51 protein-coding genes (1 of these 51 running past the window's edge) are annotated in these 57,671 nt (G+C 53.1%); 17 read left to right on the top strand and 34 right to left on the bottom strand.

Annotated features, from left to right (window positions below):
- From PsW64_RS06810 to PsW64_RS06755, 12 genes are all read right to left on the bottom strand, one after another.
- A protein-coding gene (locus tag PsW64_RS06810) for a Crp/Fnr family transcriptional regulator (RefSeq protein WP_057461262.1) crosses the window boundary here: on the bottom strand, nucleotides 1–669 show its 5' portion. Its footprint begins 48 nt before the window's first position; 669 of the gene's 717 nt are visible here — the first part of the coding sequence; the start codon lies at nucleotides 667–669; its stop codon lies off the left edge, out of view.
- A gap of 151 nt (nucleotides 670–820) precedes the next feature.
- Nucleotides 821–1,177: a DUF2834 domain-containing protein gene (locus PsW64_RS06805; protein WP_063294052.1), complete on the bottom strand. Its 357-nt coding sequence runs from the start codon at nucleotides 1,175–1,177 to the stop codon at nucleotides 821–823.
- 123 nt (nucleotides 1,178–1,300) lie between these two features.
- Nucleotides 1,301–2,131 (bottom strand): ABC transporter ATP-binding protein, encoded by an 831-nt coding sequence (locus PsW64_RS06800; RefSeq protein WP_063303157.1) that lies wholly within the window; start codon nucleotides 2,129–2,131, stop codon nucleotides 1,301–1,303.
- The gene (locus PsW64_RS06795) at nucleotides 2,118–2,978 is read right to left on the bottom strand and encodes an ABC transporter ATP-binding protein (RefSeq protein WP_063290107.1); all 861 of its coding nucleotides are present in this window, start codon (nucleotides 2,976–2,978) and stop codon (nucleotides 2,118–2,120) included. The genes PsW64_RS06800 and PsW64_RS06795 overlap by 14 nt, the downstream gene beginning before the upstream one ends.
- 11 nt (nucleotides 2,979–2,989) lie before the next feature.
- Nucleotides 2,990–3,931, bottom strand: a complete 942-nt coding sequence (locus tag PsW64_RS06790; RefSeq protein WP_057461258.1) for an ABC transporter permease — start codon at nucleotides 3,929–3,931, stop codon at nucleotides 2,990–2,992.
- Nucleotides 3,928–4,995 carry an ABC transporter permease gene (locus tag PsW64_RS06785; protein ID WP_063290108.1) on the bottom strand — a complete coding sequence of 356 codons (1,068 nt, stop codon included), beginning with the start codon at nucleotides 4,993–4,995 and terminating at the stop codon, nucleotides 3,928–3,930. Before PsW64_RS06785 ends, PsW64_RS06790 begins: the two co-directional genes overlap by 4 nt.
- 16 nt (nucleotides 4,996–5,011) lie before the next feature.
- Nucleotides 5,012–6,625: an ABC transporter substrate-binding protein gene (locus PsW64_RS06780; RefSeq protein WP_057461256.1), complete on the bottom strand. Its 1,614-nt coding sequence runs from the start codon at nucleotides 6,623–6,625 to the stop codon at nucleotides 5,012–5,014.
- 397 nt (nucleotides 6,626–7,022) lie between these two features.
- Complete coding sequence (locus tag PsW64_RS06775) at nucleotides 7,023–8,150, bottom strand: ABC transporter ATP-binding protein (RefSeq protein ID WP_063303156.1); 1,128 nt, start codon at nucleotides 8,148–8,150, stop codon at nucleotides 7,023–7,025.
- A gap of 15 nt (nucleotides 8,151–8,165) precedes the next feature.
- Nucleotides 8,166–9,830 carry an alpha-glucosidase family protein gene (locus PsW64_RS06770; protein WP_063303155.1) on the bottom strand — a complete coding sequence of 555 codons (1,665 nt, stop codon included), beginning with the start codon at nucleotides 9,828–9,830 and terminating at the stop codon, nucleotides 8,166–8,168.
- A gap of 5 nt (nucleotides 9,831–9,835) precedes the next feature.
- Complete coding sequence (locus tag PsW64_RS06765) at nucleotides 9,836–10,663, bottom strand: carbohydrate ABC transporter permease (protein ID WP_063294058.1); 828 nt, start codon at nucleotides 10,661–10,663, stop codon at nucleotides 9,836–9,838.
- Nucleotides 10,660–11,625, bottom strand: a complete 966-nt coding sequence (locus PsW64_RS06760) for a carbohydrate ABC transporter permease (protein WP_063303154.1) — start codon at nucleotides 11,623–11,625, stop codon at nucleotides 10,660–10,662. The genes PsW64_RS06765 and PsW64_RS06760 overlap by 4 nt, the downstream gene beginning before the upstream one ends.
- Before the next feature lie 116 nt (nucleotides 11,626–11,741).
- Nucleotides 11,742–13,016 (bottom strand): ABC transporter substrate-binding protein, encoded by a 1,275-nt coding sequence (locus PsW64_RS06755; protein ID WP_063290113.1) that lies wholly within the window; start codon nucleotides 13,014–13,016, stop codon nucleotides 11,742–11,744.
- A gap of 469 nt (nucleotides 13,017–13,485) precedes the next feature.
- Between PsW64_RS06755 and PsW64_RS06750 the strand changes: the two genes are divergently transcribed.
- The 4 genes from PsW64_RS06750 to PsW64_RS06735 all read left to right on the top strand — a co-directional run bounded on the left by PsW64_RS06750 (nucleotide 13,486) and on the right by PsW64_RS06735 (nucleotide 18,883).
- Nucleotides 13,486–14,511 (top strand): substrate-binding domain-containing protein, encoded by a 1,026-nt coding sequence (locus PsW64_RS06750; RefSeq protein ID WP_063303153.1) that lies wholly within the window; start codon nucleotides 13,486–13,488, stop codon nucleotides 14,509–14,511.
- 99 nt (nucleotides 14,512–14,610) lie between these two features.
- Nucleotides 14,611–15,318, top strand: a complete 708-nt coding sequence (locus PsW64_RS06745; protein WP_063303152.1) for an ABC transporter ATP-binding protein — start codon at nucleotides 14,611–14,613, stop codon at nucleotides 15,316–15,318.
- Nucleotides 15,312–17,684, top strand: coding sequence for an ABC transporter permease (locus PsW64_RS06740; protein WP_063303151.1), 2,373 nt, complete (start codon nucleotides 15,312–15,314; stop codon nucleotides 17,682–17,684). The genes PsW64_RS06745 and PsW64_RS06740 overlap by 7 nt, the downstream gene beginning before the upstream one ends.
- Nucleotides 17,685–17,686: 2 nt before the next feature.
- Complete coding sequence (locus tag PsW64_RS06735) at nucleotides 17,687–18,883, top strand: efflux RND transporter periplasmic adaptor subunit (protein ID WP_063303150.1); 1,197 nt, start codon at nucleotides 17,687–17,689, stop codon at nucleotides 18,881–18,883.
- Between the two features lie 30 nt (nucleotides 18,884–18,913).
- On the opposite strand, the gene PsW64_RS06730 is transcribed toward PsW64_RS06735, so the two are convergent.
- Nucleotides 18,914–19,207 carry a hypothetical protein gene (locus PsW64_RS06730; protein WP_063303149.1) on the bottom strand — a complete coding sequence of 98 codons (294 nt, stop codon included), beginning with the start codon at nucleotides 19,205–19,207 and terminating at the stop codon, nucleotides 18,914–18,916.
- 115 nt (nucleotides 19,208–19,322) lie between these two features.
- Entirely contained in the window at nucleotides 19,323–20,048 is a 726-nt protein-coding gene (locus PsW64_RS06725; protein ID WP_193757757.1) for a helix-turn-helix transcriptional regulator, read from the bottom strand.
- A 101-nt stretch (nucleotides 20,049–20,149) separates the two neighbouring features.
- On the opposite strand from PsW64_RS06725, the gene PsW64_RS06720 reads away from it, so the two are divergent.
- On the top strand, nucleotides 20,150–20,869 hold the full coding sequence (locus PsW64_RS06720; RefSeq protein WP_063300178.1) for a glutathione S-transferase family protein: 720 nt from the start codon (nucleotides 20,150–20,152) through the stop codon (nucleotides 20,867–20,869).
- Between the two features lie 49 nt (nucleotides 20,870–20,918).
- Here the strand turns inward: PsW64_RS06720 and PsW64_RS06715 are convergent, their stop codons facing one another.
- The 3 genes from PsW64_RS06715 to PsW64_RS06705 all read right to left on the bottom strand — a co-directional run bounded on the left by PsW64_RS06715 (nucleotide 20,919) and on the right by PsW64_RS06705 (nucleotide 24,651).
- Nucleotides 20,919–21,434, bottom strand: a complete 516-nt coding sequence (locus PsW64_RS06715) for a peroxiredoxin (RefSeq protein ID WP_063300177.1) — start codon at nucleotides 21,432–21,434, stop codon at nucleotides 20,919–20,921.
- A 74-nt stretch (nucleotides 21,435–21,508) separates the two neighbouring features.
- The gene (locus PsW64_RS06710) at nucleotides 21,509–23,545 is read right to left on the bottom strand and encodes a TRAP transporter permease (RefSeq protein ID WP_063300176.1); all 2,037 of its coding nucleotides are present in this window, start codon (nucleotides 23,543–23,545) and stop codon (nucleotides 21,509–21,511) included.
- Between the two features lie 86 nt (nucleotides 23,546–23,631).
- A complete protein-coding gene (locus PsW64_RS06705) occupies nucleotides 23,632–24,651 on the bottom strand; it encodes a TAXI family TRAP transporter solute-binding subunit (protein ID WP_057461241.1) in 1,020 nt (339 codons plus the stop codon).
- A gap of 491 nt (nucleotides 24,652–25,142) precedes the next feature.
- Between PsW64_RS06705 and PsW64_RS06700 the strand changes: the two genes are divergently transcribed.
- Entirely contained in the window at nucleotides 25,143–26,186 is a 1,044-nt protein-coding gene (locus PsW64_RS06700) for an alpha/beta fold hydrolase (protein WP_208980617.1), read from the top strand.
- Between the two features lie 412 nt (nucleotides 26,187–26,598).
- Here the strand turns inward: PsW64_RS06700 and PsW64_RS06695 are convergent, their stop codons facing one another.
- Nucleotides 26,599–27,351, bottom strand: a complete 753-nt coding sequence (locus tag PsW64_RS06695; RefSeq protein WP_063303146.1) for an inositol monophosphatase family protein — start codon at nucleotides 27,349–27,351, stop codon at nucleotides 26,599–26,601.
- A gap of 147 nt (nucleotides 27,352–27,498) precedes the next feature.
- Here PsW64_RS06695 and PsW64_RS06690 point away from each other — a divergent pair, with 147 nt between their 5' ends.
- Nucleotides 27,499–27,942, top strand: coding sequence for a DUF3429 domain-containing protein (locus PsW64_RS06690; RefSeq protein ID WP_082831040.1), 444 nt, complete (start codon nucleotides 27,499–27,501; stop codon nucleotides 27,940–27,942).
- Between the two features lie 99 nt (nucleotides 27,943–28,041).
- On the opposite strand, the gene PsW64_RS06685 is transcribed toward PsW64_RS06690, so the two are convergent.
- From PsW64_RS06685 to PsW64_RS06670, 4 genes are read right to left on the bottom strand one after another with little or no spacing between them, the layout of a single operon-like run.
- Nucleotides 28,042–28,419, bottom strand: coding sequence for a TIGR01244 family sulfur transferase (locus PsW64_RS06685; RefSeq protein WP_063303145.1), 378 nt, complete (start codon nucleotides 28,417–28,419; stop codon nucleotides 28,042–28,044).
- The gene (locus PsW64_RS06680; RefSeq protein ID WP_082831039.1) at nucleotides 28,409–29,299 is read right to left on the bottom strand and encodes an MBL fold metallo-hydrolase; all 891 of its coding nucleotides are present in this window, start codon (nucleotides 29,297–29,299) and stop codon (nucleotides 28,409–28,411) included. Before PsW64_RS06680 ends, PsW64_RS06685 begins: the two co-directional genes overlap by 11 nt.
- Nucleotides 29,300–29,348: 49 nt before the next feature.
- On the bottom strand, nucleotides 29,349–29,789 hold the full coding sequence (locus PsW64_RS06675) for a DUF6691 family protein (RefSeq protein ID WP_063294071.1): 441 nt from the start codon (nucleotides 29,787–29,789) through the stop codon (nucleotides 29,349–29,351).
- Nucleotide 29,790: 1 nt separating this feature from the next.
- Nucleotides 29,791–30,243 carry a YeeE/YedE family protein gene (locus tag PsW64_RS06670; protein WP_063303144.1) on the bottom strand — a complete coding sequence of 151 codons (453 nt, stop codon included), beginning with the start codon at nucleotides 30,241–30,243 and terminating at the stop codon, nucleotides 29,791–29,793.
- 305 nt (nucleotides 30,244–30,548) lie between these two features.
- Here PsW64_RS06670 and PsW64_RS06665 point away from each other — a divergent pair, with 305 nt between their 5' ends.
- On the top strand, nucleotides 30,549–31,697 hold the full coding sequence (locus tag PsW64_RS06665) for an acyl-CoA dehydrogenase family protein (protein ID WP_063303218.1): 1,149 nt from the start codon (nucleotides 30,549–30,551) through the stop codon (nucleotides 31,695–31,697).
- Nucleotides 31,698–31,734: 37 nt separating this feature from the next.
- Here the strand turns inward: PsW64_RS06665 and PsW64_RS06660 are convergent, their stop codons facing one another.
- Together PsW64_RS06660 and PsW64_RS06655 are read right to left on the bottom strand one after the other, a co-directional pair.
- The gene (locus PsW64_RS06660; RefSeq protein WP_063303143.1) at nucleotides 31,735–32,370 is read right to left on the bottom strand and encodes a hypothetical protein; all 636 of its coding nucleotides are present in this window, start codon (nucleotides 32,368–32,370) and stop codon (nucleotides 31,735–31,737) included.
- A 154-nt stretch (nucleotides 32,371–32,524) separates the two neighbouring features.
- Nucleotides 32,525–33,397, bottom strand: coding sequence for a trypsin-like serine peptidase (locus PsW64_RS06655; protein WP_082831038.1), 873 nt, complete (start codon nucleotides 33,395–33,397; stop codon nucleotides 32,525–32,527).
- Between the two features lie 274 nt (nucleotides 33,398–33,671).
- Between PsW64_RS06655 and PsW64_RS06650 the strand changes: the two genes are divergently transcribed.
- From PsW64_RS06650 to PsW64_RS06635, 4 genes are read left to right on the top strand one after another with little or no spacing between them, the layout of a single operon-like run.
- Nucleotides 33,672–34,091 carry a hypothetical protein gene (locus tag PsW64_RS06650; protein ID WP_208980616.1) on the top strand — a complete coding sequence of 140 codons (420 nt, stop codon included), beginning with the start codon at nucleotides 33,672–33,674 and terminating at the stop codon, nucleotides 34,089–34,091.
- Nucleotides 34,092–34,105: 14 nt separating this feature from the next.
- Complete coding sequence (locus tag PsW64_RS06645; protein WP_063303142.1) at nucleotides 34,106–34,783, top strand: PspA/IM30 family protein; 678 nt, start codon at nucleotides 34,106–34,108, stop codon at nucleotides 34,781–34,783.
- A 37-nt stretch (nucleotides 34,784–34,820) separates the two neighbouring features.
- Entirely contained in the window at nucleotides 34,821–35,522 is a 702-nt protein-coding gene (locus PsW64_RS06640) for an OB-fold-containig protein (protein WP_063303141.1), read from the top strand.
- A gap of 21 nt (nucleotides 35,523–35,543) precedes the next feature.
- Nucleotides 35,544–37,274, top strand: a complete 1,731-nt coding sequence (locus PsW64_RS06635; protein ID WP_082596486.1) for a flotillin family protein — start codon at nucleotides 35,544–35,546, stop codon at nucleotides 37,272–37,274.
- Between the two features lie 51 nt (nucleotides 37,275–37,325).
- On the opposite strand, the gene PsW64_RS06630 is transcribed toward PsW64_RS06635, so the two are convergent.
- The 8 genes from PsW64_RS06630 to PsW64_RS06595 form a co-directional block, all read right to left on the bottom strand.
- The gene (locus tag PsW64_RS06630; protein WP_082831037.1) at nucleotides 37,326–38,498 is read right to left on the bottom strand and encodes an acyl-CoA dehydrogenase family protein; all 1,173 of its coding nucleotides are present in this window, start codon (nucleotides 38,496–38,498) and stop codon (nucleotides 37,326–37,328) included.
- Nucleotides 38,499–38,550: 52 nt separating this feature from the next.
- Complete coding sequence (locus PsW64_RS06625) at nucleotides 38,551–40,440, bottom strand: acetyl/propionyl/methylcrotonyl-CoA carboxylase subunit alpha (protein ID WP_063303140.1); 1,890 nt, start codon at nucleotides 40,438–40,440, stop codon at nucleotides 38,551–38,553.
- 48 nt (nucleotides 40,441–40,488) lie between these two features.
- Nucleotides 40,489–41,676 carry an acyl-CoA dehydrogenase family protein gene (locus PsW64_RS06620; RefSeq protein WP_063294077.1) on the bottom strand — a complete coding sequence of 396 codons (1,188 nt, stop codon included), beginning with the start codon at nucleotides 41,674–41,676 and terminating at the stop codon, nucleotides 40,489–40,491.
- Nucleotides 41,677–41,729: 53 nt separating this feature from the next.
- Nucleotides 41,730–43,340: an acyl-CoA carboxylase subunit beta gene (locus PsW64_RS06615; RefSeq protein ID WP_063303139.1), complete on the bottom strand. Its 1,611-nt coding sequence runs from the start codon at nucleotides 43,338–43,340 to the stop codon at nucleotides 41,730–41,732.
- Nucleotides 43,328–44,236 carry an SDR family oxidoreductase gene (locus tag PsW64_RS06610; RefSeq protein WP_057461226.1) on the bottom strand — a complete coding sequence of 303 codons (909 nt, stop codon included), beginning with the start codon at nucleotides 44,234–44,236 and terminating at the stop codon, nucleotides 43,328–43,330. The genes PsW64_RS06615 and PsW64_RS06610 overlap by 13 nt, the downstream gene beginning before the upstream one ends.
- Before the next feature lie 103 nt (nucleotides 44,237–44,339).
- A complete protein-coding gene (locus PsW64_RS06605) occupies nucleotides 44,340–46,025 on the bottom strand; it encodes an AMP-binding protein (protein ID WP_063303138.1) in 1,686 nt (561 codons plus the stop codon).
- A gap of 184 nt (nucleotides 46,026–46,209) precedes the next feature.
- On the bottom strand, nucleotides 46,210–47,016 hold the full coding sequence (locus tag PsW64_RS06600) for an enoyl-CoA hydratase/isomerase family protein (protein WP_063303137.1): 807 nt from the start codon (nucleotides 47,014–47,016) through the stop codon (nucleotides 46,210–46,212).
- Nucleotides 47,016–48,848: an acyclic terpene utilization AtuA family protein gene (locus PsW64_RS06595; RefSeq protein ID WP_063303136.1), complete on the bottom strand. Its 1,833-nt coding sequence runs from the start codon at nucleotides 48,846–48,848 to the stop codon at nucleotides 47,016–47,018. The genes PsW64_RS06600 and PsW64_RS06595 overlap by 1 nt, the downstream gene beginning before the upstream one ends.
- Nucleotides 48,849–48,949: 101 nt before the next feature.
- On the opposite strand from PsW64_RS06595, the gene PsW64_RS06590 reads away from it, so the two are divergent.
- Entirely contained in the window at nucleotides 48,950–49,594 is a 645-nt protein-coding gene (locus tag PsW64_RS06590) for a TetR/AcrR family transcriptional regulator (protein WP_063303135.1), read from the top strand.
- A 197-nt stretch (nucleotides 49,595–49,791) separates the two neighbouring features.
- Complete coding sequence (locus PsW64_RS06585) at nucleotides 49,792–52,131, top strand: heavy metal translocating P-type ATPase (protein WP_063303134.1); 2,340 nt, start codon at nucleotides 49,792–49,794, stop codon at nucleotides 52,129–52,131.
- Here the strand turns inward: PsW64_RS06585 and PsW64_RS06580 are convergent.
- Both PsW64_RS06580 and PsW64_RS06575 read right to left on the bottom strand, forming a co-directional pair.
- Entirely contained in the window at nucleotides 52,128–52,820 is a 693-nt protein-coding gene (locus PsW64_RS06580; RefSeq protein WP_057461220.1) for a nitroreductase family protein, read from the bottom strand. The two genes, PsW64_RS06585 and PsW64_RS06580, sit on opposite strands and share 4 nt — an antisense overlap.
- 161 nt (nucleotides 52,821–52,981) lie before the next feature.
- Nucleotides 52,982–53,374 carry a cupin domain-containing protein gene (locus tag PsW64_RS06575; RefSeq protein WP_063303133.1) on the bottom strand — a complete coding sequence of 131 codons (393 nt, stop codon included), beginning with the start codon at nucleotides 53,372–53,374 and terminating at the stop codon, nucleotides 52,982–52,984.
- Between the two features lie 208 nt (nucleotides 53,375–53,582).
- On the opposite strand from PsW64_RS06575, the gene PsW64_RS06570 reads away from it, so the two are divergent.
- Genes PsW64_RS06570 through PsW64_RS06565 form a run of 3 tightly spaced genes read left to right on the top strand, consistent with a single transcriptional unit; the run spans nucleotide 53,583 to nucleotide 57,102 of the window.
- Nucleotides 53,583–55,733, top strand: coding sequence for an FUSC family protein (locus tag PsW64_RS06570; protein WP_063303132.1), 2,151 nt, complete (start codon nucleotides 53,583–53,585; stop codon nucleotides 55,731–55,733).
- A 14-nt stretch (nucleotides 55,734–55,747) separates the two neighbouring features.
- Nucleotides 55,748–55,960 carry a DUF1656 domain-containing protein gene (locus PsW64_RS27020; protein ID WP_082596670.1) on the top strand — a complete coding sequence of 71 codons (213 nt, stop codon included), beginning with the start codon at nucleotides 55,748–55,750 and terminating at the stop codon, nucleotides 55,958–55,960.
- Nucleotides 55,957–57,102: an HlyD family secretion protein gene (locus PsW64_RS06565; RefSeq protein WP_063300157.1), complete on the top strand. Its 1,146-nt coding sequence runs from the start codon at nucleotides 55,957–55,959 to the stop codon at nucleotides 57,100–57,102. Before PsW64_RS27020 ends, PsW64_RS06565 begins: the two co-directional genes overlap by 4 nt.
- The last annotated feature ends 569 nt before the right edge of the window (nucleotides 57,103–57,671 follow it).

Genomic DNA, 57,671 nt, shown 5'->3' with positions numbered 1-57,671 from the left:
CATCTCCGTCACGATGACCTTTTTGCGCCCGCTATTCACAATTCCCTGTTTTTCCCAAGCGCTTAGCAAACGGCTCACAGTGTACAAAGTTGTACCTGTCATCTCAGAGATATTCTGGCGTGTGAGAGGAAAATCAATTTCCATTCCCTCATCGGTGATGCGGCTGCTTTGGATTGCAAGTCTCAGCAAAGCACGTGCAACACGCTGCTCGACCTGCTGTGTTGCCAGTTCCAGAATGTGGTTGTTCGCTTCAGAGATACGCTCTCCGACTGTCTTATAGGTTTCCGTCGCAAATCCATCGTACTTTTCGACAAACGTCTTCCAGAGACTTGTCGGCCAGAACAGCACAAGGCAGTCATCAATCGCCACAGCACTGGCTGGATAAGTCGTCCTGCCAATTGCGGAGGCAATGCCCATAAGCTCGCCACTGACGATGTGACGCGCAATCACCTGATCTCCGGAAGCCGTGGTGCGAATAACGCGCACATGACCGTCCAACAGCAGGAAAAACCGCTCCGCTGGCTCATGCTCTTCGAAAATAGCCTGACCCGCGCTGAAACGCTTTGGCGTCGCTGCGTCCAAAATCTCTCTGATATCAACGCGTTCCAGCTTTCGGAACGGAGGAATATGGGAAATAAGATTTTCGTCAAGACTTCTCAAAGAAGACACCGTAGATCAATTAGAAAACACCCAAGCCAATCTGCGAGTGTTTTAGCGTATGTACTCGTAGGATTAAGCCGGTTGTTTATAGCAGAAAACATTAAGAAATTCACAGTGAACTCATTGGTGTAGGCCATTTTCTGCACATGAGTTCCAACTATCATATGTGCGCTACGTTTTTTCCGCTGTGAGCCCTTGGTTTTGATGGTTTTTCAACGTGTAATTCTCTCAAGAGCAAGAACAATGGCAAGCCCAACGACACACCAACGGTGAACACAGCAAGAATCGGAAGCCAAAGACGCTTCATTCCAAGTCGTTGCCCTTCGGCAAAGATAAAGCCTATCAAAACCACCGCCGAAACCACCACATCAAGCCAGGCAAAAGCCGATATCTCGCCAGCAAATGCTTCAACAAGAAGTTGCGGCAGGTTCAACCCGTTCTCAAGCAACCATGGCATAAACGCCCCGTACGGCAGCAGAAATCCCAAAATACAAAGAAGGCCATAAAAATACTTCATCTCTGGCTCCGCAACCAACAATCATCAAATCAACAAAGCGATCCTACTGAAGTTCCCCCGCCAGAACAACAAAAGCCCCACCACAAGGGCGGGGCTCTCAGTAATCATCAGATGCTTCGCAGATCAACGGTCGCCGAAGAACTCCGCATCATACCCCATAGAGGCTTTGAGCAGTTCCTGCGTGTAAGCTGTCTCCGGTGTAGAGCTTCGCATCGCTTCCACATCCATCACCTCAACAACCTCACCATGCTGCATCACGGCAATCTCATCACACATATGCGCAACGACTGCCAGATCGTGCGTCACCATCACATAGGTAAGGTTATGCTCCTTCCGCAGATCAGCAAACAGGTTAAGAATTTCAGCCTGCACAGATACATCCAACGCTGAAGTTGGCTCATCCAACAAAAGAATCTCCGGCTCCAACATCAACGCGCGTGCAACAGCCACACGCTGTCGCTGACCACCGGAAAGCTGATGCGGATACCGAAAGCGGAAATCTGCCCCAAGCCCTACGTCATCCAGAGCCCGAAGCACACGACCATCAATATCGTCAAACCCATGTAATTTCAGAGGTTCTGACAAAACTCGGTCAACGGTATGGCGTGGATGCAAGGACGCGTAAGGGTCCTGAAAAACCATCTGAATCTTGCGGGCAAAAACCTTGTCACGCTTATGCGAAACAGGGGCGCCGTCAATATCGATCTCACCATCCCAGCTCTCAACCAGTCCACACACAGCGCGCAGTACAGTTGACTTACCTGAGCCAGATTCACCGACAATACCAAAACTGCCGCCTTGCTGAACCTTGACGCTCACGTTTTTGACAGCCTGAAAGCGATCCGGTCCCTCACCGAAATAGACGTTGAGGTCTTTGATCTCGAGGCGGGCGTCTTTTGTTGCTTCCGCAACCCATGGCTTACGTTCCATCACAGCACTATCAGACCCGGGCATCAACACTGACCTCCTGCTTCCAGCTGTCCTGACGTTGCAGTGCTTCAAGGCGCCCCTTGGGCTCCTCAATGCGAGGCAGCGCATTCAGCAACCCACGTGTGTAAGGATGCGTCGCATTGTGCAGCTCACTGGCCTTACAGGTCTCTACAATACGTCCTGCGTACATAATGATAATTCGGTCACAGAAGGACGAGACAAGATTCAGATCGTGACTGATGAAGATCAGCCCCATTCCGCGTTCTTGCACCAACTTGTCCATGATCGCCAGCACCTTCATCTGCACAGTCACATCCAGAGCAGAGGTCGGTTCATCAGCAATCAGCAGCTTTGGATCAGTGATCAGCATCATCGCGATCATCACACGCTGCCCCATACCGCCTGAAAGCTCATGCGGATAAGAATTGAACACACGCTCAGGGTTGCGGATCTGAACCGCCTCCAGCATCTCCAGAGCACCCTGACGAGCCTCACGACGAGAAGATTTGGTGTGCAGGCGAAGTGCCTCACAGATCTGCTTGCCAACCGTGTGAACAGGGTTCAGCGAGAACTTCGGATCCTGCATCACCATAGAGATCTGATGCCCACGGATCTTCCGCATCTGCCGTTCCGAATAGTCCAGCAGATTCTCACCATTGAACTTAATCGACTTGGCTTCCATCTGGCCAGGAGACCGGATCAGGCGCAAAATACTCCGCCCGGTCATAGATTTACCGGAGCCACTTTCGCCCACAATGCCAACGCGCTCACGCCCAACAGAGAACGAAATGCCACGAACTGCATCAACAGTACCACTGCGTGTTGGGAAACGAACCCAAAGGTCCTCAACGCTTAAAAGCGTATCACTCATGGTTCTCTCCCCTAGCTCTGGCTCTTTTTCGGATCAAGAATATCGCGCAGACCATCACCCAGCAGGTTGAAGCCCAAAGACACGATAAAGATCGCCATACCCGGCATGGCAGCAACCCACCAATGGTCCAAAATGAACTTGCGACCAGCAGAGATCATTGCGCCCCACTCAGGCTCTGGAGGCTGAGCACCAAGACCAAGGAAACCAAGGCCGGCAGCTGTCAGAATAATCCCCGCCATATCAAGCGTCACACGAACGATGATGGAGGACAGACACAACGGCCATACATGTCCAATAATGATATGCATGACACCAGCCCCCTGCAAACGCACAGCGCTGATGTAATCCGCATTGCGAATGGTCAGCGTTTCAGCGCGAGCAATACGCGCATACGGAGGCCATGCCGTCAGACTGATCGCGATAATCGCACTCTCAATACCAGCCCCAAGCGCAGCAACGAAGGCAAGCGCTAGAATAAGTTTAGGAAACGCCAGGAAGATATCAACCAAACGCATAAGCGCCTGATCAACCCAGCCGCCCAGGTAACCCGCAACAGTTCCAATCAGCAAACCGAAAACCGGAGCTGTGAACGCAACGATGCCCACGATCAGAAGCGTGATACGAGAACCGTAAACGAGGCGGCTCCAGATATCACGGCCAAGCTCATCAGTTCCAAGCAGGTGACCATCCACCCCCGGCGCAGTCAAACGTTTGGCAAGGTCTTGTGCATTTGGCTCTGTTGTTGCCAGCAGTGGTGCAAAAATCGCCATCAGAACCAGGCTCAGAATAATCAGGAACCCGAGAAACGCGAGTTTGTTTTCATAGAGTTTCATCCACCCCATATAAAACTGCACAGCGCGCGCATGTCCGCGGGATGTAGGTGCATCAGAGGAGAGCCATGCTTTCAAGCCAGCTCTGTCAGGCACGTTAGATTTTACAGGTGCTGTTGTCATCGTGCCCTCGGATCAACCACTTTGTACATGAAGTCAGAGAAGAGATTGAGGCCCACAAAGATAGCACCAACCACAACTGTTCCACCCAGCACCGCATTCATATCGGCAGAAAGCAGAGCATTGGTGATGTAGTTGCCCAGACCCGGCCATGAGAAGATAATCTCTGTCAGCACAGACCCTTCCAGCAGGTTCGCATAGGAAAGCGCGATCACTGTAATAAGCGGGATCATCACATTGGGCAGCGCATGACGCCAGATCACAGCAGTCTCGGAAACACCCTTCACGCGCGCAGTGGTGATATACTCCTGAGAGAACTGTTCCAGCATAAACGAGCGGGTCATACGGGAAATGTAAGCAATAGAATAATAGCCAAGAATACTTGCAGGCAGAATGATGTGGCTCACCGCATTCCAGAAGATCTCGATCTCTCCTGCAATCAGGCTATCGATGAGGATCATGCCTGAGACAACAGGAACAATGTCTTCGTAGTAGATATCGATACGACCCGGGCCACTAACCCAGCCAAGAATACCATAGAAAATCAAAAGGCCCATCAAGCCAAACCAGAAGATCGGCATGGAGTAGCCAAACAGGCCAACAAGGCGGATCAGCTGGTCCGGCCAACGGCCTTCATTCACTGCAGCCAAAACCCCCATCGGTACGCCAATGCCAACGCCAGCGATCGTCGCAAGGGTTGCAAGCTCTAGTGTAGCTGGGAAAACGCGGGCAATGTCCTCAACAACGGGCCGCGCTGTCAGCGTCGACATCCCGAAGTCGCCCATCGCCACCTGCTTCAAGAACAGCATAAACTGCACGTAAAGCGGCTGATCAAGACCCATGGCCTTGTACGCAGCTTCATAAATTTCCTGAGAGGCACGCTCACCAACAACCGCGAGGACCGGGTCGACTGGCATAACACGCGCAATAATGAAGGTGACGAAAAGAAGCCCCACCATAGTGATGGCAATGGAGAAAAGGCCAGCGATTAAACCTTTTAAAATCTTGTAGAGCGGCGAGGTAAACCCTCGCCGCGCCACAGTCGCTGTAGAGTCAGCGATGCTCATTTGTAATTAGCCAATCTTATTTTTTTACAGGCCAGAAGAATACGCCAGTAATAGCGCCACCCGGATTGAAGCCGGTTACGTTTGCAGCCATGGAGTTCTGTTCAATCTGCTGGAACATAACTGAGAATGGAGCTTCTTTCTGGAAGGTCTTCTGAGCTTGCACGTACATGCGGGCACGCTTTTCGCGGTCACTTTCCTGTACAGCAAGATCGGTCAGCTTGGTCAGCTCTGTTGCTGGGTAAGCGTTACGCCATGCCAGTTTACCAACGTGCTTACCTTCATCGGAGTTATCCGGGTTGTTTGCGAAGGTATCAGCATTTGTGTGTGGATCTGGGTAATCCGGACCCCATGCACCTACGTAGATCTGGAAATCACGAGCGCGGTAACGACCAAGGATCTGCTTGCCAGTTCCCTGTGTGATAGAGGCGCGAATGCCAGCCTGACCAAAGGTGTTCTGCAAGCTCTGAGCAATTTCAACGCGCTCAGTCGCATTACGAACGATGAACTCAACATCGAAACCATCGGCATAACCTGCCTGATCGAGCAGTTCTTTAGCTTTCTCAACGTTCAGTGAGAATGGAGTATCCTTCAGTTCGCCCATATAGGTCTGCGGAAGGAACGCCTGCTGGATGGTGTACTGGCCCTTCAGGAAAGAACCGGTCATGCCTTTGTAGTCAACGAGATACTTCAGAGCTTCCGCAACCTTTGGATGGGACAGCGCCTTATCCTTCTGGTTGAAGGAGATGTACATCAGACGACCACGGAGCGTGTCTTCAACCTTCAGATCTTCGTTGGTGGAGATCGCAGCAATATCTTCTGGAGACAGATGACGGGCAACATCAACATCGCCTTTTTCCAGCATTAGACGCTGAGAAGCAGATTCCATCACGTGACGCACGATTACGCGCTTCATCGCAACTTCACCACGCCAGTAGCCTGGAACAGCAGTCAGAGAATAAGATTCATTTGGCTTCCAGCTCTGCAGCTTAAACGCGCCAGAACCAGCAGAATTGGTTTTCAGCCAGCCGTTACCCCAGTCGCCATCAACTTCATTAGACTTAACCAGCTCACTATCAACGATAGAAGCAATTGCAGAAGTGAAGCAGTTCAGCACGAAAGAAGGAGCGTACTTCTTATCTGTCGTAATCTGGAAAGTGTTCTCATCAACGGCTTTGATTGTCTCACTCATGTTTTCAGGAGTGAAGCCAAACTGCGTAAGAATGAAAGACGGTGTTTTCTTCATCGCAACTGCACGGCGAAGGCTGTATTCAGCATCCTTTGCAGTAACAGGGTTGCCGGTGTGGAACTTGACGCCCTCACGCATTTTAAAGGTAAAGGTCTTGCCGTCCTCTGAGATTTCCCAGCTCGTTGCCAGACCTGGCTCATAACCTTTGGACAGGTCAGCTGGGTTCAGCTGTACCAGACGGTCATACATGTTGTTCGCCATGTCCGTACCGGAAAACTCAAACATTTCCTGCGGATCAAGGGAAATGATATCGTCAATACGGCCAGCAACAATGAGCATGTTAGGTGGTGTTGCAGCACCAGCCTCAGAGATGATAGCGCCGGAAATTGGCATCGCCACGCTTGCAGCAAGCGCCAGCGAGAGAAGACTACGCTTAAATTGCATTATAAAATGCTCCCCTATTTATAAAATGCCTTCACATCGTTAGTCGCGCGAAGGCGAAAGAATTGTAACCGCATCTAAGTGCAATCACTGATTAAATTCTTTCACTTTTTAAGAATGGGAACAAGTACCCTTGGTTGAGCTCAGCCAAAGAATACCATGCACCAGCTCAATCCTTGCTTGATTCTGGACGGCTAACCTTGCGGTTTCTGCCAGTAATCAAACCTCCCCTAACGGACTAGTCAATTGGTATGATCAAGCCTGATTCAGTCTAAAAAAATCAGCTATTTAATCACCTTAAGAAATGAAGAGGCGTCTCAGAAAAAGTAAACGCTGCACACAAGGTGCAGCGTTGGAACTCTATGCCAAGTTGGAGTGAGTCTGTGAGCAATTTTATTTATCACGCACCCTCAAGAGTTGCAGTATTTTCATGTTGACCTAACGTCCCCAATTTAGAAAACGCGAATCCGTCACCGTCAAACACATGCGCATGGCTACAATCCAGCTTCACTTTACAGCTCTCACCAGCCTTCGCGGTAGCATCACCCCTGCCCTGAACGGTGATCAAAGAACCGTCAGTCAAGCGCACATGCAGGAAGTGGCTCTCGCCAAGTTCCTCAATAACCTCAACCTTCCCGGAAAGCTCGCCTTCCGTTCCGCTGCCCATGTGCTCAGGACGAATACCAAACTCAACTTTATCGCCAACAGCAAGGCCAGTCGGATCAACGACAACCTTCACAGGATCAGAGCCGATAACCGACAGCTCAACACCGTCTTCAGCAACACCTATCACTTGCGCCTCAATGAAGTTCATCTTCGGCGACCCGATGAAGCCAGCCACAAACTTGTTGCGTGGACGATGGTACAGCTCAAGCGGGCTACCAACCTGCTCAATCCGGCCAGCATTCAGCACCACAATCCGGTCTGCAAGCGTCATTGCTTCCACCTGATCGTGGGTCACGTACACCATGGTGGCGTCCATGTCCTGATGCAGCTTGGCAATCTCAATACGCATCTGCACACGCAGCGCCGCATCAAGGTTGGAAAGCGGCTCATCAAACAGGAAGACCTTAGGATTACGAACAATCGCACGGCCAATCGCCACACGCTGCCGCTGACCACCAGAAAGTTGCTTCGGCTTGCGTTCCAGCAACGGAGTCAGCTCAAGGATACGAGCCGCCTCCATCACCTTGTCTTTGATATCCTCTTTTGAATGCTTGGAGAGCTCAAGGCCAAACGCCATATTCTCATAAACATTCATATGCGGATAAAGAGCATAGCTCTGGAACACCATGGCTATCTTGCGTTCCTTAGGAGAGCGCTGGTTCACCAGATCTCCATCAATGAACATGTCACCATCAGTGATATCTTCAAGCCCTGCAATCAGGCGCAATAAAGTCGATTTACCGCAGCCGGATGGCCCGACAAACACGATCAACTCGCGATCTTTGATCTGCAAGTCAACGCCGTGGATGATGCGGGTTGACCCGAAGTCCTTGACGATACCCTTGAGTGTTACATCTGCCATGGTGTTGCCCTCAGCTTAGTTCTTTGAGATTTGCAAGTAAGCCACTTGCCATGCAGGCAGGTTGAGTGCCTCGCCGTCCATTTCCGCACTAAATCCATGCCCCTCCAGCAACGCAGCAGAGCTGTACGCCCCCAGAGCAACACGCATATCATCATTTGTCAGATTGAAGACGCAAAGTACTTGTTCACCTTCATGCTCACGCACAAACGCCAGAACGTCTTCTCCCAGATCAGCAAAGTCCAAAGACCCCTTTTGTAGAACCTTCTGGTCCTTACGCCACTGCAGATATTTCGCTGTCCGGCGAAGTGGAGAAGCCTCATCTCCAGCCTGAGCTTCCGCACTGTGATCCAGATGGTCTTGCGCCATTGGCAACCAAGGCTTGCCAGTGGTGAAGCCACCGTCCTTGGTCCATGCAATCGGCGTACGGCACCCATCACGACCTTTGTACTCAGGCCAGAACTCAATGCCATAAGGATCTTGAAGGTCTTCCAGAGCCACATCAGCTTCTTTAAAGCCCAGTTCTTCACCCTGATAAATGCATGGGCTACCACGCAAGGAAGCGCTCAGCGCCATCAAAGCTGGTGTTGCCACCTGAGGATCAACATCAGCAGGAAGCCGTGATCCCATACGCTTCACATCGTGGTTGGACATCGCCCAGCTCGGCCAGCCCTCAGTCACAATGTTCTGCAGGTTGGTCACCCGCTCACGCACATAGGTTGCAGTTGGCGTGTTGGAAAGCAGATCAAAGCTGTACGCCATGTGCAGGCGCCCCTCACCAGAGGTGTACTGCTTCATAATCTCACTGGCTTCATGCCCTGCACCGATTTCACCAACTGTGGTGGTGTTCGGATACTCGTTCATCACAGCCCGTAAGCGCTCAAGGAACGGCAGGTTCTCTGGCTGCGATTTGTCAAACTTGTGGTCCTGGAACGCATAAGGGTTCACGCCAGTCACATCCGCAAGACTATCCGGATCCGGATAAGGTGGGTTGTCACGCAGCTGTTTGTCATGAACGTAAAAGTTCACGGTATCCAGACGGAACCCGTCAACACCCAGCTCCAGCCAGAACCGACCTGCATCAAGCACGGCCTGCTGCACTTCCTCGCAATGGAAATTCAGATCCGGCTGAGAGCGCAGGAAGTTATGCAGGTAGTACTGACAACGGCGGCTGTCCCACTGCCAGGCGGAACCACCAAAGATGGAGAGCCAGTTGTTTGGCGGAGAACCATCAGCCTTCGGGTCTGCCCAGACATACCAGTCAGACTTGCTGTTGGTCTTATTGCTCCGGCTTTCCTTAAACCACTCATGTTGCTCAGAGGTGTGTGAAATCACCAGATCGATCAGAACACGAATGCCCTTACCATGCGCTTTAGCCACCAGCTCTTTGAAGTCATCCAGAGAGCCAAACATCGGATCGACGTCTTCATAATCAGAAACATCGTAGCCAAAGTCATCCATCGGCGACTTCATGAAAGGCGAGATCCAGATCGCATCAGCACCAAGATCGGAGATGTAGTCCAGCTTCTCTGTAATACCTGGAAGGTCACCAATGCCATCGCCATTGCTATCTGCGAAAGACCGCGGATAGATTTGATAAATGACTGCGCCCCGCCACCAATCCGGATCGTTCGCCAGAACGCGATGGCTTGTATTTTCGTTTATTGGGGTAGAGAGGTTCATTCCAGTTATCCTTTAACCGCACCAGCTGTAAGACCAGCGACGATTTTTCGTTGAAACACCAGGACTAGGACCACGATCGGGACGGTCACTAGCACAGAAGCAGCCATGATATTGCCCCATGGCAGCTCGTATTCAGTTGCACCGGACATCAGGGCAATCGCCACTGGCACGGTGCGAACTTCGTTGGATAGAGTAAAGGTGAGCGCGAACAGGAACTCGTTCCACGCACCGATAAAGGCAAGCAGACCAGTGGTCACCATCGCTGGCCACATCAACGGCAGGAAGATCCGGCGCACAATGGTCAGCGGAGAAGCTCCGTCAACAACCGCAGCCTCTTCAAGCTCCTTCGGCAGCTCCTTCATGAAGGTCGTCAGCACCCACACAGTGAACGGCAGGGTCAGCACTGTGTTCGGGATAATCAGACCCGGCAGAGAGTTGTAAAGCCCCATGGAGCGGATCAGCTCATACATGCCGGAGAGGATCGCCACCTGCGGGAACATGGAGACTGACAGGATCGTCATCAACAACAGACCACGGCCCCGGAAGTGGATACGAGCCAGCGCATAAGACGCCGTCACTGCAATAATCAGCGACAGGACCACAACAGATGTCGCAACAATCACCGAGTTCAGAATATTGAGGCCAAACGGCTGTTCTTTGAAGATGGAGAAATAGTTCCCCATCGTGAAGGATGTTGGGAAAACGGACGGATTGAACAGCTCCTGCCCGCTCCGGAAACTCGTGACAATCGCGTAATAGAACGGGAAGACCGAGAAAATCACGACCACAACAACCAGCGAGTAAAACAGAATAGACTTCATCTGTCTGTTCATGATTGTTCTCCTTCACCGGACTTCAGCCCGCCTGCCACCACAGTAATGGTCGTCAACAAGGCAATCACAATGAACAGCAGCGTCGCAGCCGCAGAGCCATAGCCAACTTCCTGGAAATCAACCAGTTGCTGCCTCGCATAAACTGACATGGACATGGTCGAAGTGGAGTTGGATGTCAGCACGTAAATCAAATCAAACACGCGCAACGCATCAAGACTGCGGAAAATTACCGCAACAATGATCGCTGGACGGATCAGCGGCAAAGTCACTTTAAAGAACACGCGGATCGGGTTGATGCCATCCACGCGGGCAGCCTCATAGATATCACCCGGAAGCATTTGAAGGGCAGCAAGGGTCAGCAGTGCCATGAACGGTGTTGTTTTCCAGACATCCACCATGATCACAGCCCACATCGCGGTGGAAGGATCAGCCGTCCAGGCAACCGGCTCAGACAGAATGCCGACACCCAGCAGAATTTCGTTGATCACACCAAACTGGTCGTGAAGCATCCAGCCCCACATCTTGGCGGAAACAATAGTCGGGATCGCCCAGGGGATCAGAACCGCAGCACGCACAAGGCCACGTCCTTTGAACTCCGCATTCAGGATCAACGCAATGAGAAGCCCGAATAGAGTTTCAAAACCAACAGAGATGACAGAAAACCAGAGAGTATTCCAAACCGCATTCCACCACTCGGCATCAACGAGAACGCCATAAGCCTCTCCGTCATAATACGAGAGATAGTTCTCAAAGCCGATAAATTGAGATTGGCTGAGATCTGTGAGGTTTGCGTCGGTAAAACCCAACCAGATGGTGCGAAGCAACGGCCAGCCTGCAACAGCGGCCAAAGCAATCATCATGGGGGCGAGAAAAAGCCACGCGGCGCGCAATCTGGCAGAGCTCAGATTGGAGCGTTTTGCTTTACGAGTGGCTGTACCATCCTGCTGAAGAGCAAGGGTCATCCTCTGATCCTTGGTTTCTTTATTTCAGGGAAACTCCAAGGAACCACCCAGGAGCTCGGTTCAGTGTTGCGGCCATCGGGAGGCCGCAACACAGATCGCAAGTCTAGGGAGGAGACTTACCAGCCTTTACGCTTGATGCGTTTCAGGTTCTTTTCAAGCTTCGCAAGGGATGCCTCTGCTTCGGTTTTACCGGAAAGCACGTCATGCACTGCATTGTAAAATGCATTGGAAACTTTGTTGTAGTTAGAGCCAGTTGCACGGGATGGACGTGCCACAGCATTGGTGAAGGTGTCTTTCAACTGACCCATGAACGGGCTTGCTGCAAGAACATCCGCATCAGAGTACAGCTCAGCAATGGTTGGGTTGTAAGACCCTTCGATAGCGCGCTGTTTCTGGCTCTTTTTGCTGGTCAGGTGCATAACAAGACTTGCAGCTGCTTCAGGGTCTTTGGAGTATTTGGAAACAGCAAGCTGCCAACCACCAAGAGTACCGGTCTGCTTTCCGTCTTCACCACCTTTTGGCAGAGCCATCACACCGATCTTGCCTTTGATCGGAGAATCGTCAGCCTGACCGAGAGACCATGCATAAGGCCAGTTACGCATGAACACTGCATTACCGGACTGGAACACACCGCGTGCATCTTCTTCCTGATAGGAAAGAACACCAGAAGGTGCAATTGTACCGGTCCAGCTTGCTGCAAGGGACAGAGCTTTTACAGCTTTTTCGTTGTTGATGGTGATATCGCCATCAGCGTTCACAACATCGCCGCCGCCAAAGCTGTCGACCCACTCAAGAGCATCACAGGTCAGACCTTCATAAGCCTTCGCCTGATAAACAAAGCCCCACATTTTATTGTTGCCAGCTGCGCGTTCAGCATCCTGAATTTTTTTCGCGCTTGCGGTCAGATCACCCCAGGTTTCAGGAGCCTTTTCGCCGTGCTTTTCAAGCAGGTCTTTGCGGTAGAACAGCAGGCCAGCATCAGTGTACCAAGGCATAGCAACCAGCTTGCCCTTGTAGGTGTTGTTCGCAACGATTGGCTGGAAGTGCATGTCTTCTGCGCCATTGGAATATGGCTTCAGATCAGCAAGGTGGCTTCCCAGAATACCCGGCCAGATAACGTCAATCTGGAAAACATCAATATCAGAAGAACCAGAGCTCAGGATCTGCTGGTACAGCGCCAGCTGCTCGGTAGATGATGCAGGTGCAGCGAAAAACTTAACGGTGTTGCCAGTTTCTTTAGCCCACTCGGTTGCAGCACCTTTACAGAGCTTAGCGCCCTGACCAACGCTACCGCAAACAACGGTAACTTCAGCAGCCATTGCATAACCCGCAACGCCAGCCATACCAGCAACAGCAACAGCAGAACCTAATAATGTACGACGGATACCCATAATGGGACGCCTCCCTGTTTCGTCCATGGCCCTTGGTTCAACGAATTCCCAATCGTTGTCCGGCCATTAATTACCCCTCCAGAGCGAAGGGCTCCCCAAACACTGGTCATCTTTCAAAAGATTCCCAAAGCGCTTTGAGACAAGCAAAGTTTAGTCACCGGTCTAAGTCAATAGTAAAAATCCATAGGAACTTTTGTGAGGCTGTCCATCTGGCGTCATATTTTGCAACGCAGCACCCACAAAATAGCTGAATTCTCCTAAGTTTAGAGCCCATCCTATGTGGTATTTTACTGCACCTCTGAAAAATATCAGTTTTCCACTGTCTCCGTTACCGTTTCCAAAGCGCTTTGGAAAAGACAAAGGTCCTACTGGATTTTAGGCAGACTTCTGGGTTAGATTTCATCCAAGCATGCGGGAGAAAAAGGGGCTATAAACAAGGCGCACAGCAAGTTTGAGCCATTGAATTATTATGAATCTTAAGAGTTTAGCCAATCATCTCGGTCTTTCACAAACCACAGTCAGCAGAGCACTGAACGGGTATTCTGACGTGTCTCTCGCCACCCGAAACCGGGTTTCGGAGGCAGCAAAGACCTATGGCTATCGTCCCAATGTCAACGCACGCCGTCTGGCAACCGGACGCTCCTGCGTGATCGGCATCGCCTTCCCCACTGACATGAACATGTTTCTCGACCCGCATTTCATCGAGTTTCTGACAGGTCTTTCTGAGAAGGCATCCGAGCTTGACTACGACATCATGATCTCTTCCTCGCAGAGTGAGGAAGTGGACGTCTACCGCCGCTTTGCGGAAAAAGGCACCGTTGATCTGGTGATCCTGTCCAACGTGGATCTGAGTGAAGAACGCATCCGTCTGCTGCAAGACCTCAACATCCCATTCATCGTGCATGGCCGCACTGCCACCTGTGATAGCTACTCGTACATCGACATCGACAACTACGGCGTCTTCCACGAGCCCACAAAGATGCTGCTGGAAATGGGTCACGACAAGATCGCGATCCTCAACGGCCATCCAAACCGTGTCTACGCCATTGACCGGCTCAACGGCTGGCAGGATGCGTTGAAGGAACGAGGCGTCACGCCGAACCCGGATTATATGCGTGCAGGCGCTATGTCAGAGGAAAACGGCTACACCTTCGCCATGGAGATCTTGCAGCTCGAAAACCGCCCGACTGCCCTGCTCTGCTCAAGTGTGGTCATGGCAAAAGGCGCGTACAGAGCCTGTAACGAACTCGGCATCAAGATCGGTTCTGAAGTCTCCATCGTCGCCCACGATGACAACGTGCCCCTCGCACAAGCATCTGACATGAACCCGCCACTGACCGTCACCCGCTCACCACTGCGCGATGCAGGTCGGGAGATCGCGATCATGGCGATGAACTACCTCAAGGGCACAGACATCAAAGAGCTGCAATGCCTGTGGCACCCGGAACTTATTTTCCGCAAATCTGTAGGCGCACCGCCACGCACTGACATCTAGCCTAGGGAATTTACTCAGTTCCTTGAGTGGGATCATTGCCATACAACTTGAGTCTGAGGCTATAGTGTAACGTAGCTGCACATTCAGGTTGGGGCCCCTATGCCGACGCCAGTATTTATTGCTGAAAACACGACAAAAACCTATGTCACCAACGAGGTTGAGGTGCACGCACTTCGCGGTGTCTCCATGACACTCTTTGAAGGTGAAATGGTTGTGCTACTAGGGCCATCCGGCTCCGGCAAATCCACATTCCTGAACATTCTCGGCGGTCTCGACAATGCCACCTCCGGCACAGTCTCGTTCATAGGCAAAAACCTGACGGACTTCAGCGAAAGCGAACTGACCCGCTATCGGCGCGATTACGTCGGCTTCGTCTTCCAGTTCTACAACCTCATTCCCAGCCTCAACGCATGGGAAAACGTGGCTCTGACAACAGAGATCGCCAAGGACCCGATGGACCCACAGGAAGCCCTGGAACTGGTCGGCCTCGGCAAACGCTCCTCCCACTTCCCGGCGGAAATGTCCGGCGGCGAACAGCAACGCGTCGCTATCGCCCGTGCCATCGCCAAAAGGCCGGAAGTCCTGCTTTGCGATGAACCCACTGGTGCGCTCGACACCAAAACCGGCACACTGGTTCTGGAAGCCTTACAGCGCATCAATCTGGAACTTGGCACGACCACCGCAATCATCACGCACAACACGGCCATCCAGCAAATGGCAAACCGTGTCTACGTCTTCAAAGACGGCGCAATCGAGAGCACGCACGAAAACGAAACACCCAAGCAGCCTTCGGAGGTTGCATGGTAGCTCTGCCCGTCCTTGACCGAAAAGTCATCCGCGACTTGAAACGCCTGTGGGCGCAAGTGCTCGCGATTGCTTTGGTCATGGCCTGCGGAGTGATGACGCTGATTCTCGCACAAGGCGCCTACCGCTCTCTCAGCCAGACACAGGAAACCTATTACGACCAGTACCGCTTCGGCCACATCTTCGCACAAGCCGTCCGTGCACCTGATCACCTGAAAGACCGCATCGCAGCCATTGATGGCGTAGCAGCAGTCGAAATGCGCATCGTCCGCTCCGCCATCCTCGATATTCCGCAGATGGCAGAACCCGCCGCTGGCATTGCGCTTTCCTTGCCCTCAGGCAGAAAGCCTGCCGTCAACCGCCTCTACTTACGCGCAGGCCGCTTGCCGGAAGGCTCCCGTACCAACCAGGTCGCTCTGGATTCCCGCTTCGCCAAAGCACATGGCCTCAACCCCGGCGACACGTTCAGCGCAATCTTGAACGGCAAGAAGCTCAACCTCGAAATCACGGGCATCATCCTCTCCCCCGAGTTCATCTACGCTCTCGGCCCCGGAGATCTGGTTCCCGATGACCGCCGCTTCGCCGTCTTCTTCATGGCCCAATCCGCCATGGAAGGCCTGTTCGACATGAAGAATGCGGCCAACGACATCTCCCTGAGGCTGCTCAGGGGCGCCTGTACACCTTGCGTACTGGAGCAACTCGACCGCCTGCTCAAACCATACGGCGGCACTGGCGCGTATAAACGCAAAGACCAGCAATCCCATGCCTTTCTGGATGCGGAGCTCACCCAGCTTTCCGCCATGGCAAAAGTGCTGCCTCCCATATTCCTGCTGGTCTCCGCTTTCCTCGTCAACATGATCCTGTCCCGCCTGATCGCTCTGGAGCGGGAGCAGATCGGCCTCCTGAAAGCCTGCGGTTACTCTTCATGGTCCGTCGCGGGTCACTACGCCAAACTCGTCTCTTTCATTGCGCTTCTGGGCGTTGGAATCGGCTCCATTGCTGGCAATTACATGGGCAAGCTGATGACCCAAATGTATGCGCAGTACTTCTCGTTCCCATTCCTCGTGTTCGATGAAAGCCCGGACCTCTACCTTATCGCCGCCGCCATCTCGCTACTCGCTGCTTTGGGCGGTGCGCTCTCTTCCATCATGAAGGCCGCCCGCCTGCCACCCGCAGTCGCCATGCGCCCACCTGCACCGCCACGTTTCCGCAGTTTCCTCTCGCTCAAGTCCAGGCGTGTGCGCATCCTGTCCCAGCTCAGCACCATGGGCCTGCGTCATCTCATGCACAATCCGGTGCGCAGCCTGCTCACCAGCCTTGGCGTCTCTTTCGCGCTGGCCCTGCTCGTCTCCGCGCTGTTCCTGACCAACTCCATGGACCACATGATCAACGTGGCCTTCAACAAGGCAGAAACAGCAGATGCCCGCCTGACACTGGCAGATGACAAAGCCCCCAGCGTGCTCGATGACATCCTGCGCCTGCCCGGCGTTCTCACCGCAGAAGCCTACAGACAAGAACCTGTCATCCTGCGCTTTGGTCCCAAAGAAAAGCGCGTCGCCATCACAGGCCGACCAACCAACGCCAACCTCTCCCGCATTTTGGACCTTGATGAGCGCGCTATCGAAATGCCCCGCACCGGTCTCATGCTGCCAACTCACCTCGCCAACCAGCTGGGTGTAAAGCCGGGCGAGATGCTCACCGTAGAGCTCACCAAGCACAACTCGATCCTGCGGCAAGTGCGTGTCTCCGGCACTGTCACCAGCTACATGGGCATCTCCGCCTCCATGCACATAGACGCGCTGAACGCCCTTGTCCCCACAGGCCCACGCATCTCTGATCTGGCGATCTATATCGACCGCACACGACTTGATGATCTCTACGACGCTGTCAAACAAACACCGGGCCTCGGCGGCATCGCCATGCAGATGCTTTCTCGCGAAAAGTTCCGCGAGCTCATGGACCAGAGCGTCAACTCCATGCTGGTGGCCTACATCACCATCGCAGTCATCGTTGCCTTTGGCGTGGTCTACAACGCCGCCCGCATTCAGCTGTCAGAGCGGGGCCGCGAGCTCGCCAGCCTGCGCGTCATCGGCTTCTCTAAGCAGGAAGTGTTCCACGTCATTCTGGTGGAAATGGCCATGATTGTTCTGCTGGCACAGCCCATGGGCTGGCTCATCGGCTATGGCATGGCAGCGGGCATGATACAGGGCTTCGCCAGTGATCTCTTCCGCGTGCCGCTTGTGGTGCTGCCAAGCACCTATGCCATCGCCAGCTTTGTCATTCTCACAGCTGCACTGGCCTGCGCACTCATCGTGCGCCGCCGTGTGGGCAAACTTGATCTCATCAAAACCTTAAAAACGAGGGAATAGGAATGAACGGTAAATACGTCAAACGAGGCGCATATATTGCTGTCGCCCTGCTCGTTCTTCTCCTCATTGGTTGGGCCTTGCAGGAAAAGCCAATCTCCGTTGAAACAGCCAGGATCACCCGCGGCGACCTGATTGTCACCGTGGAGGAAGACGGCAAAACCCGCGTCAAAGAGATCTACAAAATCTCCGCCCCAATCGCCGGACGGGTCGACCGTTCCCTTCTCGAGGTCGGCGACAAAGTATCCCGTGGCGAAACCACAGTCGCCACCATCAACCCGCTCACCACCCCGTTCATGAACGCCCGCACCAAGGCAGAAGCCCTCGCCGGAGTTGAAACCGCCAAAGCTGCCATCTCCTTGGCAGAAGCTGAGCTTGCCTCCGCCAAGGCAGAACACAAACTGGCCAAGTCAGAACTCATCCGCGCCCAGCGCCTCAACCGCTCCAAAACCATCTCCGATGCTCAGCTGGAACGCGTGGAAATCGACGTCACCCTCAAAGCCGCCAAGGTTCAAAGCGCAGATGCTCAAATCGCACAACGGGGCAGCGACCTGCAAAGCGCCAAAGCCCGCCTGATCGAGCCTCACATCGCACAGGATCCAGAGCGTTCAGAGGAACTTGCCGTACGCATGATCACACCCATCAACGGTGTCGTCCTCAATCTGGCAGTTGAAAGTGAGCAGACCATCCAGTCTGGCGCGCTCCTGATGGAACTGGGCGACCCTGCTGACATCGAGGTGGTTGTTGACCTGCTCTCTACTGAGGCCGTCAAAATCGCAGAGGGCGCAAATGCAACTCTGGTCGACTGGGGCGGCAACACCCTGAAGGCAACCGTCCGCCGCATTGATCCCGCCGGTTTCACCAAGGTCTCAGCCCTCGGCATCGAAGAGCAACGCGTCAACGCCATTCTGGATCTGGAAACCCCGGCACTGGAACTCGGCCACGGCTTCCACCTGCGTGCTGCCATCGAAACATGGCACGGCCAAAACGTCCTGCGCATTCCCATGACCGCCCTCTTCCGCGAAGGCAACGACTGGGCCACCTTCAAAGTCGTCAACGGCAAAGCCCAACTCCAACTCCTGACAATCGGCGCCTTCAACCAAGACATGGCCGAAGTCCGCGCTGGTTTGAACCAGAACGACACCGTGATCCAGTTCCCAGGAGATACGGTCTCACATGGCACGGCAGTGACGGCGGAGTGAGCATGAAAGGGGAGGCAATGCCTCTTCCCATCAATAAAAGATATCTTCGACAAATTTGTAGATCAGATAGAGTGCCAGATAAGCAAGGAATGAGCTGGAAACACCTGCAACGAGTGCCATGTATCCATTTCCTCGGAACATGCCTGGATCAGAAAAACCATAGTTAAAAAGAACCCAGAACATCGTTCCGAGCGATACGCCCATGGCCCCTATAAACAGCAACACCCGCGCGAGTTTGTTCGAGCGGAAATACACCTCAGCATTACGCCCAATAATAAGAATCTCAGCCAACACCGTGTAGACATAGGCGGTAGCGAGTAACATCAAGCTGTTCCAAATGACGTAATTCAAAATGCGTTCCGCACCTGTTTAAAGGCAACATCAAAACACAACCATTATTACCCACAAAACAAACTATAACAACCTTAGGGAGCGTCACTTACATCTTAAGAGCTGCCTTCTCTGCCTCTTTCTCCCGCCTTGCCAGTTCCATCTTCCACCAGCGATCTCGCAGAGTGACGCGGTTTTCGCGGTAGCGGTCTTCCAGCACATCCATGTGGGCCACACGGTCTGTCCGGAAGGCGCGGAAGTCCTTGCGCAGTTCGCACCACGCCACGATCATTCGAGAATGTGCAAAGAAGGTCAGGCTCAGCGGCCATATAAGGCGCTCGCTCATCTCACCCTGCGCGTCTTCATAGGTCAGCCGCAACTTGTTCTGCCCGCGAATAGCCTGCCGCACATCCTTCAGCTCAATCCGTGCGGTGGGAATCGGCTCCACCCCAAAATCCGGCGCATAGAGCGGGGCTTCAATAAACTCGTCCCGCGCTTCGGGAGACAGCACCGCCGCAATCTTAGCAATCACGTCACTGGCTGTGCGAATAAGCTGCTCATCCCCACGCACTTGCACATGGCGCAGGCCCATCATCACCGCTTCCAGCTCATCACTGTTGAACATCAACGGCGGCAGATCATACCCCTCATCCAGCACATAACCGACCCCCGCCTCCCCGCGGATCGGCACACCAGTCGATTGCAGGCTGACAATGTCGCGGTAAAGCGTGCGAACAGAGATTTCCAGTTCCTCCGCCATCGCATCACCGGTCACCGGCCCACGATGACGTCGCAACAACTGAACGACCTGCAGCAACCGATCTGCCCTGCGCATGAACTCCTCCAAATAAGTTTGGAATGCGAAACACTCCTGACACAATGCTGTCAGGAGCACTTTGCTACCAATCCCCTACCAAACACAAGCGGAGAAAGCAAATGCTCACAAACCACAAATTCAGCGCAAAACTCGATGGTGTCAGCGCAAGCCCGTTTTGCCTGAAAGTAGACATCCTGCTCGCCATGGCGGGCCTGTCCTATGACGTTCTGGAAGGCCCAGCAGCATTGCAAACCGCCCCCAAAGGCAAGCTCCCGGTGATGAAGGACCAAGAAGAGCTCATCGCCGATTCCGAGTTCATCAGACGGCATTTGGTGATCAACTATAACGCTGATTTTTCAGGTGGTTATTCTGAGGCAGAACTGGCTGTGGCCCACGCCTTCATGCGAATGGCAGAGCATTCTCTGTACTTCGTGACCGTCTGTACCCGCTGGCTGCCAGATGAGAACTTTGCTGTCATCGAAGATCAGTTCTTCGGTATCCTGCCACCGGAAATGCGCAGCTCCCTTGCAAACGAGTCTCGCAAAAGCGTCATCACCAAAGTCAACAATCACGGCTACGGCCAGCACACATGGGAAGAGCGCCTCGCATTGGGCCGTGCAGACTTGCAAGCCATCTCCACCCAACTCGGTGACAAACCATTTCTGCTCGGCGATCGCCCCTGCTTTGCTGATGCCGCCATCGGCGCCCAAATCCTCTGCACCCTCTCCAACCTGCCCTTCTCCGGCTGGAAGGAAACCACCGAGCAGTTCCCCAACCTCGTCGCCTACGCAGACCGCATCAAAGAAGCCTACCCGGAGAAAGCAACCGAAGCAGCCTAATCAACACCCCCGCCGGATTGGTGCATCCGGCGGGGGCTTGTCACATTCACTACGACTGCTTCAAATACGCAATCACATCCTCAGCATTCTGCGCCGGATCACTCACCGGATACATAACGTGTTCCATCGCACCATCTTTGATGATCATGGTGAGCCTTTTCAGCAGAACCATGCCACCAGCCTCAAAAGTCGGCAGCTCCATCGCCTTCGTCAGTTCCAGTTCCTCATCAGAAAGCAAAGCAAACGGCAGATGCAAACGCTCAGCAGCTTCAGCCTGAAACGCTGTCGACTGAGTAGAAAGCCCAAACACCGCTTGCGCCCCAACCGCTTTTAACTCACCAAAGTGATCCCGGAATGCACAGGATTGAGGCGTACATCCACGAGCTCCGGGAATGAGATCCCACCCTTCAATTGGCCCTTCATTTGGAGGGCTTGTTCTAGGATAGGCATAGACAACAGTGCGGCCCTGTAACGCTGACAAATCAATCATCTCAGCATTGGTTGTCCGCAGTTTCAGCGCCGGAAGCTTCATGCCAAGCAAACTCTTAGTGTCAGTCACAATCAATCAAACCTTCTCCAATAAAAACCCCGCCGAACATTCTCATCCGGCGGGGCTATCTCACTCATAAAACATCGCCGCTAAGCGTCTTGCGTCATCAGCTGTTGGTTCTTACGTGCCATCACCTGCCGCACCACAACAGGCAGCATCAACACTCCACCGATTGCCATGGTTTGCAAGCCCGGCGCAACGAAGAACATCGCCGCAAAGGCCGTCCAATACCGCTCCAGCTTATTCAGCCCCGCCAGCATGTAGCCAGAGAACGCCACACCCAGCAGACCAATGCCACACATGGCACCCGCCAGAGTTACGCTCAGGTCGTACCAGGTGAACTCCGGCGTCACCAACAGCAGTGCAGGAGAGTAAACGAACACAAACGGCACCAGCGCCTTTGCGATACCAAGACGGAACGCCGTGTTGCCGGTCTTGAACGGGTTCGCACCAGCAATCCCAGCCCCGGCATAAGCAGCCAGCGCCACAGGCGGCGTAATGTCTGCAAGTACGCCGTAGTAGAACACGAAGAAGTGCGCCACCAGCGGCTGAACGCCCAGCAAGGCAAGCGCAGGTGCAGCAATGGAAACCAGAATGATGTAGGTCGCCGTTGTCGGAATACCCGCGCCCATGATGATGCAGGCAACTGCCGTAAACAACAGGGTGAAGAACAGCGTCAGCCCATTCTGCGTCACATACTCTGCAAGCATACCGGACGCAATAAACCCGCCCAGATCAGAAGCAGCCTGTGTCACCACAAACGAAAGCCGGAAGCCCGTTCCCGTCAGCGTCACCACGCCAACAATGATGCCAACAGCTGCAGCAGCAGCCCCAACAGCCAGCGAGTACTTGGCCCCTGTCGCCAGGGACTCAATCAGGTCTTTGAGACCCATCCGGTTATGCGGGTTTAAAATCCCAACAACCACACAAGCAGTAATCCCCCAAACCGCTGCAAAGTCGGGCGTTTTACCGGAGATGATCAGGTAAACCAGAATGCCCAGCGGGATGACGGAGAGCCAGTGCTGCTTCATCACCACCAACGCTTTCGGCAGCTCATCCTTGGTAAGGCCGCGCAAACCAAGGCGTTTGGCTTCCAGATGCACCATCACAAAGATGCCGAAGTAATGCAGCATTGCCGGGAACATCGCCGCAAGCAGCACCTCACGGTACGGGATCTCTAAAAACTCCACCATGATGAAGGCAGCAGCCCCCATAATCGGCGGCGTAATCTGCCCGCCCGTTGATGCCGTCGCTTCAACAGCCCCCGCAAAGTGTGGCGGATAACCAACCTTTTTCATCGCTGGAATGGTGAGCGAGCCTGTCGTCACCGTGTTGGCAATGGAACTGCCGGAAATCGTGCCCAGCATGGCAGAGGAGAAGATCGCAACCTTCGCAGGCCCGCCTGCATAGCGTCCGGCAATCACAGAGGCCAGATCAATAAACAACTGCCCAAGGCCAATGCGCGTGGCTAAAACCCCAAACAAAACAAACAGGAACACATACTTGGCAACCACACCAATGGCGATGCCGTAAATGCCCTGGTTCGTCATATATAGGTGATTGATCAGCCCCGTCCAACTCGCGCCCGGGTGCCGCAGAGCGCCCGGTGCGTACATGCCAAACACAGCATAGCCAACAAAGATCAGCGCAATCAGCGGCAGCGTTGGCCCAACGGATCGCCGCGCAGCTTCCAGCACCAGCACCAGCAGCACGGTGCCCATAAACACATCAATCGGCGCAGGAGCCCCAACACGGGAGGCAACCGCCTCAGCTGGCAACAATGGCAAATACATTGCCGCAGCCACAGCCATCACTGCCAGCACGATATCCCACAGATGCACACCACTCGGGCGCCACCATGTGGAAGGCGCAGGTTGGCTGCTCGTGCTCTTGATGAAACTGAAAAGAACAAACACCAGCCCCAGCACAAACGAAAGGTGAATGCCGCGATGGACAAGCTCTCGAATAAGCCCGAAGCCGGACGCGTAATAATGATAAAGCGACATGGCAACAAGTGCCGCTGTTATAACAACAGCAAGCACTGGACCAGCGGCTCGGAAGGTAAGGTCTGGATCGTATTTCCGTTCCAGATCCTCAAGGGATTGATCTGTCGTATCCTGAGACATCAGCCCTGCGTTTCATTTAGATTGAAAACAGCAGCGCCCGGCAGATGTCTACCGGGCACTGCAAAATCATCAAAGATAACCAGACCCTACTTGATCAGGCCAGCTTCTTTGTAGAAACGCTCGGCACCCGGATGCAGCGGCACACCAAGACCGTCCGTTGCAGTTTCCATGGTGATGGTTTTGCCTTTGGAATGGCCAACATCCAGCAGCTTGCGGGTCTTGTCGTTCCACATCGCTTTGGTGATGTTATAGATCAGCTCGTCGTCTTCTTTCGCGCTGGTGATCCACTGTGCACCAACAGTCAAAGTGGTTGTTGCATCAACACCCTGGTAGGCACCAGATGGAATGTCGGAGCTTGCAAAGAAGCCGTATTTCTCAACCAGGCTCTCAGCTTCAGGACCAGTGATCGGAACGATCTTGATGTCTTCAGCAGACGCCAGCTCAACCACTGCACCGGTTGGGAAACCAGCAACCACGAAGAACGCATCAACCTTGCCGTTACGCAGAGCTTCCGCCGCAGCAGAACCCTTCAGCGCTTCAGCAGTGATGTCAGAGGTGGAAAGGCCATAAGCTGCAAGGATCAGGTTCGCATCCGTGTATGTGCCAGAACCCGGCTCATCCAGAGACACGCGCTTGCCTTTCAGGTCAGCAACAGAGTTAATGCCGCTGTCAGCTTTTGCAATCAGATGGATATGCTCAGGGAACAACGCTGCGATGGAACGCAGATCCTTCATCGGCTCTTTGCCTTCCATGGTGCCGGTACCGGAAAACGCCCAGTAAGCAACATCAGACTGCGCGAAACCAGAGTTACGCAGGCCAGAGTTGATCGCATTCACGTTATCAACGGAACCACGGGAAGAAACAGCAGAAGCAATCAGACCCGGTACACCGCAAGACCCACCAGCATCACACGCACGAGAGCCCGGAGGATTGGAGATCGCATTGGCGATCATGCCGCCAACCGGGTAGTAAGTGTAAGCTGTACCGCCTGTGCCAATGGTAAAGAACTTAAGGTCCTGCGCCAAAGCCTGACCAGAAAACAGCGCCGCGCCGCCAACAATAGCTGCAGCTGTCGCCAATTTAGTAATGGAAGATAGAAGCGTCATAGCCCCCCCCGGGAAATATACGAGAGACAGGATATTCTACGGCGTAGAAGCGCCATAAAATCGTCTGCCCCAAACACTATGAGAAGTCTGAGCAGTCACCGGAAAATCAAAAAGGACGCTCGACTGGTGTAATGAAGTGAACAAGAAATATTCACGCGAATTAGAAAACACGCTTCAACCAGAGATCGCAAGCGAAATACGAAATTTTTCGTAGGCAAGCGCAAGAAAATGTAATTTCAGGTCATTCCAAACACGACTGGCGCACGAATATGTCAGACAAAGTCTGATTTCGGAACAAAAGCTACAAAACTCATTCATGAGCCAAATTCCGCAAGAATTGCGAAGCACGTGCAAATTCAATTGAGTACAGTCCTGATACTACAAATTTGAGCGTGCACGTTCTCTTCGCTATAGACCGGATGGGTGCACATATGATTCATTGGGCTCCGCTGCAATGAAGGAGTGATTTTATGAGGGTAAGTGGCAAAAAGATGCTTCTGTTACTCGTTGTTCTGGTTGGCTTGCTGTTTGCTATCGGTGGCGCTGTTGTCTGGTGGATGATGCAACAACCCATGTTCAAGCCGGGCACCGTTGCCCAGCGCACAGACCTGACGCCCGTCGGCATCTTCGACGACTTCTGGGAAGTCGCACCAGATGTGAAGCTGAAACACTTCTCAACCGGCGAAGGCCGCAACATCCTCTTCATCCATGGTGGACCCGGCATTCCAACCATGGCAAGCGCTCCGGGTTTTGACCTGCTCTCTGACGAGTACCGCGTCAACTACTACGACCAGCGCGGTGTAGGCCACTCCACACGCCCCTTCGACCGCTTCCCGGCAGAAGACAGCACATGGACAAAGATCCAGCTGCTGGAAAGCACCCTCGGCATCTCTCAGCAACTGGCAGATATTGAACGCATCCGCAAACTGCTGGGCGATGACAAGCTCATCCTCATGGGCCACTCCTACGGCGCCCTGCTCGCCTCCCTCTATGCCGCCGAGTTCCCTGAGAATGTCGATAAGCTCGTCTTGCTCAACCCGGCAGACCTGCTCGTCTTCCCCTCTGGCAACAAAGGCTTGTTTGAGAACGTTCGTGAGCTCCTGCCAGAGCGGGACCACAAAGCCTACGACAAATGGCAGCGCCGTTATCTGGATCTCGGTCAGGTCTTCAAGGAGGATGAAGCCAGCCTGCAACAGCTGGATGCAGACTTCCTGCCATACTTCATCAAGGCCACAGGTGACACCATCAAAGGTGCCCCGCCAATCTCACAGGATCTCTTCGGCAGCTGGTACACCCGCGCTCAGTTCTTCGGCCTTGGCAGACGCCATGACTGGAGCAAGCATATGGGCAACATCACCGCTGACACGCTGATCATCCATGGCGACAAAGACTTCCAGCCTCTCGCAGTCTCCGAAATCTATGAGGACGCGATCCCGAACGCAAAGCTGGAACGCATAGAAGAAGCCGCCCACTTCCCACACTTCAACAACCCAGAAGAGCTAGCCGGCAAACTACGCCCGTTCCTGAACAAGTAACCACCACGATCTGCATGCTCCCGGTCGATCTGGGAGCATGCTGCATTCCATTCGGCGCAAGTCGCATCGAGACAGCTCCCGAAGACCACTACCTCCCCAAAGCAAAGCTCTCTACTCCTCCGCCTTAATCAGCTGGTTGTCTTCAGCTGTCAGATCCAGCCCATAGGCCTCACGCACATTCGCGATAAAGGCCAGACAGTACATGATGCAAAAAGAACATCGCCGGAAAGCAGCGATCAAGCCAACCTAGCGCAGCGCAGAGTGAGGGGAATAACTTTTCGGACGGCCAGCAAAACAGGCTGCCCGCCTACCGTGGGACCAGAAACCCCGAGCAACGCAGAAAAAATGCATTCAACGCAAACGAACGCACAAAATAACGCAAAGCAGATATCCCCGCTCCAGAGGCCCTCGCCTAAAGGTAGGGAACCAGAATATCTGAAAGCACAGAGCCCTTCGGATAGGCGTAGACGCTACCCTGCTCATAAACGTAAGGCCCAACCTCAAGACCAGCCTCAGCGCATATGAGTTGGCCGCCCAGCACATCCCAGCTGTTCACGCAGCCATTGTAGGCGCCATCCACCTGTCCCGTCGCTGCCTGGCACAACGCCCACGCTGCAGACCCGCAAATACGGATTTGATGCTGCTCTGACACCAGCCGATTGACCTTGTTGAGGAAATCGAGGTTATTCTCCTGCTTGTAGTTAAAGCACAGGTTCACCACCAGCTCATGGTCACAGGCCTGCCTGGGTCGCAATCTCTTGCCATCCTCAAACGCCCCTATCCCCCGCGCCGCATAAATCGTCCGGCGGTGAAAAGGCGCATGAACAACAGCAACCGCTGGTCCCTGCTCATCAACAAAAGCCATGGAAATACAAAAGTCTGGCCGCCCGTAAAGGTAATTTGTCGTGCCATCGATCGGGTCAATCACCCAGCACGGCGGTTGCAGCTCGCCACCCGTTTCTTCCCCCTTGAAACCATGTTCCGGGAAGGCGTCACTCAACGCCTGCTTGATGCGCCGCTCAACTTCACAGTCCGCTTCACTCACGTAATCCAACAAGCCTTTGCTGCCAATCTGCAGCTTGTCTCGGTCATGAAAGACCTCAAGAGCATAAGCACCAGCCTCCTCTGCAATCATTCGGGCTGTGGTGAGTATCTCTTGCTGCATGTCGGGCACCTTCGCTGGTTATGACCGTCTGGTTGTGCCCTTAAGGTATTGAGCAGTTCATTCAAAAGAGCAACTTCGTATCAGGACTACCTTCAGCCTTAGCCGCTAGCCTTTATCAGGAGTAGAAATGAGCTGGACTGAAACCTGATGAACCGAGAACTGCCCCTGCTCTACGCGTGCCTTGCTCTGGCCGGAACCATTCCGTTTATCGCCGGAGCCATAGGTTTATCAGTGGGTTACTCATTTCTGCCACTGTTGGGCGCAACTGTCATAGCAGTCAGTTTATATGCCCTTGTCATCCTCTCCTTCATGGCGGGAAGCCAATGGGGCATGTTCTTCATCGCCCCTCACCCAAGGCGTGCATGGTTGCTGCTATGGAGCAACTTTGTCGCACTCTCCGGCTGGTGCCTGTTCCTGTTTACCGCTCCAATCATCTTCATTCTCGGACTTATCATCCTGTTCTCGGGCATGCTGTTTGTGGATTTCTTTTTGCAAAATCTGGAAATCACATCGCGAAACTACCTCGGCGTACGCATCACAGCCACCATCATCACGCTCATCGCACTGGGCGTCATCGCGCTCAATGTCTGAGGCTTATCCCCTCTCGACAACCTAAAACCCACCCACAAACGAAAAATGCCAGCAAGGTCTCCCTCACTGGCATCATAAAATCTAACTGTTTGGCAACGCTTACATATTGATAGAGCGCCACAGCATGGTTGACCGGTTCCCACTCCGGCAATACGCCAAAACAGGCCTAGGCGCTTCCGCCAGAAAATCAATCAATTCCTGACCAGCCTCGGTAAAATCTGTCCCCGGTCCAATCGGAATGTAAATGTGCTCCAGACCCTGCTCTTCAGCTGCTCCAGAAACCTCCAGATAAGTCGGCTGGTTCGGTGCTTCATCATCCGGTCGGTTACAGACGATAGACCGGAAACCCTGCTCACGTGCCTTCTCCATGTCCTCAGGATAGAGCTGCCCGGCAACCCAGTAATCCTCGGCAAGTTGACGCGCACGCAGCTGGCCACCACCGCCACCTGAAATTTTCTGAAGTAGATTAGAGAACATTGACTGGCACTTTCAAATAGGTTTGACCGGTTTCGTTTTCTGCCTCAGGCAAACGACCGGCTCTCATATTCACCTGAATGCTCGGCACAATCAGGTTAGGCACATCAAGCGTTGCATCCCGAGCTTCGCGCATTTCGACGAACTTTTCACGACTAGTACTATTACCTACGTGAATGTTCTCCGCTTTCTCAGCAGCAACGGTTGTTTCAAACAAAATCTCACGTCCATTCGCACCATAGTCATGGCACATGAACAAACGCATTTCGTCAGGCAAACTCAACACCTTATGGATAGACGCATACAGCACGGACGCATCCCCGCCCGGGAAGTCAGCACGCGCAGTGCCGCTATCCGGCATAAACAACGTATCCCCCACAAACGCCGCATCACCAATCACATGCACCATGCACGCTGGCGTATGCCCCGGCGTATGCATCGCAAAGCACTTCAGATTCCCGATCTGATAGGTATCCCCGTCCTGAAACAGCTTGTCGAACTGGCTGCCATCGCGTGCAAACTCGGTGCCTGCATTAAACACTTTACCAAACACACCCTGAACAACTGTCACCTGCTCACCAATACCAATCTTGCCCCCCAGCTTCTGCTGAATATAAGGCGCAGCAGACAGGTGGTCAGCATGCACATGGGTTTCGAGCAGCCATTCCAGCTTCAGATCATTTTCGCGGATGTACGCAATGATTTCATCGGCATGCTCAAAGCTGATGCGCCCTGCCGGATAGTCGATATCCATCACACTGTCGATGACCGCACATGCCTTTGTTTCCGGGTCTGTCACCACATAAGTAATGGTGTTCGACACCGGATCAAAGAAATCCTTGATCTCCACTTTCTGATCCATCTGCACAGGATAGCTGCTCATAACCTTCTCCCACCTAAATCCATGATTTATCAATGAAACACATGACAGATCAGGCCTCTTTCAACGCTCTTCGCATTGAGAGGCTGGCAACCAGTCTCGCGACCAGCATCCCCGCCGTCATGCATAAAACAAACACAATCGCCTGAGGCGACAGCAATGAAACTGAAACCAGTGCAGGACCCGGACACAGACCGATTAATCCCCATCCCGCACCAAATGTAGCTGACCCAAAAATCAACCGTTTATCGATCTGCTGAAACGTCGGAATCCGAAAGTCATCCGCCACAAACGGACGCGGTAGAAAGCGCGCCAGACGGAAAAACGGAAAAGCCACCAGAATGGCGCCACCCATCACAAAGGCGAGACTTGGATCCCAATTTCCAAACACATCAAGGAAGTTTTGCACCTTCAAAGGATTGCTCATTCCCGCAACAACCAGCCCCGCCCCAAAGGTCAGGCCAGCCAAAAAACCAGCGATGATCCGTTGCATGTTATCCCCCCACCACGTGGCGAAGAACGAACACAACGGCAATGCCGACCGACATAAAGGTGATCGTCGCGGCCAGTGACCGAACAGACAGGCGCGATAAACCACAAACACCATGCCCACTCGTGCATCCGCTTCCAAACACCGAGCCAAAGCCAACAAGAGCCCCTGCAATCGCAATCAGCGTCAGGTCTCCTGTAAACACCTGCTCAATCTCAAATCCCCCTGCCATCAGCAGCAGAGGCGCAAGAACGATCCCAACAACAAACGACAGTTGCCAGCCCTTCTCACCATGCACCCAGGCCGACTTGCCATTGGCAAGCGTACCGGACTCAAACAAGCGGCTATAAATACCGCTAATCCCCGCAATCCGCCCATTGGCGAGCAACAGGATGACAGTAGACAAGCCGATTAAAACGCCTCCGGCTAACGAGGCATATGGGGTAAACTCAGTCATATTTTATACTCGTTCTTTCCCCTGCAGAGGAAAGTTCGGTTGATGGAGAAACTAACCAGGGCATGCGCGATACCATGATCAAAATGTATGTTTTCTAATTTAGTTTTCTCTAATATATAAGTCGATTTTGGAGAGTCAAGTCACAACCGACAGCAATTATGCCAATCGCCTAATACTCATCGCCAGTTGCGCAGATTGATCGCCTCCCTTAGGCTTGCCGTATACGTAAAGAAACGACCCTAAATCGCTGTTGGGAGATGAATTTGGGAGAACGTCGTTTCTGCTTGAAATACAAAGGGATGGATATGATTGACGAAGACCTGAAAGGTGAACTTGAGCTTTTTCGCGATAATGTAAAGCGGTTCATCGAAGCAGAGATTCTCCCGCACTACGACGAATGGGAGAAGGCAGATATCTTCCCGCGTGACATCTGGAACAAGATGGGCGAGCAAGGCCTGCTCTCTGTAGACACCCCGGAAGCATATGGCGGGTTCGGCACCAACTTCCTGTTCTCCATGGTCATCATTGAAGAGTTCACCCGCGCCAACTGTTCTGGTCTGGGCGTTTCTCTCAGCGTGCATTCCGACATTGTTGCCCCTTATATCCTCAATCACGGCAGTGAAGAGCAGAAGCAAAAGTACCTGCCAAAAATGGTAACAGGCGAGTGCGTCGGCGCCATCGCGATGACTGAACCTGCAGCAGGTTCTGACCTTCAGGGCATTCGCACAATCGCACGCAAAGACGGCGATGATTACATCATCAACGGCAGCAAAATCTTCATCACCAACGGCCAGCATGCAGATGTTGTGATTGTTGTGGCTCGCACAAATCTGGACGTCTCCGGTTCCAAGGGAACCAGCCTTTTCCTCGTTGAAGCTGACAACCCGGGCTTCAAACGCGGTCAGAACCTCGACAAGATCGGTCTGCATTCCTCAGACACATCTGAGCTCTTCTTCGAAGACCTTCGCGTCCCGGCCAGCGCTTGCCTCGGCAGAATGGATGCTGGCTTCCACATCATGATGAACGAGCTCCCACGCGAACGACTTACCCTCGCTGTTGGCGCTGTTGCAGGTGCGGAAGGCGTACTGGCAATGACGGCTGACTACGTCAAAGAACGTCAGGCCTTCGGTCGCCCTGTTGCTACCCTTCAGAACACCCGCTTCAAAATGGCAGAAATGGCAACCGACGTCCGCACCCACCGCGCGTTCGTTGACGAATGCTGCCGCCTGTTCCTGGAAGGCAAGCTCGACAACACAACCGTCAGCATGGCTAAACTCGGCACAACAGAAATGCAAGGCCGCGTTGTAGACGGCTGCCTCCAGCTCCACGGCGGCTACGGTTACATGAGAGAATACGGCGTTTCCCGCGCCTTCGTAGACGCCCGCGTTCAACGCATCTACGGCGGTACTTCAGAGATTATGAAGGAACTGATCAGCCGCGAAGTGCTGGCTTAAACTTCTTCAGAGGGGAGGCTTTGGTCTCCCCTTTTGCTTATTGCACCAGCTTGTTGCGGACAACGCGCAGCTCATCAAACTGCATCACATCGTTTTCGGATGTCCAAAGATGCTTGCCTTCCCCTCTAAGGATGGTCCCAAGCTCAGGGCTGTAGGCATATTTGGTAACAATATCCTCACCCTCTGCGCTAACAGTTTCAAGCGTCACATCAAGCACATCATAGGCGCAACTGCCAACCTGCAAGCGGTCAGGCTCACCAACGGAAAACTTGTAGGGCACGTCTCTGCGTACAAGGTCTTCGTTCTCAAACACATCAATGGATGCTGCCCAGACCTTACCAACTTCCAGCGGAAAGAACTCAGCAAACGGTGTATCTGGCACGTAAGTCCGATTGATGTGAGCCCCTCGTTCATAGGAAAGGAACAAGCCCTTCTCATGAACATGTATCTGGTCACGCACCACCACATATCGCTCATTCAAATGCAGCTCTGTAACCTGTCCGTCCTCTTCAAGTCGAACAAACAAACGTACGGGAATACTGCTGTTTATGAGGACCATTCCGGTTTTCATCGTGTCTGCGGTTGGGCACACTTGTGCAACAGCCGCGCCACCAAAGAGTACGCTTCCCAGAAGTCCTAAAATTGTTTTGCTTATAACGCCGGAGCTTTGCATCGATCTATCATGTAGATTTATTCTTCTATTTATGGACGCTTATCTAGCAGCATTCTGAAAAAAGAGGATTGATATATACGTTATGCCCATTAGTCACTTTGAACTACGTATATCAACATAACACTTTGGTTAGTGCACTGATCTTACTGCTTAATTACAAACCAAGACGTTCAGTAATCCTCAATGCGTCGGTGTTGCGCTTTGACGCATGCAGCTTCAGGTAGGCTAAAATAGCGCTGATCCGGATACCGCGGTTCGCAATCCAGCGGTTTCTGTTGGATGGATGAGAAATACTGCGGTGGTGCAAAGCCACTGGTAACCATTGGTCATTCAGCACCGGCGCCCCCGAAGACCCCGGCAGGGTATCACTTGAGTAAGTTATGAAGTGATCATGAACGCTCAGGATTTGGCTGTTGCGAAGAGAAAGGCTCTTCAACCCACCATTGGGATGATGAATGATTGAAACAGACTCACCTTTCACCGCCTTGCCAGATTGAGGCAACAGCTTCAAAGAACCGAAGTCAGAGAGTGACCTGGCCTCTTTATTCCCCTCTTCAACAGAGACAAAACTGAAATCCAGATTGTTACTCGCGCTGGTAAAGAAGATCTCATCCGTAATCGAGAACTCTGCCGACCGCCCAAGCGAAAAATCCTCATCCATCTCATATTGAAAGATAGCCGAAGCCTGCGCTGCTGATTGCCGCGACCGGATCACATGATTATTGGTCAGAAGCAGGTTCGGCCCAACCATAAAGCCAGACCCTGCCCCTGCCGGAATACGTCCACCTCGATAAAGCTGAACCTTGCAGATAGACCGCGCAGCCGCGACCCCACGGCTGAGGTAGTTGATCGGGAAGATATCAGAAACACCCATGATCCGCTCAAAGGCAGTGTTATCCCCCTCCGGGATCAAACTCTTGCGCACATGCAGGCGTTCCGGTTCATCCCAAACAGCATCACCAAACTCGCCTGTCCCACGTTCACCTGCCAAGCTGCAATCACACCTATCCTCGCGCGAGTTCGCCATTTTGAAATCTCACCTTATCCAACATCATCCTTCCTGAAGAAGACCAATCCAGACAGCTGCTGTGAGACCTCAGAGTTCATTCACCAAAAAACCAACTAAACACTCGCATTTTTGGTCAGTGTCATTTTCTGCAAATCCAAAAAACTTTAGCTTACCCTCTTGAACAATCATAAATTGCAATTACATTAGAACTACATTTGTAATGCAAAGGTGCTACATGCCATCAAGATCCATTTCGCTAAGCGTGCGATTAACGCAAGAGGAATCGGAGCGCTTGGCCCGGTTGAACTTTCCGGAAGCCAAAACGCCAAGTGACAAAATCCGGGCACTCATAGCCGCGCCGGAAAGCAGCTTCGCATCACTAGGCGATGGTACGCACACATTTGCAGCGCGGAAACTGGTAAAACCAGCAAGCGACATGCTCGACCAGAGTGATCGCCAGTCAGACGTTCTGCGGTTACTGACTGATCGCCTTCCGCTTCTTTTAGGGGAGCTGGCTGGCAAAGCTGGCGAAACAGATCTGAAGGACGCAGAAGCCGCAGTTACAGAAGATTTTTTTGAGCTCATTGAGCTGGTGCTTCAGGCCGGATTGAGACGGAATCCACGCCTGCAAAATCCGGAACTCTTCAAAGAGCTTGTCGATGATATGCGCAGCTCCACCGAACTTTTGCGCAACCGTTTAAACTCGAAGTAATACTGGAGGACTCAATGTCTGAATCTCTTTTATCTCGCGTCGGTCGTCTGGTCTCCGGAACTGCCAACTCTATTGTTGATGCCGTCGAAAGCACTGCACCTGACATGGTGATGAAACAAGCTATTCGTGAACTCGACAACGCTGTTGAAGACGTCCGCGACGCTCTTGGCAAAGCAGCCGTCAAAAAGCACGTAGCAAGCCAGCGGCTCGCAGAGACCAACAAGTCACACGAAGAACTCTCCGAGAAAACCGCCATTGCCCTGCGCGCTGGCGAGAAGGATCTGGCCCGCGCGGCTGTTGCCCGTCAGATGGATCTGGAAGCGCAAATTCCAGTCCTGGAAAAGACAATTGCCGACGCTGGTGATGAAGAACAGGAGCTCAACAACTCCATCCTCGCTCTTCAGGGCCGCAAGCGCGAAATGTCAGACCAACTGGACGCTTACATTGCGCAAAAAAATGCTGCAACATCACAAAGCGCAACAGCAGATGGAGGCAGCGATCACAAGCTCAATACAGCCGTTGACAATGCCAACTCTGCATTTGATCGCGCAATGAAAGCGGCTACAGGAGTACCGGGTGTCGTAAACTCAGGAAGTATGGGTGACGATGCAAAGCTCGCAAAGCTGGATCAGATGACCCGCGACCACCGCGTAGAAGAGCGCCTTGCTGCGCTGGAAGCTGAACTGGAATAACAGCAACCGGCAATCATAGTGTTCATTGGGGGATGAATTGGCACAACTACTTTTTTCAAGCGAGACCTATCTCTTCACGCTCGCCATTTTCGTCATGCTCGCTCTGGCGCTGCTCGAAGTTGTCGGCATGGTATTCGGGCTATCTCTTTCCGGTCTGGTCGATGATGTATTGCCGGATCTGGATATCGATGCTGATGTCGATATGGATGCAGACGTCTCGGTAGACGCGGTTGGCCTTGGCCCCGTCGACGGGTTCCTGGCATGGCTGGCCGTGGGCAAGGTCCCGTTCATCGTCTTGCTGATCATCCTGCTTACCAGCTTCGGCATCATAGGTGTGCTGATACAGTACACCGCTGCATCTGTCATAGGCTCATCAATCCCCTTCTGGATGGCGCTCATCCCGACAGTGATTGTCAGCTTCTGGTTCACCGCCACAACTGGCCATGCCATTGGCCGCATCATGCCCAAGGAAGAGACAGACGCACGCTCACGAAACAATTTGGTGGGCGAAGTTGCAGTCCTGACACTTGGCAATGCGACCATGGCTTTGCAGGCAGAAGCCCGCGTTACGGATAATTTTGGCACACGACATTACGTGCAGGTCATTCCAGACCAGCCAGACATCACTTTAAAACAGGGAGACGAAGTCTTGCTTGTCGGCTTAAAAGGCTCCCTTTTCACAGCAATTGCGAACCCACACAAAAATTTATCACCTCGCCCAGACACGCTTGCAGATTAATCTCTCAATTTGAGGCCCAATATGTTTACAGAAAATCAAAACTCCGCCTTGGAGTCAGCCACTGGACTGACTGAGATGCTCGTCCTGGCAGCCGTTGTCCTTATTGCCCTTCTCGCAATCGGCATTGTCTTTTCCCGCCTCTACACCCGCTCTTCAAAAGAGGTTGCGTTTGTACGGACTGGTTTTGGCGGTCAGAAAGTCATCATGAACGGCGGCGCAATTGTCTTGCCAGTGCTGCACGATATCATTCAGGTGAATATGAACACATTGCGCCTTGAAGTGCGCAGAGCCGATGAAGCAGCACTGATCACCCGAGACCGCATGCGCGTCGACGTGGTGGCCGAGTTCTACCTGCGTGCTCAGCCAACCATCGAATCCATTGCCAATGCCGCACAAACCCTCGGCACTCGTACCATGCGTCCGGAAGACCTGAAGCACCTCATTGAAGGTAAGTTCGTTGATGCTCTGCGCGCCGTGGCTGCTGAAATGGCAATGGAAGAACTGCACGAGCAACGCGTCTCCTTTGTGCAGAAGGTACAGGCAGCCGTCTCCGAAGATCTGCTGAAAAACGGCCTTGAGCTGGAATCAGTCTCCCTGACCGGCCTTGACCAGACTCGCATGGAATACTTCAATCCGAACAACGCGTTTGATGCAGAAGGTCTGACCAAGCTCACGCAAGAGATTGAAGAGCGTCGCAGAAAGCGCAACGACATTGAGCAGGATACAGAAGTCCTGATACGCCGCAAAAACCTCGAAGCTGAGCAACAAAAGCTCGAAATCGCTCGTGAGGAAGAATACGCTTCACTGGAACAGCAGCGTGATCTGGAAATTCGTAAAGCCAAGCAACAAGCATTGATTGCCACGGAACAGGCAGAACGTCGCCGTGATGCAGAGCAGGCAGATATCACCTCGAAGCTGGAAATCCGCCAGTCAGCAATCGCATCCGAGCGCCAGGTCAAAGAGCAGGAAATTCTCAAGGACCGCGCACTGGAAGAAACGCGCATTGAAAAAGAGAAGGTTCTTGAGCTGACCCAACAGGACCGCTCAATTGCAGTCTCCGAGAAGTCCAAAGCGCTTTCAACTGCCGATGCTGCAGCAAACGAAGCCCGCGCTATTGCGATCAAGGCAGAAGAACAGGTCATCACAGCACGTGAGATCGAAGTAGCCGAACGTCACAAGCAGGTCGATCTGGTTCAGGCAGCTCAGGATGCAGAACGCTCCGCAATCGCCGTTACAGTTGGTGCGGAAGCAGAAAAGCAAGCTGCGGAAGACCATGCAGAAGCTGTTCGTCTGAAAGCCGGCGGTGATGCGGATCAGATCCGTATTGCAGCAAACGCGGAAGCAGATGCTGTCACGACCCGTGCAGAAGCAGACAAGCTGCGCCTCGCGGTAGAAGCAGAAGGTCAGCGTATCCTAAACGAGGCATCCAACCTCCTATCACCTGAGCAGATCAATATGCAGGTCAAACTGGCTTTGATCGAAGCTCTGCCACAGGTCATCAGCGAGAGCGTGAAGCCAATGGAGAACATCGACGAGATCAAAATCCTTCAGGTCGATGGTCTGGGTGGTGCAGCACCAGCAGCCAACGGAACACCAGCAGAAGGGTCTGCCGGTCTATCCGATCAGTTGGTCAACTCAGCCCTGAGATACCGCTCTCAGGCCCCACTGGTCGACAGTCTCCTCGGAGAACTGGGCATCTCCGGCGTAACGCCAAATGAGATGGCACAGTCAGTCTCCAAAGAAACCGTATAAACCACAAAAGCCCCGCTCAAAAGCGGGGCTTTTTCATTCAAAACAAAACGCTTAAATACCCATCTGCCGACTGGCCAGATCCTTCATGATCTCTGAAGAACCGCCACCAATCGTCATCACCTTGGTCTCACGGTAAATGCGCTCAACCTTGGTTCCGCGCATGTAACCTGCACCACCAAGCACCTGAAGGCACTCATTAGCCACATATTCCAGCGTACTAGTAGCAAGGTTCTTCGCCATGCAGATCTCGGTGATCGGGCTTTCTCCCAGCTGCAACCGCTGCGCCAGCTCTTCCAGCACAGCCCGAACTCCCTGCATCTTCATCGCCATATCAACAAATTTGTGTCGAATAACCTGACGATAAATGAGCGGCTTGCCGAACGTCTCGCGCTGCTTCGCCCAGTCAAGCGCCTCTTCAAAAACACCCAGCATGTGCCCATAACAGGCAGAAGCAAGGAACAGGCGCTCGTTGTTGAAATTCATCATGATGCCCATGAACCCGGCATTTTCGCCGCCGATCAGGTTTTCGACAGGCACCTTCACATTGTCAAAATGCAGCGTAGCAGTGTCAGAGGCCCACCATCCCATCTTGTGCAACGGCGTCTGAGTAAAGCCCTCCATACCCTTTTCAGCCAGCATCAGCGAAATGCCGCCCATGCCCGTATCACCTGTCCGCACAGCAACCGTATAGTAGTCTGCACGCATACCGGAAGTGATGAAGGTCTTCTCACCATTCAAAACGTAATGACCATTCTCACGGCGGGCAACGGTCTTCAGGTTCTGCACATCTGATCCACCACCCGGCTCGGTGATCGCAAGCGCCGAAATCTTCTCGCCTGCTAAAACTGACGGAATCACCCGTGCCTTCAACTCATCAGACCCAAGGTGCGCAATTGGAGGTGTGCCAATGGTGTGGCTCATCAAGCCCGCATTGATGCCTCCACTCCCCGCACGTCCAAGCTCAACAGCAGAAAGATAAGACAACGGATAATCGATACCCGTCCCGCCATACTCCTCAGGAAACATGATGCCGAGCAACCCAACATCCGCCGCCTTTTTGTAAAGCTCACGAGGAAACTCGTTGGCTTCATCCCACTGGGCGACGTAAGGAGTAATCTCCTTGGCAATGAAACGGGAAAGCACATCACGAAAAGCCTCATGCTCTTCGTTGAACATGGTGGACTTGCGCTTCAATCCGAAGTCAGGAAGACTCAAACTCATCATATTCTCCTCCGCAAAACCTGCGGGTCATTCACAAAATCACTGGCAGAAAATCTCAGGCGGTCTCTTCTTCCAGACGAACCAGTACATCGCGGCTATTCACCTGCGCGCCTTCCTGCGTCCCAAGTTCAGCAACAACACCATCACGCGGTGCCGTCAGCTCGTGCTGCATCTTCATTGCTTCCAGAACCAGCAGCACATCTCCTTTGAAGACTTGCGCACCCTGCTCTGTCTTCAAAGCAACAACAGCTCCCGGCATCGGTGCAATAATCGAGCTGGATGCAGCCGAATTGTCTTCTTTCTTGGAGCTGAAACTCTGCTCTTCGAAGAACTGCGTCTGCCCTTCCAACGAGATCCAAAGCCCCCCTTCAGGCGCTTCACTCACAAAGGCAGAGCGACGAACGCCGTCCGCTTCAAAAACAATGCTGCCGCGATCTTCACCTGTAAGAACCCGCAGGTCCTCCCGCGCAGAGACTTCCTCACCATCCAGTTTGATCCTCACGGGCAGAGGTGTCGCGGTCGTCCAGCGGCTTTGGCCTTTGCTGCGAGCAAACAAACACACGGCAAGATCCCGCATAAGCTCTCGCGTTGCATCTGCAGCAACAGAGCCAAGTTCACGATCATTAAGGAACGCCGTCGTTGCTTTGCCAGCTGCAAACACATCATCCTGCAACACACTCTTCAGGAAGGAGCCATTGTGAACCAGACCTTGCAGAACCAACTCATCCAGCCCGCGCAACAGCTTACGCCGTGCTTCATCCCGATCACTGCCATGCGCAATCAACTTGGCAATCATTGGATCGTAGTAGGATGAAATCTCGCTGCCCTGCTCAATGGCACTATCCACGCGCACGGAAAGATCATTGCCATTCCACGCCAGCACAGTACCCGTCTGCGGCAGAAAACCAGCGTCCGCATCTTCTGCATAGAGACGCAACTCCATGGCGTGGCCAGTAAAGGAAATATCCTCTTGGCTCAGCGGTAAAGGCTTTCCGGCAGCAACATCCAGCTGCCAGGCAACCAGATCCTGCCCGGTAATTTCCTCCGTCACCGGATGCTCCACCTGCAGGCGGGTATTCATCTCCATGAAGTAGAAACTGCCATCTTCAGCCAACAAAAACTCAACGGTCCCTGCCCCGCGATAGCCAATGGCCCGCGCCGCATCAACAGCAGCCTGCCCCATTGCCGTGCGGATTTCCGGCGTAACCGACGGCCCCGGCGCTTCCTCAATCACCTTCTGGTGGCGACGCTGCACAGAACAGTCCCGCTCACCCAGATGCACCACATTGCCATGATTATCAGCAAACACCTGAATCTCGACGTGACGTGGATTGATCACCGCCTTCTCAAGAATAAGCTCGCCATTGCCAAAAGCATTTTCAGCTTCTGAAGCCGCAGCCGCCAGCTTGTCTTCAAGCCCACTCAGGTCTTCAACCAAACGCAAACCGCGCCCGCCGCCACCAGCTGACGCCTTGATCATCAACGGCACGCCAATACGCGCCGCTTCTCCAGCCAATGTCTCCGTAGACTGATCCGCACCAGAATATCCCGGCACACACGGCACGCCTGCCTCAATCATCCGCAGTTTGGAAAGCCGCTTGGAGCCCATCAACTCAATCGCTTCCGCAGGCGGACCAATGAAGACCAATCCAGCATCCGCACAAGCGCACGCAAACTCCGCGTTTTCTGCCAGAAACCCATATCCCGGATGCACAGCCTGTGCGCCGGTTTTACGGGCAGCTTCCAATATAGCTTCAATATTCAGGTAGGAGTCTGCTGGTGTTGCCCCGCCAATACACGCTGCAATATCAGCGTCTTCAACATGAGGAGTCGTTGCATCAGCCTCGGAATAAACAGCAATACTCCGATAGCCCTTTTGCCGCGCAGTGCGGAACACTCGGCGGGCAATCTCCCCCCGATTGGCGACCAGGACGCTATCAAACATCGAAAATTCCCTTCACAGTGCCAAAATGGTCAGGCTTGAGTAAGCAGCTTATTCAGCCGCTTCCTTCTGCATTGCACGGTTCTTCTTTGGGTTTGGCAAAGTGCCATCCAGCTTGGAGATGATGGAAAGCATCACTTCATCTGCACCGCCACCAATGGACGTCAGGCGACTATCCCGCAGGAACTGGCTCACAGGGCTGTCCCACATGTAACCCATGCCACCCCAGAACTGCAGACAGGAGTCCGCAAGCTCACGAGACAAACGGCCAGCCTTCAGCTTCGCCATGGAAGCAAGGCGTGTCACGTTCTCACCACGCACCATGGATTCAACGCACTTTTCAGAAAGCGCACGCAACAGCTCCACTTCAGTGCGCAATTCACCAAGGCGGAAGTGCACCACCTGAAAATCCAGAATACTCTGGTTGAAGGCTGAACGCTCACGGCAATAATCTTCCGTCAGCTGAATGATGCGGTCCATGCCATCAACAAGCGATAAGGCACACCACAGGCGCTCCTCCTGGAACTGCAGCATCTGGTACATGAAGCCAGCACCCTCAGTTCCGATCAGGTTGCGCTGAGGAACACGCACGTCATCAAAGAAGATCTGCGCCGTATCAGAAGAGCGCTGACCCAGCTTGTTCAGGCGATCCGACTTGGTGATGCCAGCACTGTCCATCGGCACAACAATCAGCGATTTGTTCTGGTGCTTATGTCCCTCACTGGTGTTCACCAGCATGCACATATAGTCCGCCTGCGTGGAGTTGGTGATCCACATCTTGGAGCCATTGATGATATAATCATCACCATCTTTCACCGCATTACTCTTGATGTTCGCCACATCAGACCCGGCGTGGGCTTCAGAAACGCCAACACAAGCCACCATGTCACCAGCAATCGCAGGGGTCAGAAACTCCTTGCGCAGCTCATCAGATCCAAAGCGGGAGAGCGCCGGGGTCGCCATGTCGGTTTGCACGCCAATTGCCATGGGCACACCGCCACAGGCACACGCACCCAGCGCTTCAATGGTCATGGCTTGATAGGAGTAATCAAGGCCCATCCCGCCATACTCTTCTGGCTTGTTGACACCAAGAAAACCGAGATCACCCATTTTCTTGAAAAGCTCATGAGCTGGAAAGATTCCAGCCTCTTCCCATTCCGGCACATGCGGGTTGATTTCGGCCTCGACGAACTTGACCACCGCACTTTTCATTTTTCGATGTTCTTCAGTATATTCCATCGTGAAACCCTCATGTTGAACTGGACTCAAAGAGTCGAATGGCGCTGCTCTGCCTAGCCGCGCGCGACCCCGAATGCTGTTGGATTAAGCTGACGTTTCCTGGCATCTGCACAAACAGATAGGGCCAATGAGACAACGCGGCGCGTGTCTCTTGGATCAATGATCCCATCATCCCAAAGTCGCGCCGTCGCAAACAGCGCTGTGGTCTCTGGTGACATCTGGTCAACGATCTTCTGCGCCATCTGGTCAGTCATGCCATCTGGAATCTCTTGTCCCATCTTCGCAAACTTCTCTTCAGTGATGATCTTCATCACCGTCGCCGCTTGCTCAGGTCCCATCACACCAACTTTGGCGGACGGCCAAGAGAAGATGAAATCAGGGTCAAACCCACGGCCACACATGCCGTAGTTACCTGCACCCCAGGCACCACCAACCACAATGGTCACTTTAGGAACTGTGGCATTGGCAACCGCCTGGATCATCTTGGACCCATGCTTAACGATCCCACCTGTCTCCGCATCCCGGCCCACCAGATAGCCAGTGGTGTTCATCAGGAAAAGCAGCGGTGTATTGCTCTGGCAGCAAAGCTGAATAAACTGAGCCGCCTTCACCGCACCTTGCGGATCAATCGGGCCGTTATTGCCCAAAATGCCAACAGCCTGCCCATCAATGCGGGCATGACCACAAACCGTGGCTCCGCCAAATTCCTTCTTGAAATCAAGGAAGTCAGAGCCGTCCGTGATGCGAGCAATAATCTCGTGCACATCATACGGTTTCTTGGCATCCTCAGGCACGATGCCCAGCAGATCCGTAGCATCATAAAACGGCTGTTTGCCGCCTTCCGCCTCGACCGGCGCATCCCAAGGCAGATGGTCAACAATCTCACGGGCAGTCTCGACGCCGTGCGCATCATCCTCTGCCATGTATTCCGCTGTGCCAGCTGTGTTGTAATGCAGCTCCGCACCACCCAGCTCTTCATCTGTCGCAATCTCACCCGTTGCCGCTTTCAGCAGCGGTGGACCGGCCAGAAAGATCTTCGACTTGCCGCGCACCACAACAGTGTAGTCCGACAGCCCCGGCATATACGCACCGCCAGCCGTCGAGGACCCATGCACCACCGTCACCTGCGGAATGCCTGCCGCAGACATACGCGCCTGATTGGCAAACGCCCGACCGCCCTCAACAAACAGTTCAGACTGGTACATGAGGTTCGCACCAGCACTTTCCGTCAGCGCAACAATCGGCAGTTTCTGTTTCTTGGCGATTTCCTGCAGGCGAAGCGTCTTCTTCAGGCCCATCGGTGAGATAGAGCCACCTTTGATCGCAGAGTCCGTCGCCACCACAAGACAGCGTTTGCCAGCAACATAACCGATACCGGCAATCGAGCCGCCACCAGCAACATTCTTCTTGCCGTCATCGTCATGCATCTTCAGGCCAGCCAGCGTGGAGATTTCCATAAACGGAGATCCACGATCCAGCAGCAAGCTCACACGATCCCGCGGCAACAACTGACCACGCTTTTCAAACTTCCCGCGCTTGCTCTCGGAGTTCTCCCGAACCTTTGCCTCATACCCACGGAACTCCTCAATGAGAGCTTCCATGAAGGCCTTGTTCTGAGCAAACGTAGCGCTGCCGCTATCGACTGAGGAGGTTAACTTGGGCATTTGTCTTTCTCCCAAGCTTTAAGGGCCCTAGGCTTCTCGTAGCGATGAAACCCTTGGTATTCCTTCATATTTGCATTGTCGCCAACCGGCATCAGGTTGGTCCAGAGCGGTGCCCCGCCATCCACGCCAATACACTGTCCAGTCATGAACGCAGCTCCCGGAGAAAGCAGGAAGTTCACCAGAGAGGCAACCTCAGCTTCCGTGCCCAGACGACGCGCAAGATTGTTGTCCGCCATCCGCGCAAACATGGTTTTGATGAAATTTTCGTCGTAGGTGTCAAAGCCGGAAGATGCGATCCAACCCGGCGCAACCGCATTCACCCGCACACCTGCTTCGGCCCACTCAACGGCCAGCGTCATGGTCAGGTTCTGCATACCAGCCCGTGCCACACCAGAGTGTGCCATACCCGGCATACCGCGCCACATGTCTGCAACGATGTTGACAATGGCACCACCTTTGCTCTTGCGCATACCCTGGTTGTAAACCTCACGCGCCATCAAAAAGCCGCCAGTGACGTTGGTCTCGACAACCGCGTCAAAGCCCTTCTTCTTGATAGAGGCCGCAGGGCTTGGATACTGCCCACCCGCATTGTTCACGAGGCCATGGATCACACCACGCTCAGCGACAATCTTGGCGACGGTTTCACCAACAGCGTCTTCATTGCGAATGTCCAGCGAGTGCGTAGAAACCTCGCCGCCATCCTCGCGAATTTCATCAGCCACCGCATCAAGCTTTGCCTGCTTGCGGCCAAGGAGAACGGTATGGGCGCCCAACGCTGCAAGTTCGTGGGCGATACAGCGACCAATGCCACTGCCTCCCCCAGTCACAATCATTGTTTGTCCATCAAACAACCCATCTCGCAGGACTGATGCGTAACGGGACGGTTCATTGCTCATTCCAAATTCTCCCTGCCACTCACGCGGCTTATTCAAACAGAGGCCCTCGCCTCAAAATTCCCGGTTTGGGGTGACCGCGTCACCCCAAACCATTGTCAGTCTTTCAGGCCGGCGCACCAGCCGCAGCACCGCATTCATCTTCCCAAACCACCGGACGATCAGGCATACCTTGCACCACCTCTTGATAGCGATCTTCAAGGCGTGTTCTTTTGATCTTCATGGTCGGGGTGAGATAACCATTCTCAATGGTCCACATGTCGTTTGCGACAATGATGGAGCTCAGTTTCAAATGGCTTTCAACGGCACTGTTGATGCTGTGATAGGTCTCTTCAAGGCTGGTACGCACCTCTTCGCGCGACAGACCATGGGTCATCTCGCTGGAGAGGAACACCACCGCCGCAGGCTGTGCCAAATCGGAGCCCATCACACAGGCTTGCTCAACATACGTGTTGTCAAACAGCATGGCCTCAATCGGCACCGGTGCAATGTACTTGCCCTTGGAAGATTTGAAGATTTCCTTCACACGGCCCGTAATACGCAAGAACCCATCTGCATCCTGCTCAACCTTGTCACCAGTATGGAACCAGCCATCTTCAATGGTCTCAGCAGTCAGCTCAGGATCCTTGTAGTATCCCTTGGTAACAGCGTCCCCACGAATGAGAAGTTCACCTTCATCGGTGATCTTGATCTCAAGCCCCGCAAGCGGCGTACCGATTGTGCCAACCTTATCCGCACGGAATGGGAAGTGAGAGGACGCAAGACCTGCAGTCTCGGTCATGCCCCATCCCTCAGTAATGTTGATGCCCAGCTTCTGGTACCATTCCAGAACAGCCTTGGAGATTGGTGCTGAACCACTCCCGATAAGCTTTGCATTGGTCAGGCCAAGCTGTCCGCGGATTTTCCGCTTCACATACCAGCTCAGGATCGGAATGCTCAAAAGCCTGTCCAGCTTCTTCTGCGGGACCTTGGCAAGGATACTGGACTGGAATTTCATCCAGAGACGCGGAACAGAAATGAACATGGTCACTTCAGCTGCCCGCAAGTCCTCTGCAAAAGTGTCCAAAGACTCCACAAAGCTCACGACCACACCTGCATAAAGGCTCACATGCTCAATAAGAGCACGCTCGGTGATGTGCGCCAGCGGAAGATAGGAGATCAGGCGTTCTTCACGGCCCAGTTCCAAAGACTGGGTTGGAGACCATGCGCCATAGGCAATATTGCGCCAGGTGACTTCCACCCCCTTCGGGTTCCCGGTGGAGCCAGAGGTGTAAACAATGGAAAACAACTCATCCAGCTCTGGCTTGGCCAGCTTATCTTCTGGCAACGGATCATTCGTTTTGACCAGCTGCGTCCAGCTGTGTTCACAATCTATCGTGTTATAGGGAAGCGCGATTTTGACCACGCTCTCAGGAATACCCTGCTCGCTCGGCGCAAAGTCATCCAGCTTGCCCATAAACAGCGCTTTGATATCTGCATGATTGATGATGTAGCTGATCGTATCCGCTGAGGCAGTGTAATAAATTGGTGTTGAGATATAACCAGCGGCCTGAATTGCAAAGTCAGCCAAAAACCATTCAGCGCAGTTCTTAGAGAGAATACCAATCCGGTCTCCCGGCTGGAAACCCATTGACTGGAGCGCAGCAGCCACACGCCGGACGGTGTCGTAACACTCCTTCCAGGTGAATTCTATGAACTGCCGGTTCACGGGTTGTCGCAGATAAACCGAGTTTGGTTTATCTGTGGCCCATTTTTGCAGCATTTCAATTGGCAGTGCGTACTGTGTACCCATGTTCCCTCCTCTGATGTGTTGGTTCAGCCTCCCCGCTGGTTCCAACACTATCGTTATTGCGCGATAGACTTCGGCATTATAGTCAGCTCATACGAATATGAGCATACCCTGCATTTCTTCTTCCTTCACCGCATTCGAACATCTGTTATCGGGTAAACGCATACCCCAGAATTTAAGGGGTCACCTAAGGAGCCCAGGAAGGTTTGCGTTTTTGTAAAAACGACTTCACACCTTCCTGTCCCTCTTCCCCAACGATAGCTCTTGCAAAATGAGCAGCCGCGCTCTGGCGCAACTCTTCCTGTTCAAGGAAAAGCGTCTCCTCAACCACCCGTTTGGTGGCCGCAACAGCGTCTGGCGCACAAGCCAGAACTTGCTGTTTCAGGTCCGCTTCTGCTGTCTCAAGCGCTGCCTGATCTGCAACAGCTTCGTCGACCAGACCGATATCAAAGGCCTCGACACCGGTCAGTTTGCTCCCCAACACGAGCATTTTCTTGGCTTTCTGGTAGCCCAGTCGTTTGGTCACGTACTGAGCAATCTGAGCAGGCGGCAAGCCAATCCGCGTCTCAGTAAATGCAAATTTGGCATCTTGCGTTGCGACCACAAAGTCGCAGGCACTGGCCATACCAAGCCCCCCTGCCATGGCGGCCCCCTCCACCAAAGCAATGGTCACTTGCGGCTGATTGGCGATCATTCCAAAAAACGCTGCAGCTTCCAGACTGATCTTTTGCGCAATCGCCTCGGCCTCATCACCACCAGCCATGATCTGCTGGAAGGACTTCAGATCACCACCAGCACAGAACACACCGCCAGCACCAGTGAACGTGATGCCACGCACGCTGCGATCATCCTGCACATCCCGCAGAACCCTGGAGATTTCAGCAATCACCTCGCCTGTCAGCGGATTGCGCTTCTCGGGCTGGTTCAAAGTGATGGTCATCCAACCATCTTTTTGAGCCACAAGAACGGCAGAAGTTGTTGAAGCATCACTCATCACATCACCTCCTGCGCAATGGACTGCGGAACCGGAACACTCTGTGTCAGCAAGATCTGGCTGTACGCCTTTGCTTGCGGGTCCAGTCTCAGGCTGGCAATGCCGCCGCCGCCAAGCACATCATCAATCAGGAAATTAAGCGCATGACAGCCCGGTAGATAGAAACGAGCCACCTTGCCCGGATTGAAATGCGCAAAGGTCTGCGCAACAACCTCTTCACTCAGGGCAGCCGCAATCCACGGCAACCACTCCGCCTTCCGCGCAATCACGCCAATGTTCGCTTTATCGCCTTTGTCACCACTACGCGCATAAGCCAGCTTGATCAGCGGAACCTCAATCAGCGCATCATCAAACGCAGCTACTTGCGGAACCTCGGCACTCTCAGCTGCCGCTGCCGCACCTGTCGCAATCACAGGCTCAAACGGAACAGGCGCTCCTTCCAGAGAAACCTGAGGCGAAACCGCCGACTGCTCAACAAGGAACGAAAACAACCGCACAACCGGCGACGGCTTAGGTCGCCCACCGTTAAACGTCGTCATCCCCGGAGCAACAGACAGCCCCAATCCGGTCAGCTCACGCAAAAGCAAACCAGCAGCACGCTGGTCCACATGCCGCGCCGCAATCTTCAGGACAACTTCTTCATAGGTGCCCCGGCTCACAGAAGCTGCACCAACCTGAGATCCTGCCCCCACGATCTCAACGGAAACCTCTTGATAGCCGGGCGCACCAAGCTTTTTCATCACTGTCTCGGCACGGCCAAGAGCAAGGTCCGCAAACGCCTGCGCCTTCTCGCCCGCATCAAAGCCCACGTAAGGGATCATCAACCCAATACGGAACCCATCCGCCCAGGTTGCTGAAACCTTCAGACTCTCAGGCGCTGAACGCCCTTTCGCACCAGAAACATGCACACAATCAGCTGCTTTCGCCTCAACCGTCACCTGCGAAAAATCACAGGTCACATCAGGCAGCAAATAAGCTTGCGGATCACCAATCTCATAGACCAGCTGCTCGGCAACCGTACCAACACTCACAAGCCCACCACTGCCTTCCGGCTTGCTCAAATCACAGCTTCCATCTTCATAAACTGTCGCAATTGGATAACCGATCTTCTTCACATCCGGCACATCCCGCCAGTCCGTAAAGTTGCCGCCAGTAACCTGCGTCCCGCACTCCAGCAGATGCCCGACAAGGCTCCCTGCGGAAAGGCGGTCATAATCCGCCCAGTCCCAGCCAAAGGCATGTGCGCATGCAGCAAGGGTCAACGCACTGTCCGCACATCGGCCTGTAATGACGATATCGGCACCAGCATCCAGAGCAGCAACAACAGGCTGTGCACCTAGATAGGCATTGATGGAGGCAACCTTCTCTGATTTGGGAAAGGCCTCATGAGAGAACATCTCTGTCACACCAGCGGCCTGATATGCTCCAGCCTCCGCCAGCAGATCATCACCAGTGACAACAGCAACCTTCAGATCCAGCTTCTGCGCTGCAATCATTTCGCGGATCTTGGCAGCGCAACTCTCCGGATTAACGCCACCAGCATTGCTGAGAATTTTCGTCTTGGATTCGGCAATCACCTTCAGATTCAAGCCAAGCACCTGCTCGACAAAGTCCGTCGCATATCCAAGATCAGGAGACTTCTGACGCGCCCTTGCCATAATGGAAAGAGTGATCTCTGCCAGATAGTCGTAAACAATGTAATCGAGCCCTCCAGCGCGCAACAATTGCCCGGTTGACGCGTTAGAGTCACCCCAAAAGCCGCAAGCCCCCCCAATGCGAATTGGCTGCTTACGTTTACTAGAGCTTTGATTTTCCGTGGTTTTCATGGTCATTTTAACGGAAACCTCTTTTACATACCAAACGTACGGTATATACTAGTTCCCAATACGTCAAGTGTTTCAGAGAAAACCCCTTCCTAAGGCTAAGGTTGATCATGGTAAGCAAGTTAGACAAGAAGAAGCAGCGCGGTGAAAACACACGCAAAGCCCTCATTAAGTCGACCATCGATTGCCTCGACCGGCTCGGCTATGCAGAAACCTCAATCAACCGCGTGCTGGAAGGTGTTGATGTCAGTCGCGGTGCCTTGATGCACCACTTCCCCTCCAAGGAAGATCTGGTGATTGGAACGGTCGACTTCCTGCTCTCAAGAATTCTGCGCCACTACCAACAGGAAAGCCCAAACTCTTTCCCCTTCGCGCAGGTAACGCATTCCGATAACGGGACACTCGCCGACGCGCTCGTAACCTATTGGAAAAACATCATCGACACACCAGAGGGGCGCGCTTTCTCTGAAATCATCATGGCAACCCGCACAGACAAAGCCTTGTCCCTGCGCATCTCTCCCAAACTGGAAGATTGGAATGAGCAGCTCAACCAGTTTTTCCTACCACCGGGGCTGGATGAAGAGGCAATAGAAGATGTAACCCTGTCTCTCCTCATCTGGCGCTCTTTTATCCGCGGCATGATTTTCCAGCAGGAGTTCCACAGAGACCCGGATTACATCGAAAAAATCATCCGTAAATTCGCCATGATAATGGAACCGCATCTGAGGCTGGTGCAGACGCAAAGCGGCGCCTAGTAAATGGAAGCCAGCCGCTCTCCATGGCTGCCAGACCAATGCTCAGGTTAACTTGATCCAAATACCGCCATTTCCATTAAGCTCAGCCTAGTGATAGTGCTAAGTCCCACGGGGCTTTAATCCTTTAAGGCACTGCAAAGGCATATGATCTGCGCTGGTGAAACGCGCGCGCGCTGGATCAGGGAGCCTTTTGACCAATGGACGAGGCATCAAACACACCACAACCCAATGCCACCTCCCCCACGGAGCAGGATCCAGTCTGCGGCATGCCGGTGACAATCACTGACGACACCCGCTCAGCGGACTTTGCAGGAAAGACCTACCACTTTTGCTCCGATAAATGCTTCAATAAATTCGACGCAGATCCCTACTTCTACGCCTCTGGCAACAGCAAAAAGCAGCAGGATACTCAGGCGCAGGATGTCGATTACACCTGCCCCATGCACCCGGAGATAATCAAAAAAGGCCCTGGCGAATGCCCCATCTGCGGCATGGCTTTGGAGCCAATGACAGTCACCAGCAATGACGAACCCAGCCACGAACTGGTCGACTTCACCAGACGCTTCTGGCTCAGCGCCATCCTCTCAGTTCCCCTGCTCGCCATCACCATGGGCCCCTTCATCGGCCTCCCGTTCCGCGAATGGATCGGAGAACCCACAGCCATCTACGTTGAATTTGTCCTCGCAACACCTGTTGTTCTGTGGGCAGGCACTCCCTTATTTGAGCGCGGCGTCAAATCCATCACCACATGGAACCTCAACATGTGGACGCTCATCACTCTGGGCGTCGGTGCCGCCTACCTTTATTCTCTGGTGGCAACCTTCCTGCCCGGCCTGTTCCCCCCAAGCATCCGCGCGGCCACAGGCCATCCGCCGGTCTATTACGAAGCCTCGGCTGTCATCCTTGCTCTGATCTTCATGGGACAAGTGCTGGAAATGCGAGCCCGTGAGCGCACAGGTGATGCCATTCGCGCCCTGCTTGACCTTGCCCCCAAAACCGCCCGCCGCGTGCTGGAAGACGGCACAGAATATGACGCCCCCCTCGAGAACATCATGACGGGCGACAAGCTCCGTGTCCGCCCTGGAGAGGCAGTCCCTGTCGACTCTCGCGTCGTCGATGGTCAATCCTACCTAGATGAAAGCATGATCACCGGTGAGCCCATCGCCCTTGAGAAAAACGTCGGAGACACGGTCACAGGTGGAACACTCAACAAAAACGGAACGCTGATCATTGAGGCAACAAACGTCGGCGCAGACACCATGCTCTCCAAGATCGTCACCATGGTCTCCTCTGCCCAACGCTCACGCGCGCCCATTCAGGGCATGGCAGATAAAGTCTCGTCTTACTTCGTCCCAACCGTGGTCAGCATCTCCATTCTCTCATTCTTCATCTGGCTGCTCATCGGCCCGGCACCATCCCTGTCTTACGCCGTCATCGTCGCCGTATCAGTGCTCATCATCGCCTGCCCGTGCGCCCTCGGCCTTGCCACGCCCATGTCCATCATGACTGCCAGTGGCCGAGGTGCACAGGCAGGCGTGCTCATCAAAGATGCCACCGCACTGGAGCTCATGTCCAAGGTCGATACGCTCATTGTCGACAAGACAGGAACCATCACAGAAGGCAAACCGACCGTCACCTCAATCCAGTCTTTCTCTGAGGGTTACACCGAGGACCAACTCCTCCACATCGCGGCCTCCATCGAAAAAGGCTCCGAGCACCCGCTGGCAGAAGCAATCGTCCATGCTGCCTCAGCCAGAAAAATGTCGCTGTCCAACTCCGATGATTTTGAGGCCCACACCGGAAAAGGCGTCAGTGCGAAAGTAGAGGGCAAGCGCTACGCCATCGGCAACCCAGTCATCTTCAACCTCACCGATAAGATCTCTGAAGACATGAAGCAAAAGCACCAAGCTTTGAGCGCTGCAGGCAACACCAGCATCTATATGTCAAATGAGCAAGAAATCATCGGCTTGATCGCCATCTCCGACCCGATCAAAGAAAACGCAGCCGAGGCCATCAGGCAACTGCATGAGGCTGGCATCAAAGTCGTCATGGCAACCGGAGACAATGCCTTAACAGCCAAAGCCGTCGCCAACTCTGTCGGTATTGACGAGTTCAAGGCAGAAGCCTTGCCAGAAGACAAGAAGACACTGGTCGACCAGCTCCATGCATCCGGAGCAATGGTTGCCATGGCAGGCGACGGCGTCAACGACGCACCCGCTCTTGCTTCTGCCGATGTAGGGCTGGCAATGGGAACAGGCGCAGACGTCGCCGTCGAAAGCGCGGGCATCACATTGCTGAATGGCGATCTCACCGGCATTGTGCGTGCCCGCAAGCTCGCCATCGGGTCGTTGCGCAACATCCGCCAGAACCTGTTTCTGGCGTTCGTCTACAACTCCGCAGGCGTTCCCATCGCAGCAGGCATTCTCTACCCCTTCACCGGAGCGCTGCTCTCACCCATGATCGCAGCGCTGGCCATGAGCCTGTCATCCTTCTGCGTGGTGATGAACTCCCTGCGTCTGAAAAACCTGAAGCTCTAATCCGCTACAGTCAGGATTTCAGAAAGAGGCTTCTTCAGCTTCGCCACGGCAGGCACCTTAGCATCTTCAGCCGGGTGACCAACCGCAATAATCATGATTGGCTTTTCGGAGTCAGGGCGATCCAGCATGCCATTCAAAAATTTCATCGGGTTGGGCGTGTGGGTTAGCGAAACCAGCCCTGCATGGTGCAGCGCCGTCAGCAGAAAACCACAAGCAATGCCGGTGCTTTCAGGCACGTAGTAGTTCTTGTAGCGCGTCCCGTCTTCAAACTGCCCCCAACGCTGTGCAAACACAACAATCAGCCACGGCGCGTCTTCCAAGTGGGGTTTGTCGTCATTAGTACCAATTGGCTCAAGCGCTTTGATCCACTCGTCGCCCGCACCGCCGTCATAAAACCGGCGCTCTTCTTCCTCCGCGCCATCCCGAATACGCTTCTTAAACTCAGGTTGAGAGATCGCCACAAAATGCCAGGGCTGATGGTTCGCACCAGAAGGAGCCGTACCAGCCGTGCGAATGCACTCTTCAATAACCTCTCGGGCAACAGGACGATTAGAAAAATCCCGAACCGTATGGCGACGCTTCATCTTGTCATAAAAGCCTTTCACAGCTTCAAGCATCTGCTCATCGCTCAGGTCCAGACGATCCGGCAAATCCACTGGCTCATAGGTAATGTGTTCTTTGGCAAACATCCTGTTCCCCCGCTTTTCAGGTATTCTTTTGCTTTCCCTCACAAGCCAAACCGACGACAGCGTCCTACAGCCCATGTAAGGTCTTCGCAAAACTAACGGAAGAATACGGCTAAATCTATTGAACTTGCCTCCAGAAAGCTGAACCGACCTCTAAACCCCCATCACAACGACCTATCCGGAACCCAACGGCGAGACACCTCCGTGCTACTCTCATAACTGGCCTCAAAGATTGGCGCAGCCAACGTCGCCCGCACATGCAGCGCTCCCTCACCCACATTACAAAAACCATGCAAACGCCCGGCAGGGATCAGGACACTCTGATTACCTGTCGCAACATACCGCTCATCCCCGCAAGTGACCTCCGCAGTCCCATCAATCACCTCCAAAAGCTCCTCCACCGCATGCAGGTGCAACGGAGCCCCACTTCCGGGCTCACACCACTGATCAAAAATACAAAGCTGATGCGCACCATTCACAGCAGAGACCCTCATCCGCGTCACCACCCCACCCCGCCACTCTTCCAGTCCCTGCGCATTATGATCAATAAGAGCCATCACAGACCTCCATCTTCCAAACCTGCTCTGACAAGAAACGTAATCACCAAAAGCAAACATCTTCGAAATCGGGTTCAAGTCACCGTCCGTGTCTTGATAAAACAACGCAACGAATTGAAAGAAAAACTAAAACCTATCTCACACGTCTTCAACCTATCTTGGCTGAAGTGCTTTTCAGGCATGACTGGAAACGTCAGCGAGTGAGGATATGTTTCTCAGCGACAGAGCAAAGGATTCAATTAAGGTTGGGTTAGCAATGGTGATCGCCTACGCTATTGCGCTCTACATGGATTGGGATCGCCCATATTGGGCTGGGCTGGCCGTTGCATTTATCTCGCTGGAAACATCAGGACAATCCTTCAACAAAGGCGCGCAGCGCATTGCCGGGACACTCCTTGCAGCGGTCGCAGCACTCCTGATCCTCTCCCTTTATCCGCAACAACGCTGGATGTTTATGGTTGTCTTATCCAGCTTTGTTTTAGTTTGCACCTATATGAAGAGCACAACACGAAACGCCTATTTTTGGAACGTGGCAGCTTTCGTAACAATTATTGTGGTTGTGGATTCATCAACAAGCAATGAGCCTGCCTTCTATACCGCAATGCTGCGGATTGAGGAGACTGCTTTAGGCGTGATCACCTACAGTGTAGTCTCAGCTGTCCTTTGGCCTAAGACATCAGCAAAAGCGCTTTACAGCACAGCCAGCCACCTGAGCCACGCTGCCCTTGGGATTTTTCAAGAAACATTGGACAACGGGTTCTCACGCGCTCCCCAACAGTACCTGAAGCAACAAGGCGACTTCTCATCATTACAGGCCAGATTTGAGGAACTTTCCAATATTGCCCAACTCGAAAACTATGAGATCTGGGAGGTTCACGATTTATGGAAAGATGCCGCGAAACTGTGGGTTGATTACGAACGGGCAATAGAAGCGTGCCGGCAAAACATAGGTGACGTTCAAACAATTGAGCTTGAAAAACACCTGCCTTGGCGCACGCAATACATCAATGAAGTAGAGCAGCGCTTAACGGCTATCACCAAGATGCCTTCGGGAGAGCATTCGGACTACACCAGCCCACAACGCGAACTTCATATCAATAAAACCAATACTGCAGGTCTCAAGCAACTCGAAAAAGCAGCCCTGTCACTTTACGTCAATCAACTCACAAACATCGAACATATTACATATCAGCTATATGAGATAAACGCCGTCATATTTGGCTTGCGCCAACGTACTGACACCACCTTTAAAGTCGCGCCTACGCCTAAAAAGTACATCATAAATATAGGCGCTTTGAAGGGGGCTTTTCGCGCCTTCCTGTGTATTTGGGTCGCTTATATCGCCTATATCTATTCCCCAAATCTTCCAACTGGCCCCGTACTTTTGATCTTAGTAGGCGTGTATAGCATCTCCCTATCAACCGACCCGTATATCAGGCCTCTCAGGTTGTTGAAGATTGGCGTTTCATCAAACATATTCGCAGCCTGCATCTACCTTTTGATAATGCCGCATTTGCATAGTTTCTGGTCTCTTGGGGCTGTCATTTTCATATCAGTATTTTCCATCTCCTATTTCTTTCATTCACCTGAGGCAACTTTGGGAAGAATGTTTGGCCTGGCGAATTTCGTAATGACAACAGGCATAAGCAACACCCAGACATACAGCTTCAATTATGCAGTCGATCAATTGCTCGTTTTCATCATAGTCGTGGCAATTTTTGCGTGTGTGTCCACATTCACATTTAACCTGCGCCCAGAGGTTCAATATCTCAACCTGCTACGCCGCTTCTTTAAAGGTGCGAGCTATCTTTTGTCAGATCAGAAAAACAAACACACGACAAAGGATTCCGCCTGGCAACGCTACCTCAGACGACACTACATAAACGAGATCGAAAGCATCCCTCATATCATTCGAGGCTGGATACCGGAGATCTCTCAAGACATTGAGAAAAGTGAACTGATCAAGATCACCGTTGTTCTTGAGGCACTTTCCATTCGCCTGTCAGTCCTGATGGATGAGTTCAAAACTGCTGAAAACAGCCAACTTTATGAGACGCTAAAGCATGACATTCATGGCTGGAGCACTCAGCTGATGACTGACTTCACAAAACTGGTGGAAGAGCCCTCATGTGAAACGTTAGAAGCGACTTTAAAACTACGCGAAACAAGACTCCCGGAAATAGAAGATAAAATCTCAAAAGCAGAGCAAGAACAGAGTAAATATGATGGAGAGTTAGGGGAAAGATTAAATATCTATCGCATTCTTGGAGGTATTCGCAGTGTTTATCAGGCATTAGAAGACTATGAAGAGCAATCTCAAAAAGTCGATTGGCCTTATCTGAAAGAAGTTCGTTTCTAAAGGAGTATGCGTCAATGAATGGATATCCTGGTGAATGGGCCATTGGGGCCGTTTACTTCCCCCCATTTCTGATCGCGTCTTTCTTAGGTTTGCTTCTCAGCTGGATCACATCACGTTTGTTAAACAGATACCGGCTTTCCAGATTCCTCCTCTATCCACCCGGCGTCTTCCTGGCTTTGGCCGTCATCTACACCGCAGTAATTGGAAGTTGGGTCATTCCGATATGAGAGCATTGAAACCCATACATAAAGCAATGATAACGGGCACGATCGTTGGCGTCGCAGTTCTCGCCTTCGCTTATAAATATTATGCCTACTTGCAAAATCCATGGACACGCGATGGTCAGGTCAGAGCGAACGTTATCCAAATCGCAACCCGCGTTTCCGGCCCAATCGTAGACCTTCCAATCAAAGACAATCAAAGCGTCCAAGCAGGGCAACTGCTTTTCCGCATCGATCCAAGAACATTTGAAGCAACCTTTGCTGAGAAGAAAGCGGATCTTGATCAAACGATCGATCAACTCAACGCGCTTGGAAAAGAACGCGAAGCCTCAGAAGCAAACGTTGCCCAGTATCGCTCGAACGTGGAGCAAGCCAGTTCAGAACTTCGCTCCTCCATCGCCACCCTGAAAAACATCAAGGGAAATCTGGACCGGAACGCCAAGCTGCTCAAAGACGGTTATGTCACGCAGCGCACATATGATCAGATTGAAAAGAGCTATATCGTCGCCCTCTCAGACACCGAAAAAGCCCAGTCAGGTCTCGCTCAAGCAGAAGCAGCTCTTGTAGAAGCTCAAGCCTCCCTTGCCAAGGTCATTGCAACACTTGGCGCAACAGGCGATGAAAACGCACAACTCCGCTCTGCAAAAGCAGCGTTACGCATGGCTGAGTTAGACCTTGGCTTCTCTCGTGTATCTGCACCTGTATCCGGCTACGTCACCAACCTTAACCTACGCCTGGGCAGTCAAACCGTTGAAAATGAGCCAGCCCTTGCCCTCGTAGATATTACCAGCTTCTGGATCGACGCCTACTTTCCAGAAACAAAAATCAGCAGGATCAACATCGGCGATAAAGTCATCATGACCCTGATGGCCTATCCTGATCAGGTGGTTCACGGAGAGGTCGAAAGCATCGGCTGGGGCATTTCTCAATCCGATGGCAGCACAGGCTCCGATCTGCTCCCTAACATCAACCCGACCTTCGAGTGGATACGCCTCGCCCAACGCATCCCGGTCCGCGTCAAAATCGCAGACATCCCCAAAGACATCCTCCTCCGCGTCGGCACCACCGTATCCGTCCTGGTCCTAACCAACACCGCCGCCGACAAATCCACCCCAGATGAACCCCCAGCACCGCTGTTGTTTCAGTAAAGCAAGTTACTCCCCCTCTATCCCCCTGTTCATTTCAAAGAGATCTTTGAGGCTCATTGGGACACGAGGGGATATCTTTTCTCTCACCCCTTACAGCAATTAAAGCCTGTGTGACTCCTATGCATACTTTCTTCGCAACCAGTGCAAAGTCCCTTAGGTCAAGGTATGCTCAATTTCACCACTTCACCGACTTAGCAGCACAATCTCAGTACAAATAACGCTAACAAACGCACATAAGAACGCAACGCACTTCCGACTGCGATCCAGTCCAAAAACACTATCTATAGCAACAGCTGCGAGCGCCACTACTTATTCGCTATTGAGGTCAAAGCCGCCCCTCTCGCGGCACTCCCCTTCTCTTTGGGATACACGGAGGGTAGTGCTTGTCTCATCACAGCATTTGTAGGCAATCCGTTTCAATTCCTTGAAGTCGTTGCTTTGGTTTCACTGAGGCCAACTGGTAGGCGTATATTCAGGGATAAGGGAGTGCTTCGGTTCTGGCGGTTTGGAGCTTTGCTCGCTGTGTTTTCAGCACGTTCATTCAGGACAGCCTAATTCCAAAACGCAAA

The sequence above is a fragment of the Pseudovibrio sp. W64 genome (assembly GCF_001623145.1).
Classification (GTDB): Bacteria; Pseudomonadota; Alphaproteobacteria; order Rhizobiales; family Stappiaceae; genus Pseudovibrio.
This window is presented reverse-complemented; position numbering and strand designations above follow the sequence as displayed.

Excerpts from the sequence above, each read along its gene's own strand:
- PsW64_RS06805 (WP_063294052.1), bottom strand. The coding sequence starts at position 1,177 with ATGAAGTATTTTTATGGCCTTCTTTGTATTTTGGGATTTCTGCTGCCG.
- PsW64_RS06800 (WP_063303157.1), bottom strand. The coding sequence starts at position 2,131 with ATGCCCGGGTCTGATAGTGCTGTGATGGAACGTAAGCCATGGGTTGCG.
- PsW64_RS06795 (WP_063290107.1), bottom strand. The coding sequence starts at position 2,978 with ATGAGTGATACGCTTTTAAGCGTTGAGGACCTTTGGGTTCGTTTCCCA.
- PsW64_RS06790 (WP_057461258.1), bottom strand. The coding sequence starts at position 3,931 with ATGACAACAGCACCTGTAAAATCTAACGTGCCTGACAGAGCTGGCTTG.
- PsW64_RS06785 (WP_063290108.1), bottom strand. The coding sequence starts at position 4,995 with ATGAGCATCGCTGACTCTACAGCGACTGTGGCGCGGCGAGGGTTTACC.
- PsW64_RS06780 (WP_057461256.1), bottom strand. The coding sequence starts at position 6,625 with ATGCAATTTAAGCGTAGTCTTCTCTCGCTGGCGCTTGCTGCAAGCGTG.
- PsW64_RS06775 (WP_063303156.1), bottom strand. The coding sequence starts at position 8,150 with ATGGCAGATGTAACACTCAAGGGTATCGTCAAGGACTTCGGGTCAACC.
- PsW64_RS06770 (WP_063303155.1), bottom strand. The coding sequence starts at position 9,830 with ATGAACCTCTCTACCCCAATAAACGAAAATACAAGCCATCGCGTTCTG.
- PsW64_RS06765 (WP_063294058.1), bottom strand. The coding sequence starts at position 10,663 with ATGAACAGACAGATGAAGTCTATTCTGTTTTACTCGCTGGTTGTTGTG.
- PsW64_RS06760 (WP_063303154.1), bottom strand. The coding sequence starts at position 11,625 with ATGACCCTTGCTCTTCAGCAGGATGGTACAGCCACTCGTAAAGCAAAA.
- PsW64_RS06755 (WP_063290113.1), bottom strand. The coding sequence starts at position 13,016 with ATGGGTATCCGTCGTACATTATTAGGTTCTGCTGTTGCTGTTGCTGGT.
- PsW64_RS06750 (WP_063303153.1), top strand. The coding sequence starts at position 13,486 with ATGAATCTTAAGAGTTTAGCCAATCATCTCGGTCTTTCACAAACCACA.
- PsW64_RS06745 (WP_063303152.1), top strand. The coding sequence starts at position 14,611 with ATGCCGACGCCAGTATTTATTGCTGAAAACACGACAAAAACCTATGTC.
- PsW64_RS06740 (WP_063303151.1), top strand. The coding sequence starts at position 15,312 with ATGGTAGCTCTGCCCGTCCTTGACCGAAAAGTCATCCGCGACTTGAAA.
- PsW64_RS06735 (WP_063303150.1), top strand. The coding sequence starts at position 17,687 with ATGAACGGTAAATACGTCAAACGAGGCGCATATATTGCTGTCGCCCTG.
- PsW64_RS06730 (WP_063303149.1), bottom strand. The coding sequence starts at position 19,207 with ATGTTACTCGCTACCGCCTATGTCTACACGGTGTTGGCTGAGATTCTT.
- PsW64_RS06725 (WP_193757757.1), bottom strand. The coding sequence starts at position 20,048 with ATGCGCAGGGCAGATCGGTTGCTGCAGGTCGTTCAGTTGTTGCGACGT.
- PsW64_RS06720 (WP_063300178.1), top strand. The coding sequence starts at position 20,150 with ATGCTCACAAACCACAAATTCAGCGCAAAACTCGATGGTGTCAGCGCA.
- PsW64_RS06710 (WP_063300176.1), bottom strand. The coding sequence starts at position 23,545 with ATGTCTCAGGATACGACAGATCAATCCCTTGAGGATCTGGAACGGAAA.
- PsW64_RS06705 (WP_057461241.1), bottom strand. The coding sequence starts at position 24,651 with ATGACGCTTCTATCTTCCATTACTAAATTGGCGACAGCTGCAGCTATT.
- PsW64_RS06700 (WP_208980617.1), top strand. The coding sequence starts at position 25,143 with ATGCTTCTGTTACTCGTTGTTCTGGTTGGCTTGCTGTTTGCTATCGGT.
- PsW64_RS06695 (WP_063303146.1), bottom strand. The coding sequence starts at position 27,351 with ATGCAGCAAGAGATACTCACCACAGCCCGAATGATTGCAGAGGAGGCT.
- PsW64_RS06690 (WP_082831040.1), top strand. The coding sequence starts at position 27,499 with ATGAACCGAGAACTGCCCCTGCTCTACGCGTGCCTTGCTCTGGCCGGA.
- PsW64_RS06685 (WP_063303145.1), bottom strand. The coding sequence starts at position 28,419 with ATGTTCTCTAATCTACTTCAGAAAATTTCAGGTGGCGGTGGTGGCCAG.
- PsW64_RS06680 (WP_082831039.1), bottom strand. The coding sequence starts at position 29,299 with ATGAGCAGCTATCCTGTGCAGATGGATCAGAAAGTGGAGATCAAGGAT.
- PsW64_RS06675 (WP_063294071.1), bottom strand. The coding sequence starts at position 29,789 with ATGCAACGGATCATCGCTGGTTTTTTGGCTGGCCTGACCTTTGGGGCG.
- PsW64_RS06670 (WP_063303144.1), bottom strand. The coding sequence starts at position 30,243 with ATGACTGAGTTTACCCCATATGCCTCGTTAGCCGGAGGCGTTTTAATC.
- PsW64_RS06665 (WP_063303218.1), top strand. The coding sequence starts at position 30,549 with ATGATTGACGAAGACCTGAAAGGTGAACTTGAGCTTTTTCGCGATAAT.
- PsW64_RS06660 (WP_063303143.1), bottom strand. The coding sequence starts at position 32,370 with ATGCAAAGCTCCGGCGTTATAAGCAAAACAATTTTAGGACTTCTGGGA.
- PsW64_RS06655 (WP_082831038.1), bottom strand. The coding sequence starts at position 33,397 with ATGGCGAACTCGCGCGAGGATAGGTGTGATTGCAGCTTGGCAGGTGAA.
- PsW64_RS06645 (WP_063303142.1), top strand. The coding sequence starts at position 34,106 with ATGTCTGAATCTCTTTTATCTCGCGTCGGTCGTCTGGTCTCCGGAACT.
- PsW64_RS06635 (WP_082596486.1), top strand. The coding sequence starts at position 35,544 with ATGTTTACAGAAAATCAAAACTCCGCCTTGGAGTCAGCCACTGGACTG.
- PsW64_RS06630 (WP_082831037.1), bottom strand. The coding sequence starts at position 38,498 with ATGATGAGTTTGAGTCTTCCTGACTTCGGATTGAAGCGCAAGTCCACC.
- PsW64_RS06625 (WP_063303140.1), bottom strand. The coding sequence starts at position 40,440 with ATGTTTGATAGCGTCCTGGTCGCCAATCGGGGGGAGATTGCCCGCCGA.
- PsW64_RS06620 (WP_063294077.1), bottom strand. The coding sequence starts at position 41,676 with ATGGAATATACTGAAGAACATCGAAAAATGAAAAGTGCGGTGGTCAAG.
- PsW64_RS06615 (WP_063303139.1), bottom strand. The coding sequence starts at position 43,340 with ATGCCCAAGTTAACCTCCTCAGTCGATAGCGGCAGCGCTACGTTTGCT.
- PsW64_RS06610 (WP_057461226.1), bottom strand. The coding sequence starts at position 44,236 with ATGAGCAATGAACCGTCCCGTTACGCATCAGTCCTGCGAGATGGGTTG.
- PsW64_RS06605 (WP_063303138.1), bottom strand. The coding sequence starts at position 46,025 with ATGGGTACACAGTACGCACTGCCAATTGAAATGCTGCAAAAATGGGCC.
- PsW64_RS06600 (WP_063303137.1), bottom strand. The coding sequence starts at position 47,016 with ATGAGTGATGCTTCAACAACTTCTGCCGTTCTTGTGGCTCAAAAAGAT.
- PsW64_RS06595 (WP_063303136.1), bottom strand. The coding sequence starts at position 48,848 with ATGACCATGAAAACCACGGAAAATCAAAGCTCTAGTAAACGTAAGCAG.
- PsW64_RS06590 (WP_063303135.1), top strand. The coding sequence starts at position 48,950 with ATGGTAAGCAAGTTAGACAAGAAGAAGCAGCGCGGTGAAAACACACGC.
- PsW64_RS06585 (WP_063303134.1), top strand. The coding sequence starts at position 49,792 with ATGGACGAGGCATCAAACACACCACAACCCAATGCCACCTCCCCCACG.
- PsW64_RS06580 (WP_057461220.1), bottom strand. The coding sequence starts at position 52,820 with ATGTTTGCCAAAGAACACATTACCTATGAGCCAGTGGATTTGCCGGAT.
- PsW64_RS06575 (WP_063303133.1), bottom strand. The coding sequence starts at position 53,374 with ATGGCTCTTATTGATCATAATGCGCAGGGACTGGAAGAGTGGCGGGGT.
- PsW64_RS06570 (WP_063303132.1), top strand. The coding sequence starts at position 53,583 with ATGTTTCTCAGCGACAGAGCAAAGGATTCAATTAAGGTTGGGTTAGCA.
- PsW64_RS27020 (WP_082596670.1), top strand. The coding sequence starts at position 55,748 with ATGAATGGATATCCTGGTGAATGGGCCATTGGGGCCGTTTACTTCCCC.
- PsW64_RS06565 (WP_063300157.1), top strand. The coding sequence starts at position 55,957 with ATGAGAGCATTGAAACCCATACATAAAGCAATGATAACGGGCACGATC.